Below are 57671 nucleotides of genomic sequence, written 5' to 3'. Positions count from 1 at the left end.
GTAATCCCATCATCCCACCAGGTATTATCCCCCTTATCGCCGACAAGGTATGCCGTTCTACCGTAACGATCTTTGGTTTCTTTCCAGCCGGTGATCTCTGAAGGTGGAGTTTTACTTACGACGTTGAAATCGGATGGGTAACCTTCGGTGTGTTGACGACCGTAACTTACGAGAAAACTGAGGCTGTCTCCTATTTTGTCGCCATAGGAGAAGTAGAGTCTTGTTAGATCATCCATAGCATTGCCTCGATCGAAACCGGAGCCATAACCGGTTTTGAGTGTCACTTCACGCTTTTCTGGCATTTTTGTAATGAAGTTTACCACACCACCCATTGCATAGCCACCGTATAGGCTGGAAAAGGGTCCTTTAACCACTTCTACTCGCTCCAGGTCTTCAGGATAAAATCCACCGAATTTAACACCGCCGGTATATGGGTTATTCAAAGGCATACCGTCCATGAGTATCAAAGTTCTCTCGGCTCCCGGGATACCGCGCAAAGTAATGGATGACAAAGTGTCCATGAGCCCTTTACCTCTTCGCACCGTTACGCCCGATATATCATTTACGACCTGATCAATGGTTCTAACATCTCGGATTTCAATTTCTTTTTTTGTAACAACAGCGGTGGAAGCTGGGGAAGACTCAATTGTTTTTTCGGTTCGTGTAGCCGTAACAACGATTTCTTCAAGCATCTGTTCATTTTCATAAGCCATCGACGGACAGCTTACCAAACTAAGACAAAGAAAGACCGTGAAGAAACCAACCCATCTCATATCCGCCATCCTCCTTTTTGTATTTTAGTTTCACCAAAATAAAAAGGCGCCAAAGGAAGGAGACTTCTTCCCCTTCTTTTGACGCCTTCTTGGCTTCGTGTTCTGTTACGATTCGGAGGATTTTTTATAGGAAACAAAGGGATTGGTCAAGGGGGAGAAGGAAGTGGAATAAGATTGGAGAAACAATACTTCACGTATACATCACCGGATATACAATCTTGACCTTTCGTATCTTAAGAAAAGGTTTCTAGTTACCGTAGTGAATCCCCTCTTATCAAAGCTTCAAAAAGTTAAGCATATTTATGAATACTGGTCGCCATGATAATCTAATTTTCTAGCCTCAGCACTTTCATGAATCTTTAATTGATGTCAATGGAACACTACCGCTGTGTCTTTACTCGTAAACGCAAAGTAAAATTTTTCAACAACCTTCAAGTATTTTCATCACAGCCACTTTTTCGAATTACAATGTTCTGTAACCACCTTAAAAGATAGAACTTTACCAAACACAACTTTCCGATCAAACCTTACTTTCCAGTGATATAAGCAATAGGATCAACATCACTTTCCCAGAAGGCTTTTTCTCTTGCAATTCTTTTAACGATTAGCTCATCGAAATCTGCCTTGCTAAATTTATTGGCAAGTTTTAGGGAATTTCCAAAAAGACTTGCAATAGCAGCACGGCTTTTTTTTCTTTCTTCATGGGTTAATTGAGCATGCACAACAGATATATTACCATTATATACGATATCGTAACCAGCTTTTCTAGCGCGAATTCCAAAATCAACATCATCCAATTGGGACGGCGATAAACTAATATCAAATAGTCCCACCTTATCGAAAATATCTTTTCTAAACATTGTAAAACATTCTATTACATAATCCGGAATATTAGTAATAAGATCATACTGACCAAAATCGGGCTCGTCTCTGTGAGTAAATATTTCAACTGTTGCGGAGTTGCGAACACCCCGTACAATCGCGAAAGCATCCTGAATAGCACCGTTCATTTGCAAGGTTTTTGATCCAACCATTTTTATATTATTACTTAAAGTAAAGGTATTAACAAAGAGTCTCAACCAACTAGGTTTAAAATCAAGCACATCGTCTTCTATAAAAACTATGAAGTCCGCTTCGGAATGATCCCAATAAGTTAACATCCAGTTGTGCCCACCAGGACACCCAATATTAGTGGGTAAAGATTCAAAAGTAAAATCTATCCATTTAGGCAGAAAATTCCTCAAACCAGGAAGTATTTCCTTCGTTCCATCGTTACTGCAATTATCCAATAGAAAGACCTTGTAGTTCCTATAGTCTGTTTTCCCGAGACATTCAAAAGTTTTCTCTAAAAGGGGCTTACGGTTCATGGTCAATAGTAAAATATGAACCTTCGGCTCGTCTCCGTAGAGGAGATTTTTCCCTATTACCATATCCGGGTAATTTTTCAACTGCTCAAACCTTCGTCGGACAAATTGGAAAGATAAATCCCCATGCCTGATCACTCTTTCCCAACAACTTAACGCTTCTTCAGGAAATTCCAACTGTAAATAGGCATTTCCCAAAAAGTAGTCTACTAAAGGCGTCCTATATTGCTCGCCTTTAGCAACATTAACAATTGTTTTAAAGTCTTTTTTCAGGGTTAGTTCAAATAACTGTCTTTCCAAAATTCTATATTTTCCTGTTTTTGAAGTGACTGGAAATGTAGTTTTTTCTCCCAATTGTTTTTGAGATTGAGACATAAATTCACTAGAATAAACAGCAATAATTTTATCCTTTCCTGCCGCTTTCATTAAGGTCTTTTTAAGCGCAATTACATATCTCCCTACTGAATGATTTGCTCTTACCCTTCGTTTGAACTTATTTCCCATTATCCTTGCTAACCTAGGATTTCCTGCCAGAAGAATCATAGCTTCTGCCAATTCCTGCCAATTATCTTTATCAACAAGAAATCCATGTTCTCCGTCAACTACTACGTCTGTTATATCTGTGTGCCTTGCGCCAATAATTGGAAGCCCTTTAGACCCAGCTTCTAAAATGGTCATAAAAAGCTCTTCGCTACTTATATCAGAATTAGACATAGAGCATTGCACGAGAGCACGGCTATTCATCATAAATTTTGCTACAGACTTTCTGTTGCAAGCTCCGGTAAATATGACGTTGTCCCCTATTCCCAAATCTCCAGCAAGTTTCTTGCAATTTTCCAAAAAGGGACCATCTCCCACTATTATCAATCGAGCTTCTGGCACGGCTGAGATTACCTTTTGAAAGGCCTTAATTGTAGTATGCAGATCGTTCTCTTCAACGAACTTTCCTATGGCCAAAAATATAGGTGGAGCCGTTTCAGGATTTGCCATTTCATGAGTTTTCACAAGGGTTCCGTAGGGATTCAAAATAATTTTTTCTGAAGGCGCTCCAAGAGATACAAGTTTTTCCCTAACGCTCTTCGATGCCGTAACTAAATAAGAAGCCCCTTTAAATATTTCCAAATAGGATTTTTCATATTGTTTTATAATATCGTAGTTGTATATATCGCTACCATGAAAGTGAACCACGTAAGGGATAGAAGCTTCCTCGCAAGCTTTATAAACATTAGCTCCTACTACACCAAATTCCGCAAAAACCACATCAAATTGTTCTCTCCTTAGGTAATCAGCCAAAAATTTGGTGTAAATAGAGAGAACTTTGTCAGGAGGAAGTCCCTTTATGGCATCAAAAAAGCTTGGATTTAAAACGCATTTTTTATCTTGGTCAAACATGGGAAGTGTCCCACCACGAATGACTTTAATATCTGGATCCAGATAAAAAAAGTAATCCTCCGTAAGCATTTGAAAATAATCGTGATGCACATCACTGAAAAAGCATATTTTGATGGGTGTATTCAGAATTGGTGGAATTGTAACTCTGTCTATACCTTTTTCATTGTATGAAGCGTAAGCTACGGCTATCCATCCTGGTGTCAACGCATGTTCAGATTCCGGTTTAACATGTTCCTTCCGTGCTTCCTCTAAAAGCTTTAAGTAAAGGGGATAAAGTTCCTTAAAAAATTGCTGTCTGGTTTCTTCGGATAAAGGGGCTCGCTTAATCCACAATCCCATCATCTGAGCAAAAGCAGCGTGCCATCCTCCAAGAGGTTTGATTTGAAAGTCTTCAAACTTTGCTTCCAAAAGTAATTTCTTAATAGAGAAAGGAGTGTACTTGTAATAATCATTGGGAATGCCGTGATAAGACCACAAAAAAGACGTTGTAAACAGAAAAACACCTCCTGGCGTAAGCACTCGCCGTATTTCTTTGAGAATTCTTAATGGATTCTTGCAACGTTCTATTATTTCGACAGCCGTAACACAATCTACGCTTGAGTCTGCAAGAGGGATAGTATCACCATCCCAGACTAAGTTCGCCCCTTTCGATGCCTTATACTTTCCTTCCTCGAATTCTAAGCCAATGTATTCCTTAATATTGGGGTTATTTTTTAGTATAAAATCTTTATACGGCATCATACCACAACCGATGTCCAAAAGGATACCACTTAATAAAAACACATGTTGGCTTATAGCCTCTCTAATGGTCTGTAAAATCACATAACGGTCAGTTATATCAGAGATACGAGACAGGTTAATAAATTCATCAAAAGAAGTCGTTGGATTTTCACTGAGCTTCATGGTGTTCTCCTTACTTGATCAGATATGTTTCTATGTTTTTATCTAAAATTAATCACTGGGCAGAATTAATTCTTTTTAAGCAACCTTTATGCCAAATTTTTTAATATTTGTTGGATAAAAGGATCATCATGATCAACTGTACCCGAAAAAAACATTTTTTGCTCTTTACTCGCACCAAGACAAAAATCAATTCTCTATAGTTACCGATAAATAGAAAACTTTAATAAAAACCCGATTTGCTTGGTTCAACCTTCCCAAAACGCCGAAAATTGAAAATCTCTTTAGCCAAACAAATGAAATTCTGGTCATATGTGGGATCTAAGAATAATAACAACAGTCTTGATCTCGCAAGTAATCACTTTGATTTCAAAGATCTTGGAAAAAAATTGTATTAAAATTATCCTAATATTTATGTTGCAGAACTATCTATACTAAACGCCACGCATACCTCGCTGATAATATGGAATCTCATAGAAATCATGTTTTGCATGCTTCACCTAACTCTCATAGCCTAATTTTTTGTTGGTATCATAAAGTCCAGAAGAGCGGAAAAAATCTTCAATATGTGGATTCCAAAAATCTTGCCATCTCAATCTTTTCCCTAGATAAGTAGGTGTCTTTGTGTATAGAGTTCTGTCAATAGCTTCCATGAACATTTTTCTAAGACCTGGACCAAAACTTTCTAAATACACACAAAACTCTTCGTTAAGCTTTTTACTTACTACATCTTCATATTTTACAATCGGAATTTCTTTTCTCAGCTTTAATATATTTTGTGCAACTTCTCTTATATGATCTATATCTTTGAGAGCATAATATACAAGAAAGGACTCGAACTGCTTATTTAAAGGCAGCTTTTTCCAGAAATCATCAACATAATCCGAAGATCTAACCTTATGCAATTTAAAAACATATAAAGACATAAGAACATCCCTCAAGTTTCTTACGATATTGAGGGTCAAGACATCAAAGATCCTAGCTGTTCTAATAACATGTTCGTACTCGCTATGTCCTACAACAATCTCTCCTCTAAGCAGAGGAAATATTAGTTCAACTGGGAAAATTAACCTAACTGATTCCGGAGATATATGAATTTCTTCATCACTTAAGTATCTATAATCATCAACTATGTCGCGTCTAGCTATATGGATCCTTGTAGGTTTGAAACCAATAACGCTAAATATTTTTTCCAAGAAATATGTTCCAGATTTAGGAATTGTATTTATATAAAAGGAATGCTTAGGGTGGTTCTTAACAGGCTGTCCCAGATCCAAGACTTTGACTAAAAACAATGGATATTTTTTATCTTTTACTGTACCAAACCAATTGCCAAGGTCATCTCTCTTATAAGTTGACGTTACATTTCCATTTTCACCTATCATGACCAGATTATCTTTATAAAGTGCCCATTTTCTTTCGTTTTCGTGCGAATACCCGAATATGTTGCCATCAGGTAATAGTACCATATGACCAAAAATCTTATCGCAAGGTGAACCAAAAGCATAGACACTTCTACAAATACTCCAATTAATCTCAGATTGGAACATTACATTATCTCCTTCAAAACTAGTTTTTGAAAAACTAGCTTGATTATTTTATATCTTCTCTCCGTTAAAGTGGCCCGGCAGCATTTTAAAAACATTGTTAGGAATAAACTCAATCGCTCTGTCTAAAACAGTTTTCCAAAATCTATCATCAGCTTTGGCTACTCTATCGTCAATCATCACTAGATCTTGATCGCTGAACTTTGCTTCCATTTTTATATGATTTCCAACCAATTGACCTTCATCAGCCTTTGACTTTATAAACTTACGTCCCGAAACCTGTAAATGAGTTACTTTAACTCTACCATCGAAAAGAACTTCTCCACCGCATTTCCAGGTCTGGATACTATGTTCTATATCATCTACCTGAGATGGTGAGAAACGTATATCAAAGTCTGGAAGGTTTAGCCGTTTCCAGCGCTCTCTATGAAATAGATGACAACATCCCATGATACATAGACAGGGTCTTCTCACCGAGTACTGACCCACGTCAAAGGGTAGAGGCACGATAGGGGTAAATTTAATTTTATCACCATCGACTTGAGATAAATAAAGATAAGCCCACTGTGGAGTAAACAAAGGATCTGGATTAACAACCATAGGACCAACCACAACTGTATCAGGAAAAGATTCCAAATCGTGTACAAAATTTATCAACCAGTCTTCAGGAACTAAAACATGATCATCAAGAAAAGCTACATAGTCAGATTCCTGAACCTCGGGAAGATGCCATAACCAGTTCCTGGCGGCTGGAACTCCAATATTTACCGGCAAATGGACAAACGAAACAATTCTTCCACTGGCGACGTTACGAATAGTTTCTTCCAATTGTTTCGGAGAAAAGGAAGTTGATCCATTATTTAGTATGATAATGCGTGCATCGTTTATGCAGGAGTTTATAAGAGATTTAAAAGTGCTGACAAGGGAATCGAGTTTATTATAGGTGTACAGCAAAATATGGATCTTCTTATTGCTCAAAATATTTCGGCTGGGTTCAGGTTGGTCTAACTCATACAACCTGTAAAGAATCCACAGTTGATATGGATCCTCTTCGAGGGATCTTATCCAGTAGCCAATGGCTTTTTCTAAATCTCCTCGCTGCAGAGAGAGCTCAGCTTTTAAGTTGAAGGTCAGAAAGGAATCTGCTTTTTCATAGGATAACCATCTCTCAGCGGCTTCATAATCGCCGGCACGAAAACATATCCAGGCAATATAGGGCGACAGCAAAGATCGATAGGAAACACTGAAAAGTTTTTTTTCCACAGACGAAATTGTTTGCCAATCACCGTGTTCCCAAAGTATCATAACTTTCTTTAACACTAAAAGAGGATTTAACTCCTCCAACTTAAACTTGTTGTCATAAACCCAGTCAATAGATTTTTCATCTGATGTTAGTAAAGACTTATCAAAAAATCTATAGTAACTCTGTAGCTTGACCAACCAGGGGATTTGGAAAGAGGAAGTGGAATAAAGGGAATCAATTCTTAAAATCAATTTAAAAAGTTCATAATCAAAAGGATTGAACGCCAAAGTTTGCTTAGCTATGCTTAATGCTAATGATAATATCTCTTTCGCTTCCCTGGAGTCTTTACACATCTGGAGCAATTCTAAAAGAAACGGGATTACCTTGAGAGCCAGAGCACGGTTTAAAATTCCCTGTCTTCTATACAGTCGCTTCAACCAATTCATTGAATCTGATACCTGTAGCTCACCAGAAACTTTCATATTAATTTCCTCTTTCTATTAAATGATTGTGTTGACTTAAATAATCAGAAATGAATTTTATCTTTTTTATCAAATCCTCCCATAGGATTTTCATTTCCAGATGAAACATATCTCTAAAAGGCTTACCCATATGCTTAAAATAAAGTTTTACTCTATTACCTCGTTCGCTGCCACGCTGGGCTTTATTTTGCTCTTTTCCGGTAATGTTCATGTGTTTAACGACCAGATGTCCTGTATAAACGGGAAGTTTTTTCATAAGAATTGATCTAAAATTGTGATCAAGATCATCATGCTGGGAAGGGGAAAAGCGCAAATCAAAATCACCACATTCAAACAGAGTCTTTACATTGAAGATATGGCAACAACCTGAAACTTGAGCACAGGGTCTAATGTAGTCAAAATCTCCCATGTCAAGTTCTCCGTAATGCCCAACAATCTGGCAGTAGAATTCGCTTCCTGACGAATGTTTGAATTCTGGGGGTTTTTGAAGATGATTATCCACACACTGAATCACATATGGCGACACAGCATCCACTATCTTACATCCATATACTCCTGCATCAGGATACAGAGAAATAGCCGTGCCAAATCTGTATAGCCAATCCTTTGGAACAATAGCATCATCATCTAAATAAACGATCCAGTCAGAGGATTTAACTATCGGATGGTGCATAAGCCAGTTTCGAGCCGCGGGAGCACCAATATTTACAGGAGTGAATATGACTTCCATTTTATCTTTTCCCAGTCTTTCCTGCCATGCGCAAACCATTTCAAAAGATCCATCAGTGCTGCCATTAATTAGCACAATGATTTTAGAATCCCTTATATCGCTTTCTACAAGAGCGCCTATTGCCTTGTTTAATTCATTACATTTATTGTATGAGTAAAAACAAATGACAATCTTACCTGCAGGATAAATTTTTTCTTCGCGTATTCCTTTTAAGACGTCATATGTTCGCAAAATAAGATTTATATTCCAGGGTCTAACCACAATTGACTTCAGCCACATATTGATAGTTTTTTCCTGATAACCCTGAAGAAAAGCTAGCTTACCAAGATAAGCCAGTTTAGTAGCTTTTGATAAAAGTATTTCTGAGGAAAGAATTTGATGTGCTAAACTGTAATCTCCTTTAATTATCGCAATGTCTAAAAGAATACGTTTTTGAACAATATGGAGAGAATATTGCCACGGGATGAATCTTACTAATTTTTCAAACCAATCGAATGCACCATAAAATGGCGCATAAATTTTAAGATATTTCCACCAGGCAAGAGACAAGGGAGGGAAGAATGAAGAGATATACTTAACCAGATCTGGATAATCAGCTAATAGTGTTTCAAAGTCTGACACATCAAAAATCGGCTTATCCCAGTATAAAATCACTGCTTTTATAAGTTGTTTCAGGTGATTAGAAACGTTAAATTCTGAATCCTCACTACGTAAAATCTTAATCCCAATTTCTGGATCTACAGGATCTGTCTCCCAGGCTGTTAATAAAAAGTCGTTGGCTATTTTCATTATATTTCGATTTGAAGCGGCATAAGACATTAGATTGTTATATACCTCTAAGAGATATTTTCTACCTGTTGAAGATGCTAAAAGAATATTTCTAACATCAGGAGGTAAACTAGTCAGATAAGACCAAATGTGTTGAAAAAGACTATCTTGGTATAACAAATCACGAACAGAGCCTTTATTTTTTTGCGACAGGTCAGCCATAAATAACATACCTCATAGGCAATTCGTTAGCAGCAATATATAATTTCCAATCTAAACATATCTTGTCCGTGATAATAAAGTCACTTCCAGTTTTCTACTTTGCCTCATAAAAACAAGCGTTTTTAACGTGTCAAAATAAACCCTAATAATAAAAGCATGTCCCGGACTGTTCAGAATAGAATCTCTAAGTCTTAACAAATAATCGCACAGTCTGTTGTAATCCGAAAAGCCAGTCTCAGAAAATTCCTGGATTTTATCGTTTACACCAGTTTCTTCACATCTAGCACCTCTTTTATCCATTAGAAAGTCATATATAGCCTGCGTGGCAGCATAAAATCCATCCTTATTACCTTCTGATAAAAGCTTTGGAAACATAGAACTTTCTAGCAGATTCAAAACTTCTGATATTTTGTTATTCATAAACTCCTCGTGGAAAAACAGAGCATTTCTAATTCCATAATAAATGCTGTTAGGAGATTCCATAAATTCTCCGATTGAACCACCACCTTTATGATAAACAACAGACAAAGGATTATACATAACATAAAGACCTTTTAAAAGCGCTCGACGGCAAATCTCGTTATCCTCAAAATATAAAAAATAATCTTCTCTAAGAAGACCATGAACCCTTAGAAAATCCGCTCTTATTAACATGCTGGCACCACAAACTGCATCGACATTCATTAATTGCTCCCGGTTTTTGCTATCCGATTTTATGCCACGATAAGACACAGATATACCATCAAACTGAACTTTTTCTATTTCAGGATAACAATGCAATTTAGACCCAACTATCGCAACACTAAGTGATTGTTCAGCGGCAGAAATAAGATAATATAAAGCAAGGTCTCCTATTAATGTATCATTATTGAGAAGCCATACATAATCCGCACCCCAAGAAAGTGCCATCTTTATTCCTTCGTTACAGCCACCGCCAAAGCCTTTATTAGTATCAAGCTTCTTAACAAAGACTTCCCTGTTGAAGTCTATTCTCGTAGAAACATCTTCATCGGCTAGAAAGAAGGAAGATCTGAACTTATTACACAATAGCTTTATTTCTTCAGAACGATCCATTTTTGAAGCATTATCAACAATTATGACGTTAAAACGCTCATATCGCTCTTTTATAAACAAAGAAGAAAGAGCCTCTAAAGTATCATTCCAACCGTTGTAATTTACAATAATAATAGAAACTCTGGGTTCTCTTTTAATAGCGTAATTGACCTTTCCTATCCATCGACTGTTAAAAATACGAACATTAGAAATCTCGTGATCAAAACGCCCCGGAGAAGAACTTACAAAATGATAAAGAACACTCTTCGGAGTATAAACCACACGGTAGCCAGCTTCTCTAACTTTCAAGCAAAAATCCATATCTTCATAACCAGTTACAAAACTTTCATCAAATCTCCCTATTTCTTCAAAAACCTTTTTTCTAACAAGTATACAAGCTCCAGTTACAGCGTCGTAATCTCGTTCAACGTTTGCATATGGAAAGTTACAATGGCTTCCATGGTAAATATGCATCGGTGTCACCGGAAAGACTAGATTTTGAAACGTAACCCCTGCATGCTGAATTGTTCCATTGGGGTAAAGCAGTTTAGCCCCCACTACTGCAATTTTTTCGTCCTTTTCAGCTACTTCAACCAACGCTTCAAGCCATCCTGGAAGCGGTATAGTGTCATTATTTAGAAAAACTAAATAGTCTCCTTTTGCTATACTTGCTCCTCGATTGCAGGTGTAGCTAAAACCACGATTTCTTTCATTTCTAAGAGTTTTTATAAACGGATAACGCTTAGAAAGGTATTTCAAATAGTTTGCTGTGCCATCACTGGAATGATCGTCAACAATTATCAACTCCAGAAAAGATTCTGAAATGTGCTTTAGTAATGCATCTACACACTGTTTTGTTAAATCAACCTTATTAAACACTGGAATGATTATAGAACAACGTGCCCTTTTCTTTGAACTCTCAGAACCCATCCTATGACACCTCTTTTAATTTTCGTCCCTAATAAAACTAACCCTTTCAAATCATTCGATCAATATTCATGCCAATTCCATTTAACAATAACAACTCGCCTAATCTCACAAGGCCTTCAAAAACTCAAAACCCACAAACGTCATCTATCTGAACACCTTACAAAATTTTTGACACCATAATAGAACATCTTGCATATGCCGGTCTTCCCATGGCATTCTTGAAATCCAACCGTATGGTAAAAAGTGGAACAACATCTTCTATCAACCTAACCAGAGGAATTGCTTATGCCTATACCAGGAAACCTTCTCACCACGGCGATGGCTGTTATGCCCCATCGAGACCCGGACAGGGCTCTCGAACTTGCACTTTCACTGGATATACCCTTCTGGCCACAACTGCCTTTATTCAGTTACTACGAAGACATGTATGTTCAAGCTTCGGAACATTTCCCTGGAATTTTACTCGATCTGGAACATCGAACTCTGAAATTCTCATCATCCAAATTCATCGACGAACTACCCGCCGTGTTGGAACGCTTTGATGACCCTGAAATTTTCGACGTAAGCCCGACCTACTCTGTTGTATATCACAAATTCCTGGCTATGGATCTTTCAGACAGACCAGCTATAAGAGGACAAATCGAAGGACCCATCAGTTTCGGGTTTAACGTGCAGGACGAAAACGGGCGCCCTATTCTGTTTAACGACGAAGTAAGGGGATTCCTCCTGGAATTTATGGCTCGAAGAATCAATGTCCAGCTCAGACGTCTCAAAGAAAAAAATCCTAACGCATTCATGTTCGTAGATGAACCGGGACTCCAGTTTATCTTCAGCGCCATGAGCGGCTACGACGGTATTAAAGCTAAAACCGACATGGATTATTTCTTTTCTCTTATTGACCGACCCAGAGGGGTTCACCTATGCGGAAACCCAGACTGGGATTTTCTTTTGGGACTCGATCTGGACATTCTGTCTCTGGATGTTTACACCAACGGGGAAATTTTTTCTTCCTATGGATCTTCGATAGCTAGATTTCTCGACCGTGGTGGAGTTCTTTCGTGGGGTATTGTGCCAACGAACTTTGAACCATTCGAACAAGAAAACTTGGAATCTCTTACTCAGCGCTTCCTGGCTCTATTCCATCGCGTAACTAAGGCTCTGGCACCAAAGATCGACCTGGAATTTCTCGTGTCAAGAAGTCTTATTTCTCCTGCCACTTGCTGTCTTGTAAATCCAGACGGAACAATAACGGTCGAAAAAGCTTTCGCAACTGTAAAAGAACTTTCCAGGCGCCTCAGGGAACACTTCAAATTACTTTAAGTCCTTCCACAATTTCTTTTCCCGCCCGGAAGCAGGCATCAAGATAGCCCGGGTGGGAAAGAATTGCTCCTTTTTCATCAATTTCTCTGAAGCAAAGTTCGCCTCCGTAAGATACCCCGATAGCTTCAAAAAAATATCGCATGGTCAGTATGCTGCAGTCAAAGAGCTTTTTTCCTTTTGTAGCTCCCACTCCTAAAAAGAATCCTTTTCTTTTGTTAATACCAGGAGTAAAAACGCCGAGTTTCTGAGCCATAAATAGTGCCTGAGCTCTATCGATAAAGGATTTAAGCTGCCCTGGAAGGTGGTAAAAGTAATTTGGGCTCGCTACGGCTACAATATCGCTTCCTGAGAGAAGCGGATATATTGATTCCATATGATCCTTCTGAGCGCAAACGCCTTTTTCATCACAGTGCCCACAGGCAACACATCCCTTAAAAGAAAGCTTTCTGACGTAAATAGGTTCAACGACCGCTCCTGCTTCAAGAGCTCCTTTTATGAAAAAGTCCATCATAGTATCGGAATTTCCCCTGGGTCTGGGCGAACCATAGATTGCCAAAAGTTGAATCATAGCGTATACTCCTTTTTTACAGTGGTTAGTGACACCAACCTGAGATTTAAGGAACTATCACAAAAAGGGAGGATAGAGTAAATGGAATCCTGCATCTTCTGCCAAATTGTAAAGGGAACAATTCCATCAGCGAAACTCTATGAAGACGATTTCGTTTTGAGTTTTTTAGACATCAACCCTATCAATCCCGGTCATGCCTTAGTTATTCCTAAGAAACATTACCCGACAATACTGGATGTAGATGATGAGGATTTAAAGAAGACAGCAGCGGTTACTAAACTTGTAGCCAGAGCTTTAAAAGAGGCTCTATCCTGTGACGGCATCAATATCCTTCAAAACAATTTCGAAGCCGCTGGCCAGTTGATCCATCACTTCCACATTCATGTGATTCCGCGATTTGAAGGAGATGGGCTAAAGGTATGGGCAGGAAAACCTTACAAGGAAGGTGCAATGAAAGAGGTGCAGGAGAAGGTTCTTGCCGTGATAAAGAAGTAGAAAAGGAAATCAGCAATTTTCCTCTTGATAATTTTCTGAAAATGCTCTAAATGTGACTTGTGTTGATTTTCTCAGGATGTTACCTTCAGTTAGCAATTTCCTGCATGCCGGATTGTAGCTTTCAGGTTGATGTTCTTTGTGAAGATGTGAAGGTTAGAGCAAAAGTCGTCTTAGATTCCACCCTTAGAGGATACAAAGATGCTCGTTAAAGACTGGATGTCAAAAGATGTTGTGTGGATTCGTCCGGAAGCAACCATCCAGGATGCGCTCAAAATGATGAAGCACTACGGCATCAGACATCTGCCGGTTAAGGAAGGCGACGGCACCTTTGTGGGATGGATTACAGACTCTGATGTTAGAAGCGTGCTGATAGCGTCCATGATCGAGCAGCTCACGGTAGCGGATGTAATGATTCGGGAGCCTTATGTTGCGTCGCCTGATGATCACCTGGAAGATGTAGCATTTGTGATGATTACGAAGAAGATCGGGGGCTTGCCTGTTCTGGAAGGCGACCGAATTGTGGGTGTCATTACTGTAATTGACGTATTAAAAGCCTTTATGGAGATGATGGGAGGCTTTGATAGCACTGGCCGTATTGACGTGGTTTGTAGATCAGACGACGACTATGATTTAGCCAGAGTTATTGAAATTATCCAAGAATCTGGCGCGGCGATCCTAAGCGTATGCACCTTTTGGGGTGATACTGGATCTGATTCATCGTCTGGTAATCTCTATTCTTTGCACATCAAAGGGAAAAACTTTTCACAGGTTGTGGAAACACTCAAGGCACAGGGAGTTACAGTGCTCTTTTCACATCAGCCTCATCCTGTGAAACCTGCCGTTAAATATTCTTGTTCTCCCTCCTCTCGGACAGTTCGGGATGTAATTGAATAAAATCTGAAGGTTTGAACCCTTTCCTGCGGAAAACCAAGAGCAAACCGTTTTTATCGGGCTTTTTTGAAAACCAGAGGAAAAATTCTTTCTTCGTGAGAAAGGTTTTAGGCATTACTGATTTAGACTCACGAAGAGAGATTTTTCTCCACTGAAAGCCCAGGAGCTTTCCAGTGGATAATAACTTGGTCTTATGGGCTTCATTGAGAACTTTTAATTAACAGAAGAGGAGGGAACAGAATTATGGGAAAGATTCCAGAAAATTACCTTCCGCCAAGAGACCTTTGGCCTGACTTTACAACACCGGAAGCCTTTAAAAACATGCCTGAAAAGCTGAATATCTGCCAGGAATTTATCGATCGTCATGTTGCAGAGGGGCGAGCCAATAATCATGCGGTCTATTTCATGGACAAGATGATTACTTACGGGGCTCTTCAGAAAATGGTCAATCGCTTTGCCAATGCTTTAAGAAAGATGGGTGTTGAGCCTCAGGATCGAGTAGGACTTCGCGTGGTTAACTCTCCTCCAGCCATTGTTGCAATTTATGGAATTTTCAAAATAGGGGCCATTCCCGTCCCCACATCTCCTCTGTGGTCAAAAGAAGAGGTTGCATTCGTTGTCAACAACGCTGAAATGAAGGCTTTTATTGTAAATGATCCTCTAATAGGAGAAGTTGAAAAGGCTATACCTTCCTTTGAAAAACCCACAACTATTATAGTGGTGGGAGGTAATCCAGCCGATGTCGAAGCAAAAGGTTTTAAGTCCTACGAGAAAATGATTGAAAATGAATCGGATTCATGCGACCCAGAAATGGTCCACAAAGACGACATCGGTGTTATTCTTTACACATCGGGCACAACGGGACCTCCAAAGGGTTGTGTCCATTTTGTGCGGGAAATTTACATAGAATCCCACATTGTTGGAGATTACGTATGGAAACTTACCCCATCTGACGTCCTGGGTGGATCTGCACCAGTTTCGTTTGCTGCAGGTTTTGGAACCTTCGGGCTTATTCCATTTGCTAAAGGCTCAGCAATTAGCCTCCTTCCCAAATTTACACCGCAAGACATGCTAGAACTTTTTGAAAAACACGGCATCACGGTGGCAACGGGTCTTCCCACAGCTTACAGAGCTCTGATGAAATTCCCGGACTTCAAGAAATACGATCTCAGCAAGGTAAGAATGTTCACATCCGGCGGTGATGCTCTAGGAGTAGAAACCTTCAACGCATGGCTCGAACTTACAGGAAAGCCAATCTGGGAAGGTCTGGGTGGCACTGAGATGCTTCATCTCGTAACATCTAATACCATGGGGGAAAAACCAGTTCCAGGGTCTATTGGAAGGCCACTTCCCGGCTTTGAAATTAAGTTGATAACTCCAGAAGGAAATGAGGCAAAGCCTGGCGAAGTTGGTAGCTTCTGTGTAAAGGGACCCACCGGAACGGTTTACTGGAAACCCTATGCTGATGATAACCGCCTCCTTAAATCTCAGCAAAAAGGAGTAAAAGACGGTTTCAACCTCCTTGGCGATGCAGTATATGCCGACGAAAATGGTTATCTGTTCTTTGTTGCTCGCGAAGACGATATGATTAAGAGCTCTGGCTATCGAATCAGCCCTGCTGAAATCGAGGAAGTTATAGCCAAGTTTGAACCTATTGCCGATGTTGGTGTGGTTGGCGTGCCCGATCCAGAAAAAGGTCAAATTACAAAAGCTTGCATCGTTCTCAAAGAAGGTTATGAACCATCTGATGAGATGAAAGAAAAAATACTGAACTTCTGCCGTGAACATATAGCAATTTACAAACTCCCACGTATCATTGAGTTCATGGATTCTCTCCCAAGAACACCAACCGGTAAACTCCTGAGGAGAAAGCTTAAATAACCATCTATTTGCTCCCGGAGGTCTAAAAAATAACCTTCGGGAGCTTCTTAATTTCCCAGGGAGGAAGCTAAAATGTTTTGCCGATTAACAGTGGTTTGCGAAAATACCGTAGTGCGCCCAGGCTTTATTGGAGAACACGGTTTTGCAGCGCTTCTTGAAACAGACAAGAGCACTATACTTTTTGACACAGGACAGGGTTTTTCTCTCATTCACAACCTTCTTCGATTTCTAAAGGATGTCACAAAAGTAGAAAAAGTAGTTCTAAGCCACGGTCATTATGACCACACGGGAGGACTGCTTGCCTTTTTGGGTGTTCGAGGTCCATGTCCCGTGGTTGCTCATCCGGATGTCTTAAAAGAACGATTCAGACTTATGAGCCCTGCTCCAGGGATGGAAGAAAAACCTGTTTCTATAGGTATGCCATGGCATGAAGCTTATCTTGTAAGCCGTGGAGCTCGTTTTCAATGGGTAACAGAATGGAGCGAGATTACACCTGGAGTATATATTACGGGCGTTGTGCCGAGAAAAACCGAATTTGAAACAGGAGATCCTAAATTTCTCGTAAGAACTGAAAACGGCTTCGGTCCCGATCCTTTCCTTGATGACTACTCCATGATAATAGACACACCCAAAGGACTTATCGTGGTGCTGGGGTGTGCTCACGCCGGCACTATCAACATCCTGAATTACATCGCTGATAATCTCGGTAAACGTCATATCCACGCTCTCGTCGGAGGAACTCATCTCGACTTCTCATCGTCTGATCAGCTAGAAAAAACGATCGATGCGCTTCGTAGCTTCGACATCGAAACAATAGCAGTGAGCCACTGCACGGGACAAAAAGCGGCAGTTGTTATGGCCAAAGAATTCGGGCAGAAATTTCAGTTTGCACCAGTAGGATTTCAGATCATAGTATAGAAGATTCAACAAGTAGATTCGGGAGGTTCTCCAATGGGAAGATTCCTATCTTCGATAGGGATATTTTTCTTTGTCGCTTTAACGGCAAGAGTTGGAATTTCCGAACAGGTTATATCTATAGGATCTATTAATCCTCTAACCGGAAAGCTTGCTCAACACGGGATTGAAGTAGATCAGGGCATTCAGATCGCTGTAGATGAGGCTAATTCTGAAGCGAAAGAGATTCGGTTTAAGCTTATTCGTAGAGATGACAAAAGCCTTCCCGAAGATGCAATGAACCAGGCAGAACAATTGATTATTCACGACAAAGTAATGGCTCTGGTGGGAGGTTATGTGGATACTCTCGTGGGGCCTATTGCTACTGTGGCGGAAAAGCATAGAGTTCCCTATGTTGCATCGGCAAGCCTTGAAAGCAGACTAACAACCAAAATTAACCCCTTTTTTTTCAGAATTTCCCATATAGACGGTGTGGCAAAACCTATAGTAGGCTTTATCAAAGACATAGCAAAACCTCGCAGGATAGCTCTCGCTTATGCTTCCACACCGGGAGCAATGGAACTTGCGGATAAAATCCGCCAGGAACTCTCAGGAACTGGCATTTCTCTGGTGCTAGAAGAAAAGCTAAAGTCAGGAACTCCTGATTTTTCACCTTTTTTGCTTAAATGCCGTTCTCAACGAGTAGATTTCATAATTTCTGCTCTTTTCCTCCCGGATCATCTTATACTTGTAAGGCAGATGAAGGAACTTAAGGTTTCCACCAAAGGATACCTCGGTCCTTGGGGAATAGCTTATCCAGGCTTTGTAAAAGAAATGGGTGAACGGGCTGAAGGACTGTTCGGAATGCTTGCCTGGGCTTCCGGGATTTCCTATCCTGAAACTGAAGAAACGTCGAAAAGGTTCATTCAAGCTTATAAAGACCGTTTTGGAACCGATCCTACAAGCACAGCTATGCATGGGTATGTTTCCGCAAAGGTCGCAATCGATGCGACGCAAAGACTCGTAAAAGCTAACCAACCTGTTAACCCTCAGAATCTAGCCGAAGCTATTAGAAAAACTGATATGATGTCGCCTATTGGTAGAATTTCATTTGATGATCACGGCAATCCAAAACATTATATCCAAATGGTTGTTCAAATCCAGAAAGGATCTTTTGTGGTAGTGTATCCCGCTGAACGATCCACCGGGAAAGTCATTATGCAGTGAGGGAGCAAAGCTAAAGGGGAAAGGGGAATTCAGCAGCAAGATGTTTTTTGTGGGTCAGATTCTTATTCAAGCGCTTAGTTTAGGAAGTCTTTATACACTCCTTGCAATTGGATTTTCTCTAGTCTTTGGAGCAACCAGAGTTTTAAACCTTGCACATGGAAGCTTTGTTATTTTTTCAGGCTACGTCGCTTACATTCTAGGTAAATATTATAATGTAGGGTTCATTTTAGCTTCCTGGTTGAGCATACTAGCACCCCTTATTTTCCTGCCGGTTATTGTTTTTATAAGTTCCAGAAGCCCACACCCTAGAGAAACCATTTCGCTCATCCTCACCTTTGGACTCTCCCTTGTGCTTCAAAGCTGCTACATGGCCGCCTTTTCGGCAGACTATCGCATACTTTACGAAACTCCATCCTTTTACGAAATTCCAGCACTTAGGGTCATAATTAGTTCAAATCAACTCATCCTTATCTCGATCTCCCTAAGTGCAATCGCCCTCCTATTCCTGCTTTTCAGAAAAACAATGATAGGAAAAGCCCTCAGAGCCACAATTCAAAATAACGAAGCAGCACTTCTCGTTGGAATTCCCATAAGACAAATGAGAATCCTGGCTGTAGGCTTGGGATGTCTCGCCGCTGGGCTGGCAGGTGCACTTTATGTGCGAATCAACTATATTTACCCTGCTGGCGACATGGAAGTAACCCTTATAGCACTTCTTATAACTCTTTTTGCTGGAAGGGGAAGAATTAGGAGAATCCTCATTTGCGCATGGAGCTTTGCACTAATAGAAACTATTGTGTCTTACTGGTGGGGAGCGAAATGGCGAGACCTTTTAAGCAGTCTATTTATCATAGCGGTTTTGTTGAAGCGAGGAGAAGAAATTTTCGAAAATTCTAGGGAGAAATGATGAACTTTCTCATTCAGATCCTCATCTGGATAATTATTTTGAGCCTTGGATGGATTGCTTCGATACCCGAAAGCCTTTTATCTGTGCTGACAACGGCCTTTCTTTACGGATCAATGGCAACAGCCTGGAACATTTATTCACTGAGCGGAGCCATATCACTCGGGCACGCCGCTTTTTTTGGACTAGGTGCCTATGGTTTTGCTTTTACGGTTTCCAAATTTACAATCTCTCCGTGGATAGCTTTCATTACAGGTGCCCTGTGTGCCATAGCTTACTCTTTTCTATGGATGATCACTATCAATCGCTTAAGACATGGTAGCTTCGTGCTCGCCACTTTGGTTTCCGTAGAAATTCCTAGAGTTATTGTAGAAAACAAGGACACCATCATTCATGGCTCGTTAGCTATTATTAACCTGGGTACTTTGAATTTACCGTCTTTATTCCCATCAGGCCTTCGGGGATGGTATGTAGTTATGGGAATCCTTGCTGTCACTCTTTTAGTAATCCATCGCCAGATGCTTTTTTCAAAGTGGGGATGGGGGTTAAGAGCTATTCGAGATGATGAACAGACAGCTCTTGCTGTGGGAATTCCGGTAGAACTATTGAGATGTTTTACGCTGCTCGTGAGTAGTTCTTTCACGGGGTTGTGTGGTGCCTTCTATGCCGCTCTAATAGGTTTTGTGGAACCATCTCTCGTTTTCAGCCTTCATTTTTCGGCTATGCCCCTTGTCCTGAGCCTTTTCGGCGGAAGAGAACATCTTTATGGACCGCTTGTTGGTGGATTGGTTCTATATAGTTTAGACCAACTCTTAATGGTCCCGATTTTTCCCGAAGCTCACAGAGCTCTCTACGGAATTGCTATCTTCGTGACCATCTGGTTTTTTCCAAAGGGAATTTTAGAATGGACAAAAAAGCTGTAAAATCACCCTATCTGTTTCTGGAGAGTGTAACGGTTGAAAGAAATAACCGTGAAGTGCTTAGGGGAATCTCTTTTTCTCTGGAACGTCAGGAGATAGTAAGCATTATCGGTCCAAATGGAGCTGGGAAGAGCACAGTCTTTGACGTTATCACGGGATTTGTTAAGCCACTCTCGGGTCGTATAATCTTCAGGGGAATCGATATTACTGGTTGGAATCCTTACAGAATATGTCGGATGGGCATTGCCAGAACGTTTCAAATATCCCGCCCCTTTGGCTCAATGACGGCCTTAGAAAACGTTGTAGTAGCCATAATGTTTGGTAATCTAAGGGCTAAGAACATGACATCTCAAGTTATTCACGATAAGGCCAGAGAATTTTTAGAGCTTGTTGGATTAGGACATAAAAGCAATACGCTCTCGCGTTGCCTCACTCTTTCGGAACAGAGGCGGCTTGAGGTGGCGAGAGCGATAGCTACTGATCCGGAACTTCTTTTGCTGGACGAATTTGCAGCAGGGTTGAGCCCCAAAGCCATAGACGACGCACTTAGGGTGATTGAGAAACTCAGGGAAGAGGGACTTACGCTGCTCATCATAGACCATTTTTTGAACGTAACGGCTCGTATATCTGACAGAATCATAGCTTTAGATGGAGGAGAAGTTATTGCATCGGGAAGACCTTCCGAAGTTTTAACGAGCAAAGCTGTAGCTACAGCATATCTGGGTGGAACTCTAACAATAGAATAGGCAAAGGAACAATAGGATGGCAAAGGTTGAAGTAAGAAAACTAAGCGTTTGTTATGCCAGAAGACCTATTGTCCATGAGGTATCTTTTCGCGCAAACGAAGGGCAGATTACGGCTCTTGTGGGACCTAACGGGGCTGGAAAGACTACCATACTCAAAGCAATAGCCGGCATCATTCGTCCAGTTAAGGGCGAGATTTTTATCAACGGTGTTCCGACTTCAGGGCTGACAGTCGAAGATCTTGTAAAGCTAGGTGTAGTTTATGTGCCAGAGGGAATGAGTGTTTTCCCGGAAATGTCGGTTGAAGAAAATCTGGAAGTTGGAGGATACTTAAGGAGAGAACACCTCAAAGAGAAAATTGAGATGGTTTTTCGCATTCTGCCAGAGCTTGAGAAAAAGAGGAAAGTTCCAGCGGCAATGCTTAGTGGAGGAGAACAAAGAATGGTTACCATAGGAAGAGGTCTCGTTGCGGGAGCAAGTGTTCTTTTGCTGGACGATCCTTTTCTTGGCTTAAGTCCTCTTATTACTAATAGACTATGCGAAGTTTTTCAGGCACTTCGTCAGGAAGGTAAAACTCTTCTGATAGCCGGTCAACACGTAAGGCGTCTATTAAAAGCCGCTGATAAGGGATTTCTCATTGAAGATGGACATCTTTCACTGGAAGGATCTGGCGCCGAGCTTTTACAAAACCCTCATCTTATGCAGGTTCTTTTCGGGCATTTCAACAATGCCGTTCAACATTCTTTAATGGAGAATCGGGCGATTGTTAACGAAAGAGCGTGAAAGCTCTACTCGAACACAAAGATTGTTAACCATCTAAATCATATCTCTGTTGACAGAGGTTAAAAATGATGCCATCGGAAAAGGCAAGCGGAAAGGAATAGGAACAATCAGATGAAGGACGCAAAAAGTGAGGGGATGCCATGGAATTGATGGAAGCCATTAAGACCAGAAGAAGCATCAGGAACTTCGAACCAAAGGATGTCACAGACGAGCAAATTAACCAGATTCTGGAAGCCGTTCAGTGGGCTCAGTCGTGGGCAAATACTCAGTGCTGGGAAGTTATTGTGGTGCGAAATCCCGAAATGAAGGTAAAACTCCAGGAAACTCTTGCAAAAGGAAATCCCGCCACAAAAGCCATGGTAGAAGCTCCTGTGGTATTCGTTCTTTGTGGTAAGCTTCAGGCAGCCGGATACTACAAAGGACAGGTTACGACCAAATTTGGTGATTGGTTCATGTTCGACCTCGGGATTGCAGCTCAAAATCTGTGCCTCAGAGCCCATGACCTTGGTTTAGGAGGCGTTATAGTGGGGCTTTTTGACCACAACAAAGCCAATGAAATTTTAGGTGTTCCTGATGGATACGAAGTAGTAGCAATGATCCCGGTAGGTTACCCGGCGAAGGTGCCATCGGCTCCCAAGAGAAAGGAAATTTCTGAGTTTACTCACTACGAAAAGTTCTAAATCAGAGTAAAAAACAGGGGCGAAAAGTAACTTCGCCCCTGTAATTTTATAGCTTTAGAGTGATCTCTCTACTTCTTCTCTGGTTTTCCACCCATATAGTGGCGAGCAATAATCATTCGCTGGATTTCGCTTGTTCCTTCATAAATCGTCGTAACTCGCACATCGCGATAGAATCGCTCAATGGGGAAATCCTTGGTATAGCCGTATCCACCCAAGATTTGCATAGCATCGTAACAGGCTTTGTTGGCAGCTTCGGTAGCGAAAAGCTTTGCCATGGAAGCCTCTTTCATAAAGGGACGCTTTTGATCTTTAAGGTAAGCAGCCTGGAGCAAGAGAAGTCGAGCGGCTTCAAGTCTTGTGTAATTATCAGCAATCATCCACTGAATGGCTTGATGTTGGATAATGGGCACATCGAACTGGATACGTTCTTTCGCATACTGAGTAGCAAAATCCATAGCAGCTAAACCTATTCCCAGAGCCATGGAGCCTATACCTATACGTCCTCCACCAAGCTCGGTAACAGCTATTCGGAAGCCCTGATTCAATCCCCCAAGCAGATTCTCTTTCGGCACTCGACAATCTTCCAGAATGAGTTCATTAGTGGACGATCCAACTTGCCCCATTTTTAGTTCGTCTTTGCCCACAGAAAACCCGGGGAAATCAGGCTCTACCAAAAAGGCACTAATCCCCTTCCCTTTTGGTGCAGACTTATCTGTAACCGCCCATACAACAAACAAACCCGCATATTCGGCACTGCTTATGAAGATCTTTCTGCCATTTAACACCCAGTGATCCCCATCTAATACTGCGGTGGTTCTCATAGCGGCGGGATCGGAACCTGCGTTAGGTTCAGTCAATCCAAAGCTTCCGGCATAAAAGGTGCCATCACAAAGGGGCGGAATATACTTTGTTTTCTGATCTTCTGTGCCCACAGCCTGTATCACTTCAGCAACCATGTTGGTAACCGATGTGGTTACAGCCGTAGCAGCACAGGCTTTTCCAAGTTCCGTCATCACTAGAGAGAAAGCCACAGCCCCGGCTCCAGTTCCACCATATTGAGGATCTACTGCAAGTCCATTAAAACCCAGTTCAGCAAGCTTTTTTAGATTCGCCCTTAAGATTTCTCGATCTTTGGTGGCATCAAGCTTTGCTGCCACAGGTTCCAGTTCTTGCTTGGCAAAGCGAGCAGCAGTTTCTTGAATGATTTTTTGCTCTTCAGTCAAATCAAAGTTCATTTTTTACCACCCCTCCCTATTTGTATTCGTAAAAGCCCTTTCCGGTCTTTCTTCCAAGCCATCCAGCCTCAACATATTTGCGGAGAAGTGGACAGGGGCGATATTTCGAATCTTTGAAACCTTCGTAAAGAGTTTCCATAATAGCAAGGCAGGTGTCTAATCCGATAAGGTCTGCAAGTGCAAGAGGTCCCATAGGATGGTTCATGCCCAGTTTCATAACGGTATCGATAGACTCTCTAGTTCCAACACCCTCGTAAAGACAGTAAACTGCTTCATTGATCATAGGCATAAGAATGCGGTTAGCAATAAATCCAGGGTAATCATTAGCTTCGGCCGGGGTCTTGCCGAACTTTATAGACAAATCCCAGGTCACCTGAAAGGTCTCATCTGACGTGGTAAGAGCTCGAATGACTTCAACCAGTTTCATAACCGGGACGGGATTCATAAAGTGCATACCGATAACTTTATCAGGCCGCTTTGTTTGGGCAGCAATGCGGCCTATAGGAATTGAGGAGGTATTGGTAGCAAGAATGGCATGAGACGGGCAAATTTCATCTAAGTCTCGAAAGATTTGAAACTTTATTTCCTGGTTTTCTGTAGCCGCCTCAACCACAAAGTCAACGGAATGAAGATCCCGAAGGTTAGCGCTAAGCTTGATTCTATCGAGAGCTGCGTCCTTTTCTTCTTTGGTCATTTTACCTTTGTCAACGTTTTTGGAAAGAATCTGGCTGATACTTTGGAAACCGCGTTCAGCAAATTCCATCTTAATGTCGTTCAAAATGACGTTTAACCCGCTTACAGCGGCAACGAGAGCGATGCCATGTCCCATCTGACCAGCACCAATGACAGCGAAGAGCTTAACATCATCAGATTTCATCGTGTTCCCTCCCTCGGTTAAAAAAATCCTCTACTAACGTTTTACGACCATAGCGACAGCTTCTCCCCCTCCAAGACAAAGAGAAGCAAGTCCAAACTTTTTGTCCTGGCGGATCATTTCGTAAAGTAGGGTTACAAGCACTCTGGCTCCGCTAGCCCCGATCGGATGACCTAAAGCCACACTTCCACCATTAACGTTAACCTTATTGTGATCCAATCCAAGTTCCTTCAACACTGCTACGGTAGATCCACTAAAGGCTTCGTTGACTTCATAAAGATCCACGTCGCCAAGACCAATTCCTTCCTTTTTCAAGCACTTGGGTATAGCCCATATAGGGGCAACGAGCACATACTTCATGTCTATACCGGCGGAAGCCTGAGCGCCAATAGTAGCCATGATTTTACATCCAAGTTTTTCTGCTTTTTCTCGAGCCATCACCACAACGGCTGCAGCTCCGTCGCTTATGATAGACGCATTGCCGGCTGTGGTAACTCCTCCTTCCTTAAAAGCAGGTTTCATTTTTGCTAGCACTTCATAGGGGGTTTCTCGAGGGCACTCGTCCGTATCGAAAACTATGGGATCTCCCTTCTTCTGGGGTATTACTACCGGCACTATTTCGTCCTTGAATTTGCCGGCTTTAATGGCTTCGAGAGATCGACGGTAAGATTCAGCCGCATAGCGATCCTGATCTTCTCTGGATACGCCGTATTTTTCAGAACAAAGTTCGTTTGATATACCCATGTGGAAGTCATTAACGATATCCCACAATCCGTCGTGAATCATATGATCAATCAGCTTGGCATCACCCATACGGTAGCCAAAACGGGCTTTTTCAAGATAATATGGAGCCATGCTCATGTTTTCCATTCCGCCAGCCACCACCACATCAGCGTCCCCAACCTGTATAGCCTGAGCAGCAAGCATCACGGCTTTAAGTCCCGAACCACACACCTTATTGATGGTCAGGCATTCCACTTCCCAGGGCATGTTAGCTTTAACCGCTGCCTGTTTTGCCGGGTTCTGTCCATATCCGCATGGAAGAACCTGTCCCATAATCACTTCATTAACTTCTTCTTTGGGAATCCCAGCTCGCTTTATAGCTTCCTCAATAACAATAGCTCCAAGCTGAGTAGCTCCAATCGAAGAAAGTGTGCCGTTAAAATTCCCTATGGGCGTGCGAACTGCGCTAACAATAACAGCTTCTCTCATAACCGCCTCCCTTAGATGCTTTTAATATGAAACCCTAACCCGTAAGAATGCCTTTAACAAATCTATTTCGATTGATCAAATAAAATTCGAAAAGACTTTACGATAGATGGCTAAAAACATCCCCTCCCCGAGACTTGTTAGAAACCTGGTCTTTCCTAGTTCTACAAGTAAAAACCAATCAAATTGATATACTTAATAAAATCACAATGGAAGAGTTTCAATCAATTTGCCGGGTTCTGCCACCTCAACAAACAATCTCTTTTTGCGGCTACTGTGACCGCTAACAATAGTGATCCTGGATCGACTTACACCCAAAATTTTTGCTATGAATTCAATACAGGCTTTATTTGCAGCCCCATCCACGGGAGGGGCAGTAAGGCGAATTTTGAGACAGTTATCGTGAATCCCGGCTAATTCGTCTCGAGAAGATCTAGGTTGAATTAACACATCAAGGAAAAAACCGTTATGAGTCAATGTAATGAAGGGATATCTAACCTGGATCATTCCGTTACCCTATACCACTCTAGAAATGTTACTTTTGAATATTGCTCTTGATTTTACGCTCCATGGTGCTTTGCATTTTTTTAATCACTTCTTCTTTTTGCTCAGGGCTCAGCTTTTCAAAATCCTCAGGGGCAGGCAATGGAGGTTGAGTCGAAACTTCTTCTACCTCGGCTTGACCACCTTGGAAAGGAGATGGCAAAGGTTGCGATTGGGGCTGAATCTGCTCTCCTGGTGCTGGTTCTGCTGGAGTTGTTCCTTTTGGAGATGGATGACCAGCTCCCGCTGGAGGCTGTGGTGCGGGAGGTTGTTTAGCTGATTGTGTTGGAGTTGCAGGCGATAACGAAACTGTAGGAAGATGCACGGTAATAGGCGAAGGAGCCTTACCGGTCTTTATTAGGGGTATTACTACTTGCTGTCCATTCTGGTCAGCTATAACCTGATTTTTTTGAACAGATATAATCTTATAAGAGCCGATCTGCCCCCCTTCAGGAACCGTAACATAAGGATTTTTCTTGGCTTTTTCATCTCCCAGGATATTTGGATTTACTTTGAAAATGGCTCGTTTCTTATCCTTCGTAAGTATTACTCCATCGAGCTGAAGATCACTCGGTGAAATCTGAGTAGTAGCATTATCATGCTGTTTACTGGTAGATGGTGGAGTTCTTGTCGGCGAAAAAAGGTTATTCTCCACCACTAGATCCTGTTGGACAGCTTTGCTGGGCTGAGTCTCTTCTGCAGGTGGATTTTGTTGAGCCCAGGCTATAGCTTCACAAAAAACTATAATCAATAAAAGTGTTAGGCTAAATGTCTTATTTTTCAAAGTGTTTGCCCTTTCTTCCAAGTAAGATTACTTGCTAAGAAACCTTCGAGTGGTAAGTTCCACAGCCGTTCTTAAAGCTTCCAAAAACCGCTGTCCTTTTTCATTCCCGTCTATAACATGGTTCCGCATTCCCCTACTAATTTCTAGTTGCACACCTGTGCTCGATAAGTTTCTGTTAACAATATTCCTTGGGTTTGTGCCTCGAATACCTTTAGGACAGGTTGCAACAGCATCAAACCCGGATTCTCTTAAAATCTCGCTTATTTCTTCACACCCTACAGCATCGCGCCCACCGACAAATATGGTTTCTTCAGGGGACGCATAGCCGTGAACTGACAAAGTCCAAACTACTTGAGAAGAAATATCGAGGAATCTATCCTCGTCGAACAAATTACTCGACACATGAAGGCTCATGTTTCCCGAGGGTTTAATACCTTCAAAGGCGTAAAACCAATATTTTTCTCCCGCGATAGCTTCAGCTATGATGGATGTTCCAGGTTCTATAAATCCTCCGTGAGGGGCGATTATAAGAACAGGCAAAATACCCTTACGCCACCTAATTCTATAGTCAATATTCTCTCGCTCTTTTGGTACAATTCTCCAGATACTTCTAGTTGGTCTTTCATCTTCGCCTCCGTAAGGTTTAATGCTTCTGGCCTGAAGTATTCTTTTTTTAATAGCTTCCGAAAGTAGTTTCAGAAGAGATTGGTTTTCGTCGTCCACGGTTGTGTTGACCAGCACATGCATATCGGCTCTTAGCTCATGAGGAGGTTCGTAGGTTTCAAGAAACCGCTCAAGATGTTCAATTCTTGCATCGCTTTCACCTGTATCCGAAGAATATTCTCGACTTCTAAGCCTTTCCGCCAAGGTGGCCTTATCTGCCGTAGTTTCCACAAACACCACATGAACGGGATAGTCGAGCAACGCCCCAAGAAGCGCTTTTCTCCACTTGGACGATGAGAACGTAGCATCTATAACCACTGATCGCCCACTCTTTACAGCCTTAGAAGCATCTTCGAAAATTCTTTCGTAAACTACATCTCTAGCCTCTTTAGCGTATGCTCCCTGCCCGAAGGGAGAGCGATTTGCATCAGGAAAAATCTGGCGGCGAAGCTGATCTGACGAGATGTAAAGCATATGCCCAAGTTGAGCCACCCTTTTGCCTAGTCTGGACTTTCCGGATGCCGGAGGTCCCATAAAAACCCAAGCTGTGGGAATCCCATAAGCTACCGTATGGATTGCTCCCAGGTTCATGAATCGTCGAGCCCCGTCAAAACAGCGGCAATTTTGTTCTGCATCGCTCGGATGGCTAAGAGTTTCAAGGCAAGCTACCTTGGCCCTCACTACAGCTCGATATGCTGTGTAGAAATCGAAAAGAAACCACAACTGAAAGTCTCCACTCACCCTGACATACTCGTCGATAATTCGATAGGCATAATCGGGATAGCCAAGTCTCAGAAGATCCATGAAAAGAAAGGCGAGATCGGCGGCTACGTCACCGTATCTAAATCTATTATTGAACTCAATGCAGTCTATAATATGAACGCCTCGGTAGAAATAAATATGATCAGCTCTCAGATCGCCATGCCCATCTTTTACAAAACCCTTCCTCAGTCGCTCATCGAAAAGATTCCTGGACAGGACAGTAAACCTGTAAGTTAGATTTTTCATCCACTGGAGAAAGCTCTTCCCGCCTATTTCCTGAGCAAAGGGCTCCAGTTGTTTGAAATTTTCGTAGGTATTGAAGCGAACATATTCAATTCCGCCATACAAAGCCAGCTTATCAGGAAGGACAAACCCTGAAGAGTAGAAATCCGCCAGTCTTCTTGCTATGGACTGAATGTGGTTTGAAGTAACCTCCCCCCGTTCAATGAGCCGCCTAAAACAGGCATTATCGGGAAGTTCTCGCATTCTAACGGCGTATTCGACCGGGCTATTACATTGGCGTTCTAAGGTGAGTTTCCCCGTTTCAGGATCCCGACAGATCTCCACTACGGTGTCGTAAACATCATCAGAAAGTCTTTTATTAAGCTCCACTTCTCGATGGCAGTAGTGCTTTCTCAAATCCAGTGTCGTGTAATTAAGGAAACCAAAATCCACGGGCTTTTTTATTTTATAAACCCACCTACCGGTTAAAAACACAAGGGAGATATGGGTCTCCTTACGGTCGATTTTTTTTATTTCGTGGGGATAAAAAGAAGGATCTGAGAAAGCCTTATCAATTTCATCCAGGGTTTCCCATTGGGACTTATTCTGAGTCATACTATTCACACCGTTTTTTAGTTCTTTCTATGTAGGCATAGGCACTATGGTTATGGATGGATTCAAAGTTTTCCACATCCACGGCAAACCAAGTGATGTTTGGATTGTTCTGCATCTGGAGAGCAATATCTCTTACTACATCTTCAACGAATTTTGCATTTTCATAGGCTTTCTCCGTAACATACTTTTCATCAACTCGCTTAAGCACCGAATAGACATCGCAAGATGCGCAAGATTCAACAATAGCGATAAGATCTTCAATCCACATAAATTTCTCATATCTGACGGCAAGCCTCACCAAACCTCTTTGGTTGTGAGCCCCGTAGGCGCTAATCTCCTTTGAGCAGGGACAGACTGTTGTGATCGGAACGATAACTTCCACAATCAAATCATAACCGTTATGCTGATCAATGGATCCAATAACACGGCACCCATATTCCATTAGACCAGGGGACCTTGTTACAGGCGACAGCTTTCTGATGAAGTAAGGGAAGGCAATCTCCACATGAGCTGATTCAGCATCAAGTTTTTTTCTAATAGTATCAAGAATTTTTGAAAGATTACGAATATCAAAATTTCCATGGAATTCGTTCAGAATTTCAATAAACCTGCTCATGTGGGTGCCTTTAAACCGTCGGGGAAGGTTAACATACATGTTAATCGACCCCACAGTATTCTGGAAGCCGTTGTGCTTATCGAGCACCGTAAGCGGATACCGAACATTTTTAACACCTACTTTATCAATTGCAACGTTTCTAGTATCCGGTCGGCTTTGAACGTCTACTATGGACGGTTCAAGATAACATACTGAATTCACCTTTTTTCATTCCTTCTCCTGGTTAAATTTAAGTAACTTTTCCCCTATGCTTTCGAAAGCGGCTCTCGTATAGGCCGACACATCTTCAGGAAAAGCTCCTTTCATGTCAGCTTCAATGAGAGCATCATCATAGGGAATAAATCCCAAGAAAGAAAACTCGCTGAGCCCTTTAACGAGAAATTCCTTATCCCGTTCACTTCTTATCTTATTACCAACTATAAATATTCGTTCAAGCCCAATATCGCTTGCCAGCTCTCGAATCCTGTAAGCTGTCTCGATACTACGCTTACCTGGTTCAACCACAACTATAAAAGCTGTTACGCCTCTTGCTGTGCCTCGCCCCAGGTGCTCTATACCAGCTTCCATGTCCATGATTACAGCTTCATTGTGACGAAGGACGAGGTGATGGACTAGATTTTTCAAAAGCACGCTTTCAGGGCAAACACATCCCATACCACCTTTTTTAACTCCTCCCATAACCATAAGCCTTACGTTATCCCCGCAGGACACAGCAATCTTATCGGGTAGATCATCCACCTTCGGGTTCATCTTGAAGAAGCCACCAAACCCTCCAGGCATAGCTTCTGTGCGTTCATAGATAAGATCTTTCATCTCAGCAATTGGGCTAATAGAATCGGCGTTGGGACAACCAAGAGCATTAGCAAGATTGGCATCTGGATCGGCATCAATAGCAAGCACTGCAAATCCATTTCGACCAAGCCATTTTGCAAGAAAAGCAGCTAGAGTAGTCTTCCCTACTCCGCCTTTGCCACTTACAGCGATTTTCATCTTGCTGTGCCTCCTTCCTGGAGATTATTGAGAAAAAGATCTTGCAATACCCATCATTCGGTAAACTACCCCCCCGCTAAGATAAGCAATATCTTCTACGGACAAGTAGAGTTGAATGTTCTTATCAAAGAGGATGCTAGCCTCCGGGGGAAATTCATCATCCCCCTTCCAGAGTATAATTCTCAGAGTTATTCTAGGAAATACCCGAAAATCGAAAGCCACATCGCCAATTCCTTCAACCGGCACCCCTCCAATCATTGGCGCCACTCGTTCGTAAAGTTGGAGCTTTTCACCAAAAGTTTTCAAAAAGGGATCGCGAGCCCTTCTAAGGAAAGCGTCGTAGTAAAAATGTCCATCGGGTATGTCTCTAAAGGTGATCCACTCACCCGTTTCTTTCTCTCCGGATGCTCCAAGCAAATAATGAGCAACAAGAACTTGATCTGTAAGGGATAATTCCTTCCCCTCGATGCCCAGTTCTATACTTACATCTCCACCTTTAACCCTTAAAAGACAGGGATCCGTGAAAAAACTGAACCTTATAATTTTTTCTTCTTCATTTTCTTCAAATTCACCACCGGCTTTTTCAGCAATTTCTGAAAGATCTTGTTTCAGGATGTTTTCCTTAGCAATTCTTAAAGCCTCTCGGTAGTCATCTATTCTTGGCACTTCGCTGCCTCCTTTTGTTCATCTGACCTGCTAAAAAGTTAAATTTTTACAGCAATCGCTTAACCTGTCTTTATTAAAGGTAATACTATAAAGCAAAAGAAATTCATTGGAAAGAAACAATCAAGTCTGAACAAAAAATAGGCAGCTAATAAACGACTCAATATGTGATTCACCGGATATTGGGATAAGGGGCGGTCAGTTTGACCGATTCCCTCCCACACCCCCCGGCATGCGGGTCCGCACTGGGCGGTTCGAGAAGTGTAGGGGCGACCTCTTGTGGTTGCCCCGTAATCGGGCAGGCACAAGGCCCTGGGATTGGACAGGCACAAGGCCTGCCCCTACGGGACGGTTATCGTTATCTCCGGTTCACCACCGTCACCCTTTCAGGCTCATGTAGGGGCAACGCATGGGTCGCCCATTTAATTTGGTGCGCCCGGCACAGGCGCACTAGAAACGGACGGCGAGGACGCCGTCCCTCCCAAGACGGCCCTAAAATATTGGGATGGTCACCGTCCTCGGCGACCGATTCATTCGAATTTACACCGCTTCGCCTTGATCACGAGAGCTTTAATGTTCTCTGCAGGAGGTAAAACTTGGGAAAATGTAAGTTTTGCGGTAACGATACTAGCTATTTACGCAGTGCTCACAAGGAGTGCAAGCGACCTTATGAAGAAGGTTCGGCTCGTATTATTTAGACTGCGGCTAAGTTCGCTATAACTCAATCTGATTTACGAACACCGCAAGAGACAGCTAAAAACATCGCTTTTAATTCTTATATCAATGGCCAATCTCTGATGGAACTGTTGACAAAAGCCTAGTAGGTTGCTGTTTTCATCAACCCTTCAAGACGGCATGTTCTCAGAAGACGAAGAACATTCTCTTGCTGCCTTCAGGAACTACTTTTTTCTCTGAACCGATTTGATAATTTCGCCGGAACTAAAGTTGATAGTTGAATTGAAGAGACCCTAAAAGGTGGAAGGAATGAAAGAGATTGGTTCTTGGTTATTCATCAAATTCCTCTCTACTTTAGGATGTGTAACTTATGAGACTAATTCCTGAGCATAAGACTAAGACTTTGATTTTGGCAGATTCTTCTCTTTATCCAGAAGTATCTAAAGCGATTGGCTCTTTTATATCCTTCTTAAAAGCAAATGGAATTAGCTTTCAAACTCTTCCATTTCAATCACCTACTCCCTGGATTAGAGATTGGTTCTATACATTTTTATGTCACGACCTTAATAACAACATTGTCTTTTGTGTAAACTCTATGAAAGAAAGTTATGAAACCCGCCGTATGAGAAAGAAAATAGATCTTTTTCAGAGAGATGTTTTAGTTCCTTATCTCCGAAGCAGAGGATCTGTGGAATATAGACCTGGTATTAATCTTGATGGAGGTTCTGTATCCTATAATGATAGAATCTGCTTAATCTCTTCTAAGGCTCTCGTCCACAATAGTATATGTGGTTATGAAGGAATAAGGAACTACTTAGACAGCATTATATCAGATATCTCTCTCCATATTATGCCTTATCCAGGGGATTTCACAGGTCATATAGATGGATCTTTCCGATTTGTGGAGAATACTTTTTTATACGATTCCATCTTTGATCCGTTTATCGATCCCTCTGTGTATTCTGATGATTTTATTTCTATAGATCTGCCTGAACCTCCAAATATCAATAATGCCTTTGGAGATTACCTAGGTTTTATCCTAATGGAAGGCAAAATTCTTTTACCCTCCTTTGGTATCCCTCAAGATAATGAAATTCTTTCCTTATTTAAAGAAAGGTTCAGGGACTATACTATTATTCAGATCCCTTCAGATATCTGTATTACTTTAGCAGACTACACGGCAACACCGCATTGTATCGTCTCTCAGATATAAGAGTATAAAACACGATAAAAAAAGAACTGAACCATTTCGATGCCCATCACAATCCGGGTCAGCTTGCCCGTCAACCGAACTATCTACCTCCCATGTTTGTTTGGCGAAATCTAGCAAGTGCTTATACTGACAAATTCTGTCATCTTGGCCTTGATATTCGAGAATCTGATTTAGAAGTTTTTGAAGACATCTATAAACAATTTAGACTCTAGGTTCTAAAGAAGAAGTAATGGGAAAGATGGTCCAAATCATCTTTGAACAGGGTTGGCTTAAGTCGCTCCAACTTCTCTTTGATCGACGTTTGCTAAACTCCTCCTTTACATATACATACAAAGGAATGGAGACAGTCCATCTTTTTTCTACCAAGGAAATATCTCTTTAGGGACAGATGGAAACTCCCTCATGAGCTTTCGATAATATCTTTTTATGTCTTCACATTCTGGGTCATCGGCACATTCTCCGCAGCATGGACGCATAGCCTTAACAACCCAATTGTTCCCTTCTTTATGCAGAAGAGCATCCACAGGTTCATATTTACTAGCACCGTCAGGACTCTGAGGGTATGTCTCAACCCATGCCCAGCTATTCTTAACTTTGAGATGTCTGACCACGAAAACGACTTTTCCGACATCAAAGGTTTTAAGGGTATCCCTTAAAGCATCCAGAATGGCTTTTCTTTCCTGGCTTCCCTTGGGCGGGGTGTAAGCATCCTCCTGAGCAAAGCCAGGATTAACCGTGAGATGCAGGCATACCAGAATAAATATGGTTCCCAAAAACAATATTTTTAATTTGAACATTTTCCTATCCATTTTCCGGTCATCTTTTGGCGCATTTCCATTCCATCCGATGTCTTTGTTACAGACTCACCGACAAAGGTATCGCCCTTATATGTTACCTTTCCTTCACTTACAATTTTTTCTTCACCATCTTGACAAACCAACTTCCAGCTTACCGTATCGCCCGAAATGTTTTTTTGTTCAATCTTACAATCTTTATTTTTTTCCATTTCAGCTTCAGGAATGGAGTTATCTTTCGTGATACATTGAGTAAACTTTTGAGCTGGCATTTGCATTGGCATGTCAGGGGAACTGACCTGGACTGTTATCTCCCAAAGCCCTTCTTTTAAGTTCATTTCAGCCCCATAAACAAAGCTAGTAAAAACAAGCGAAAAAACGCCCAGAATAAATAAAAATCTTTTTCCCATTTGATATCCTCCTCTTCTGTGTTTAACACTTACCAAAGTTTTTTAACCTAAAACCAGATGACCACTTCTTGGATTTTGCTGGAGCATAAGAGCAACCGAGACAGAAAGTTAGCCAAGGGAAATGAGTTAATCAATGTAATTATGAGATTGACATTTTAATTTAGACGAATAAAAACAGCAAGCTCAAAAGAGGTTATTCAAAAATTACCCTTATTTAGGATCTTTTTGCCCCCACGTTTTGAGAACGTCGGAACAAGATCGTCAAAGTAGCGCCTCATGAGTAGGAGCATGATATGTCATTGTGATATGCCCCTAAGATAGGGAAACCGCCATGGTTATCATGGCGGTCTCTTCTGAACATCCTTAGTTCATAAGAATGTTGTTAGCAAATTCCCACTATATGTAAGGCCAAGTTGTAACGTGCTCTACCTGTCTCCCTTTTAGGACTGATATCCGGTAGAACCTATTGGTGCTCTTTGTCATCAACAAATGATTTTCCGATTGTGTTCCAGATCGTATTTTTGGTATGTTTGAAGAACCTGATAATCAATCACTCAAAGTTTTAAATAAAGTAAGACATGGAAAAAGAAAAAAAACCGCCAAAAGTAGGAGCCATAATTGTAACCTATAAGCCAGATCTCGAAGTTTTTAGAAACTGCATCGAAAGTTTAATACACCAATGTCGGAAATTATATGTAGTCGATAATACTCCAAATAGCTACTTAAAACCAAAAATCTTCAATAACCATGAAAATCTGGAAATAATTTATCTAGGAACAAATCGTGGAATAGCTTGTGCTCAGAACGTTGGAATAAAAAAAGCGTTAGAAGAAAAAATAGATTATATACTGATTTCCGATCAAGATACAGTTTATCCATCTGATTTCGTGGAAAAAATGATGGAATGTTTTAAAGAAAAAAATGTGGCCGCAGCTGGGCCATTATTTGTAAACATGCACACCGGTAAACTAGAGGGTTTTGTTATAAGAAGTAAATTCGGTTTCAAAAAAATATATCCTGCTTTCGGAAAACACGAAGTTTTTCACTTAATATCTTCTGGCACTATTATAAACGCAACATGTTTAAATGATGTAGGGTTGATGATGGAAAAGTTATTCATAGACTGGATAGATATGGAATGGTGCTGGAGAGCAATAAAAAAGGGATATAAAATCGTCGGCAACGCAGATGTGACGGTCCAACACAGATTAGGAGACAGTGCCGCCAAAGTCATGTGGAGGTTTGTGTATCAAAGATCTCCTACCCGTTCCTACTATATAACGAGAAATGCGGTTTTTCTTTCCTTTAGGAATGATAATCTGGACTTACAATTTAGATGTTCAATATTTTTGAGATCCTTTAGATATCTATTTGGCTTCCCATTATTTGTGAAACCACGACTTGAGAATCTTAAATACACTCTGAAAGGTTTTTACCACGGCGTAATCGGAAAAATGGGAAAACTCGATGAAACTCCTTAAGGTTTCTAAGAACAACCACCCGGATGGGATGATACTTGAAAAGAATCGAAAAGAGAGCTTTAGAAAGTCCCTTTTTGGATGGGATTGACTTTCGGTGAGTTTTAAATTATTAAACAACCTGTCCTGTTCTAAGTTAATCATGAACAGCGACGAGTTTTCAGTCCGGAGGGATGGCCGAGTGGTTTAAGGCGGCGGTCTTGAAAACCGTTGTCCCGTGGAAGCGGGACCGTGGGTTCGAATCCTACTCCCTCCGCCATCTTTATCGTTAAACCGCCGCCAGCAGAAAACTTTCAAGGCTTATTTTAATTACGTTGTTATCTCTTAAATATAGTTGCTGGAGATATACGAATCCTGACTTCTCTCACTCCAGGAATTTTAAGGCAAGTTTCTTCAAGTTGGCGTTTCAGATCGGTTTCATCTACTTCCAGAGGCAAAGTTGTATGCACCGTAGCTACTCCGCTTTCATAGTTAACTTCTGCGTCGGGACGAAGATGGACAATAGCAGCCTTTATATCTGCTGCCATAACCAGATTATCCATCATCATCTGTGATTCTGGCGTCGTCTTAAAAGCGTCCATAGACACAGTATGGCAAATAATATCCACAGCATCGTCCACTTTGAGCTTTTTTATTCTGATAACAAGATCGTAAAGGTGTGGATCGAATGTATCAATGCCATAAAGTCTTTGGCTCCATTTTCTCCTTTCTTCATCAATCTTCGTTAGCTGTTTAATGGCTTCATCTCGGGAAACTCCATCCCTTTCCATAACCAGTTTTATTCTCTCCTCCATGTCAGCTATGATTCTTACTTTGAGAACGTGAGGAACATTTTTCACAAAGAAGTGACCTGCAAAACCATGATAAACAACATTGTCCCTCTTAAAATGTCTAAGGATCGCCGCTTGAATATAAGCTATGTATTTCTCTCTCCCGTAAGTGATACTATCAAGCCAAGATGGAGCATCTTTGATAGCATGAATAAGTTTTACCTCAGGAACATTAAACTGTCTGGAAGCTTCAATTAGGACTTCTCTAGAAATAACCTCATACCCAAGCTTCTGCCCCACTTTCTCAGCAATTTCTTTTCCGTGACTGTAGGATCCCCGGGAAATGGTTATTATAGCCATAACAGCCCTCCTGAAAATTGTTATACCATTCGTTCTTGCCCAACATCTGGCCTACTCACTAAAAAGCTCAACTATATTTTTATGATATATTCTGTAGAGTTCCCCGTCCAGAAATTCCCATCGGCGAACAGAATTATTATCCACAATCTTCTCCGCTACTGCATATTCTCTAAGAAGTTTCATTATCCAAAACCCATTTACCTTTTGAGGACAAACATCCGCACATCGTCCACAATCTATGCAAAGCCATATACCTGGTTCTGAAGCCGCTTCCCTTATCAGCCCCCATCTGACCATTCTAAAAACTCTAAAAGGACTTAAAATCCAGGTTTTTGCCGAAACAGGACAGGCGTTTGTGCAAGAGCCACAGGCAAAACAGCGCCTTAGATTTGTTGAAAAGTCGAAATATTTCAGGAACAACCGCTCCAGTGAAGATCTCGGTGGATAAAATTCCTGAACATCCATAAACCCTTCACTGACCAGATTGGTTTTACTTTCAGCTTGATTCCATACATCAACAGGGGAAATTTTTTCCTCTCGAAACACACCTTCTATGAGCCAATACCTTGCCTTTTGTAACCTTATCTTAAGATCTCTTATGGAAAGATATAGTCGCCCGATCCTGTGAGATTTTTTCTCAGCTAGATGATATTTTAACTTCTCAATAACTTCAAAAGGCTTAACCCCCATAGGACATCCTCTTCCACATCGACCGCATCGAACACAATACCAAAGTTCCGGAAGGATGGATGCTTCATCGTCGTATCCTAACAGATGAAATCTAACAATTTTTCTTGGAGAAAGCTGCTTACTTCGCCTGTTTATTGGGCATTCGGCATCACAGCTTCCACAAGTATAACATAGGCTAAACATATTGGACTCCTTAAGCTTTTTAAACTCATGAAATACTTAAACTTAAGGATAAGGATTGAAAACATCTCCATACTTAAAGAAACCTTTCTAAAATCTATGGGGTTAGGGGATGGTTTCAATATCAGATGGCGGAGAGAGTGGGATTCGAACCCACGGTCCCGCTTTGGGCGGGACACTCGCTTAGCAGGCGAGCGCCTTCGACCTACTCGGCCATCTCTCCTAACTGCCAGGTAAGGTTGCTCTTACCACACAATCTTGAAATTCGTCAAGTTATTTGCCCAGGGCTGTTCGAAAAAGTAGAAGCGTGACGTGCTGCTTTTTGAGAACACACATGACTTCTTAATCAGTAATACACAGCACAACACGCTCCCGAATAATTAAATCCGCTTAACGTTTTCTAGGGCGCCTTGGAGCAGGCAGATCAACCTTGAAAATGAGAGCGGCGAAGGAAACCACAAGGCCTATCATGCCCATCAGGCTAAGGATTTTCGCGTTATACATGCCCCCAGGAAAGCTAATACCTAAAACACTGTCCCATCTGCCAGCTTTGGCAAAATATTCTCTTGCTACTTCGTTTTCACCTCTAGCCAGAAGTATCTCGCCCATAAGCCTATAAGCCTGGCTGGAAATTCTGTCATGATGATTTTCTCTAAGCAGCATTTTCAGATCACTTATAGCATTGTCGTATTTCCCAAGACGTGCGCTAGCAATAGCCCTGTTCAATCGAGCTTCTCTGTTTTGATTATCCAGATCAAGCGCTATTGAAAGATCATCCAGAGCTTCATAATATTTCTTAATAGCTATAAGCGCCTTGGCTCGCATAGAACGAATCTCACTTCCGTCCAGCCCATTTTCGATGCACACCGTTAAGTCCTCTACAACCTCTGGATACTTGCCCTGGTAGTATAGTATAAAGGCTCTATCTCTACGAGCCTCCAGCATATTTTTGTCCATGGCAATGGCTTCATCGTATATGGCGAGCTTTTTAAACATAAAAGATTCTACTTGTGCTTTCTCATAAAGTTCCTCGGCTTTCGATACTCCCCATCCTTGAAGTGTCTGGCAAAGGATTAACGCGAAAACCGTCAAAACACCTAAGACCATCTTTCTAATCTTCATTCGAACCGCTACCTCCCGCACACCAAAATTAACGAACACGCTTTTTTCTATACTTTTATATCGTATGGCAAGTAAAAAATAATGACCCAAATTTAAAAGTGCGAGAGATAGACAAAAAATTTATTCACTACGATCACTCCATTCTTCTATCTCGCCCTCCATCTCGAGCAAAATCTCCCTTAGCTTCTCTTCCATTTCCGGCGATGCCTTCCACATATTTCTAGCAATAGCCTCAAGTAATTTATCCAGGATATTCTGGAGCGCAAAAGGGCTTACTCTCTTCATCCACTCACGCATAGCTGGATCCAAAGCATAGGTTCTTGCAATTTCTTCATACATCCAGTCTTCCATAACTTCCGCAGTAGCATCCCACCCAAAAACAATATCAACCACGTGAGAAATGTCGCCGGCCCCCTTGAAGCCATGCCGCTTCATTCCTTCGAGCCATTTAGGATTAACAAGTCTGGATCTCAGCACATGTTTTGCTTCTTCCTGAGTAGTTCTAATCTTAATGCGCCTTGGATCAGCGCTATCTCCCATGGTAGCAAACGGCAGGAATCCTCTAACAGTCTTCACCGCTGCTATAAGTCCGCCATAATAGTTGTAATAATCAGTACAGGACATCATATCGTATTCCCGAGAATCTTCATTCTTTACCGTTGTATCAACCCGAGACAATACTTTTCGGAAGGTCTCCTGCCTGGCTTTGCCATAGACACCTCTACCATAAGCATGAGAAGAATACCTGATGTAGATATTTCCCAAATCTTCCTGAGTTTTCCACATCTTAGACTCGATAAGTTCCGCCACTCCAGCTCCATAAGTTCCGGGAGGACAACCGAACACTCTGAGCGTGGCCTCACGAAAGGCTTCATCACGATTCATGCCCCTTGCGAGATATTCTCTCATATCTTGCTCAACATGCCTCAACAGAAAGTTCGATTCCGCTGTCTCCTTAAGAGTTGCTACCATCTGAACAGCTTCATCTATTCGTTCAACAAGGTTTGGAAAGGTATCTCTGAAAAGCCCACTTATTCTTGGAACCACGTCGATTCTCGGGCGCCCCAGTTCCTCGAGAGGTATTACCTCAAGCCCTATCACATTTCCGCTTCCCTTCTGCCACACCGGTTTCACGCCCATAAGATAAAAGATTTCCGCAATATCGTCCCCTCTTGTCCTCATCGTAGAAGTAGCAAAAACCAGAATACCCACGCTTTCGGGGTAGTTTCCTTTTTCCTTAAGGCAGCGTTCCAGCAGAGCTTTTCCCAGTCTAACACCAACTTCCCAGGCTGCCGGAGTTGGGATCTTGTTAGGATCAACTGAATAAAAATTTCTTCCCGTGGGAAGTATGTCTGCCTGACCTCGAGTTGGCGCTCCCGAAGGTCCAGGAAGCACAAAGCCTCCAGAAAAAGCACTAAGACATGAATTAATCTCCTCGCGGCAGGCTCGAACATTATCAACCAAAGTCCCGGCTATGTAAGAAAGCACAGCTTCAACTTGAGAAACTCGCTTTCCAAGAACCTGAGTGGTAACCCTGGGAACAGCTTCAAGAGAAAAATCCTCAACTTGAAGCCGACGAACCAATTCAAGGGCTTTTTCATGAGCAATGCGTAAAATCTCGGCCCCGGTCTTTCCGCCAAAGCGCCCGAGACGTTTACCTCGGTTTTCTAAAACATCGTCGTAATCAAAGCCAAAAAAAGAAATAATCGATTCCCTGAGAGATGGTACATCACCGTTTGGAAGACGAGTAAGCTGAACGAGAAACTCTGCAAGTCGATCTCCTTCAGGAGGAACCCCCATCACGTGAAGCCCGTCGTTGATCATTGTATCGCTCAGTTCACCGAGATAAGCGTGAAGCTTTTCGAGGAAGCCGTCAAAATCCCTGAAGGCTTCTTCTTTTGTTATGGCGAGATCCTTTTCCAGATGGGCTTTCTCTACAGCATCCCATATCATGGGACGAAGGACTTCCTGCTTAGCTGGATCTTCCGTTGAGGCAATTTGATAGTCCGCCACGAGTTCCTGAATTTTTGCAAGATCGTCGTAAAGATCAGCGTTGGTCATAGACGGTGTTAGATGGTCAATTATGCAAGCGTAAGAACGTCGTTTCGCCTGAGTTCCTTCGCCGGGATCGTTAATTATGTATGGATAAACATTGGGAAGTTCCATTATGGCGAGATCAGGATAGCATTCTCCAGAAAGCCCAACAGACTTTCCAGGTAGCCACTCGAGAGACCCATGTTTTCCAACATGCACAACAGCGTGAGCTCCAAAGATATCCCGTATCCAGCGGTAGTGAGCCAGGTAGTGGTGCGGCGGAGAAAGATCCGGACTATGGTATATTTTCTCAATGTTTTCCAATCTGCCCCGAGGTGGCTGAATTGTAATAAAGACATTTCCGTTGATTAATCCAGAGAAATACATCTTGCCCCCATGCACAAACAGATCACCTGGAGGATTGCCCCAATCGGAACGCATCTTTTCCTTAACGGATAGGGGAAGCTCGCTGTGCCAGCGGCTTATATCCTCCGAATTACCAAAAGCTTCGGCTCTTCGTGCCATCTCCTCTATAGGAAGCCATCGCTGGTCGCATGTCATACGAGAAAGGAGTTCCTGAGCCAGTTCATCGCCATCAGAATAGGTGCGATCAATTCTGTAGCCGGATTCCTTCATTCGATCGAGAAGTTTTTTAACGCTTGCAAAGCTATCGAGTCCTGCAGCACACCCTATTCTATCGTTTCTGGGAGGATAGTTGTGAAATACTATGGCGACCCGACGTTCTTCTACAGGAGTCTTTTTAAGACGAGCCCAATTAAGAGCTAGCCTCACCAATTTATCAACCCGATCAGGTATGGGCTTGAATTTAACAATAGCTGCACCTGTGATGGGATCAATAGATTCTTCTTCTCTCGTGGCTACGGGAACCGTTATAAGAGTTCCATCAAACTCAGGCTGAGCCACAGAATAAGCAACGTCCATTATGGAAAGTCCCTGAAGAGACTCCTTCCAGAAGGAAAAAGGTGCCATGGAAGTAATTGCCTGGATGCAGGGAACATTAAGCTGAGGGAGGATGGAGCGATGGTCAGGTGACGCAAGTGTTAAGGAGAAAAGAAGAGGATTTATAAGCACATCAATGCGCGGACGGTCGCCGTCCATAAAAAACATTTCTGCTACTTCCTTGGCTCCACGATTTCCACGCTCTTTATCACGATACCGAAGGTGAAAAACGGGTATCACTACAGCACCGTGAGCCTCGGCAGATCTGATGATAGCATCGACAAACTCAAGGTTACCATTAAGCCAGTAACTTTGATAAAACCACAGTCCAACGGTAAACTCGGGAGAGAACCTGAAACACCCTCTGACAACATCAAGATAATCCTCGAGAGATGTAACACCTGGAAAATCAGGGTGATAAATGCCCTCTTCTGGCGGGCGAACAGGTGGTGAGCATGGAAGATCTGTTCCGAAAAGCCGATTGTGAAGGAATTTTAGAAGTTCTTCTATGTTAAAGGCGCCGCCATAGTTCAGGTATAAATTTACGGTATCCCAGGTGGGGTTTCCAAAGTCTGTGGAAAATTTTCTTGCAGCTTCCATGGCATCTTCGTCCATTCCTCCTACGGGTTGTAGATGAAGGTAAGGACGTTGACCATAGGATCGACCTTCGGAGAAGGCCTCGGCGAAAATAGGAAAGGCAGGGAAAGAAGCCGTCCCTCCATGAAAAGTTATTATAACTGCATCGGCATCTAAAGCGTTGCGAATGAAGGCTTCCCTTGCGGACTGGGTGAGGAGTTGTCCCTGAGTTCTGGCATAAACATCTATCTTTCCTCCGAAGGCTTTGAACCGTCTCACTCCCTCGCTCAGGGAAGGTATATCCGTGGCGGTTGCGGAAAAATAACAAAGTCTGTAAGGTCTCATGATTTGTCTCCTCTAAAACAAAAAATCCCGAATCATGCCCATGATCCGGGATTTCCCTTTTTATCCTCGGATGGTTTTATTTATCGCAGTTAGGGCTTTTCTCCCCCCGCCCTAGCTACAGCCTACTCAGGCAGGTCTTCTGGCTCTCGGATCATCCTCCGGCTGCGCCTTCCCTTCCCGATTAATAGGAAAGTGGCTTATCTTGCAACCTTCGTCCCCGATCACAGCGATGGGCTCGCCCTCGACTTTCACGAGGTTCCCTATTATGCTCCTTCATGGAGCACCTGAGTAGTTCACGGGAAATTCATATCAAAGAGGGTAAACAGTGGTCAATATTCATAAGACAAATTAATCTCAACACAGAGACACAGAGTCTGGGCACAGAAACTTTGGTTACCTAAGGAAATAAACGATAAAGGAATTTCTTGGTAGATAGTTCAACTCGAGCTTAAATTCTTCCGAAATCATCCTCCACTCTCTCTATGTCGTCCTCTCCAAGGTAATCTCCTCTCTGAATTTCAATGAAAACAACATTTCCCTCTCTCGCTTCTATTCTGTGGAAAGCAAAGGGGGGAATGTCTATTGACTCGCCTACGGAAAGAAGAATTTCCTTTCCATCAAGGGTGCAAGCAGCCCTTCCTTCAACAATATACCAGTGTTCCGATCTTCTCTTGTGTCTCTGGTAGCTAAGCCTGCATCCTTCTTTTACTTCTATTCTCTTTACTTTGTATCCTTCCCCTTCCTTGAGAACGATGTATCTACCCCAGGGTCTAAAGCCTCGCTGTCCTTTGCCCAAACTTCCGTCGGCAATCTTTTTATAAACTTCTATATATTTCTCAACCATCCTGTCTTTCGTAAATTTTTCTTCCACATGAGACCTGCAGCGAGTTCTTCTGATCTGGGGGATCCTTTTCACCGCATCCATTGCCTCATCCACATTTTCAACAATAAAGCCCGTTTCTTCGTGGATTATGATCTCCGGGATAGCTCCTCTTCTAAAGGCAACCACAGGAGTGCCTGAAGCAAGGCTTTCAATGATGCTGACCCCAAAGGGCTCTTCGAAATTTACAGGATGAAGGAGAGCGTAAGCAGAGGAAAGAAGTTTTGCTTTTTCAGGAAAACCTACGTTCCCGATATATCTTACTTTTTCTCCGTCTATGTGAGGAAGAACCCTTTTTTCAAAATACTCCTCATCCTGGATAATTCCCGCAATTATCAAGGGCATGCCGACTCTCTTTGCAATTTCTATAGCTTCTGCCGTGCCCTTTTCACGATGGATTCCTCCAAAGAAAAGCAAATACTCACCAGCTTTATCGCTGAATGTAAATTCAGAAAGGTCTATACCAAGGTAGATTGTTGCAATGTAGTCCAGTTCGGGATTTTTATCGGCTTCACTTATTGCTACGTAAAAGGTCTTCCCGTTGTATTTTTTATAGACGGGAAGGATCTTCTTTGAAGAAAATCCGTGAATAGTAGTTACAATTGGGGTGCTTATGAGGTCAGAGTAGCAAAGAGGGGGAAAATCGAAATTGTTGTGGATGATGTCAAAATTATCTGCTTTTTCCATTAGATTAGAGATGTGGAGATATTCTGCCACCTTTGGGTCTATTTCTTCATCTTCCTCGTAACCTCTTTCAATAACAGCTTCAAGTTTTGCCTTAGTAACCGAATTTTTTGTAGCAAAGAGCGTAACATCAAAGCCTCTCTCCACCAGCCCTTCTGTAAGGAGAGAAACAAACTGTTCCCATGGGCCATAGTGAAGAGGTGGTGTTCTCCGTGCGCAGGTGCTCAGAATTGCTATCTTCATTTTAGCTCCTCAGGTCCAAAATAGATTTTTTGTTCAGGTTTTAAAGAAGACAAGACACTGTTAAGTTAGAAACACCCTCTAAATCTTAAATTCTTAACAAGAAGTAAAACCTCATCATCTACCAAATCGCCCCCTGAACTGAATAAAGGATCAGGAGAATAGGGACACATCAGTGTTAGGGAGGAGCAGATGGATTCTTACTTTGCCTCTGGTAACATCCATCTCTCCCCTACCCTTCGTCCATTAACCAACTTATCTTAGAACCTGCTCATAACCGTCATCAAATGAGCCACTTCGCTAAGCGGAGCATTAAGGTTAGCTCGATGGTTTGCAAACAATCCATCAAGATCAGAATCCAAGATGATCCACGGATCTATCTTTTCCGCACGAGAAAGCTCATAAAGGATTTCGTCCATAATTTCAGTGGCGTTTATAATCGCAAGCTGTTCTTTAAAGCCTACTCTCACAACTTTGAGAATTTCAAACATCACGTGAGCCACACCTTTAGCGTAGTAAAAATAGTCGTCCACTTCAAACCAGCTCACAGAACGTCCATCCGGATGCCGATCCATAATTAGAGTTCTATTAACATTGCCCAACAGGTCGTTGTAAGAGACGATAAGAGATATCAGGTTATCGACCCGGTAGTAAAACCTGGCTTCTCCTCGCTTAAGCTTTTCCAGGAATCGTTTTAAATGCCCCACCGCCTCCCCGTAAGATGCCTCTGCTGATGGAAACCAAAACAGAGTTGGCTTATTCATAAAAAGGTTAAGACCATCCTGAAGGTCCCGATCATAGGCGTCTGCTTCACCCATTCGAGTAAGGCTGTCCTTAAGCCGAAGAGTGGTAAAGCGTATAGCCTCCAGAACCCCGAGTTGGTAGTTATTAATATTGTCAGTAAACCGACCAATTATCAAATCATTAGGTCGCCATCCAAGAAAACGTCCCTTTAGTTCATGTTCCATAAGGCGAATCATTACTTCCACGAAGGTAACACCCGGGATGGGATCAATTTCCGGTAAACCAACGTGTTCCCCTGGTTTACCTTCATGTAGCGCTGTAACAGCAGGGAGACGGGGAGAAATCTCTTTTGGTGATGGAACTCCCGGAACCGCAGGTTTTTCAGGAACAATCTCTTTCTTTTCTTCCACGCCTCTTAAGGCTTCCCCGGGAGAGGGTTTTTCCACAGCCCCGGGAACCGACGGTTCTATTTTTTGTTGAACCGGCCCTCTTTGGTTCTTTTGAGTTTTGGAGCCTGGTAGAGTATAGACCGGAGCAGGATATGAAGGACCTTTTCGAATTTCACCGATCTGCGGTTCTTTAGTCTCGGATGCTTCAGGAGTTCCAGGTTTTTGAATTTCGGCTGGCTTGGGGGCTTGAGTCTGAGCAGTCGGGGCTGTACTTAACTTACCTTTTAACGATTCCATACGGCTCTGGGCAAAAAACACTATAACCACCAAAACAACAGCTGCTACAATCCCTATAGCCACAGGCCGTCCGAACTTCTTTAAATATTTCTTTCCATCGGTTCCCTGTTCCATCTTCGACTCCTTTCACCCATTCGGATACGGTTATCAGCTAGCTTACAAAACCATAATATGTAGCACAGGAATTGGGTGATTCCCATGCGGACACACTATAAACCCAGAAATTGTATCCTTCAAAACGTTTCGACAGTCTTTGAAAAATGTAGCGCGCAATATTTTCAGAGGAGGGGTTTCTTTCTTTAAAAGCCGGTAGCTCGTTAAGAAAAGCGTGATCCAGTTCTCCAACAATTTCTTTCGTAGCATCTTTAAGTTCGGCAAAATCAAGAAGTATTTCACTCTCGTTAAGCCTATGTCCTCGAACCACTACTTCAACCTTCCAGTTGTGACCATGAAGGTGTTCGCACTTTCCCCTAAAGTTCCTTAATAGATGAGCTGCCGCGAAATCGCAAATGATCTTTACTTCAAAAAGTTCTTTTTTTTCCATATATGTTCGCTCCTTCCCGATAGAATTACTGGTTTGACAAAAGCTCCTCCCATGATTGCATCTTGTCTAATCAAAATAAGTCATATCTGTCAATGAAACAGGTAGGATGTTCCAAAACTTCCCTTATGGGGTGGCAAGAGGTGACATATCCATATAAAACGCAAGGATGAAATTTAACCTAGAAGACCTTCTTGGACAGATAAAAAACAACTACTAAATATGTGATTCGCATGAGTGTAGGGGCGACGCATGCGTCGCCCCTACTTGTGAGCCTACTGCCAGGAAAACACTATCGAATGCCCCCATGGAACATGGTATGGAATCTAACCCACAATGGTAACCATGATTCTATAGACTCATTAATTTCATCCATCACCCGGTTCTCTTTCGCTATTGACATAAAGCCAACAATCGCTAGGCTAAAGATGTATCCAGTCTATTGTAATAATCTTGAAGGAGGGGAATGTTCCATGAACGACGACCTTGAGAAAAAACTTCAGGAGGAATATGAAAAATCTCGCCAACTTGCTCTCCGTCAGTTCAGAAAGGATGTATCAGCATTCAAGGAGCGGCGACGCATTGAGTTAGAAGATCTTCTAAGGATAGAATTAGAAAAACCGGAAGACATCAGGGACGAAGAAAAAATCCGCTGGCTCCAGGAAGAACTTAAAAATACCCCCTAGTTTTTCCTTGATTAACGCTTACGCTTTTATTTGAGAGGATAAGTAATGGCTAAAAAATGCGTATTTTTGTGTATCCTTTTTCTATCAATTTTCTTATGGCAACATCTTTCATTCGGCGAACTATCGCCCCTAGTTGACCAGCTTTTGCCTTCTAAATCTTCCGATGACAAATTCGTGCGATTAAAGAATGGTCTTACTGTGCTCATCAGGTCAGACGATTCAACCCCCGTAGTCTCAACCTATATTTTGGTAAAGGCGGGGTCTATCTATGAACCAACACTCTCCGGCCTTTCTCATTATCTGGAACACGTGGTCTCCGGTGGATCTACCAAATTTCTAAAAGAAAGCGACATACGCCGGAAAATAGAACAGATGGGGGGCGCAGCTAATGCCTTCACGTCTCACAACCGGACAGTGTATTACATAAACACCACCAGAGAACATTACCGTGAAGCCATAGAACTTCTATTGAGTTTCGTCCACGACTGTGCCTTCGATCCAACCGAGGTTGAACGTGAAAAGGGCGTAATAATGGAAGAAGCTCGCATGCAAGAAAACGATCCAGGGAAGCAGCTCTGGAACCTTTTCTTCGAAACGGCCTATCAAAAACACCCTGTGCGCTATCCGGTGATTGGACGTATGGACGTTTTTGCTCGGCAAACTCGAGAAGATTTAATCCGATACTACGAAAACCGATACATTCCTGCCAACATTGTGGTTTGCGTGGTGGGGCCTGTCCGGCCTGAGGATGTAATTTCTCTCATTGCTGAAAAGACTTCCGACTGGGACTACACTCCCCCCGAAGAAACTGTTCTACCAGAAGAACCGCTCCCGGTGGCCAAAAAGCAAGCAGAAAAGGAACTTCCTTTTGTGGACCAGGAACGGATAATGGTTGGTTTCCCTTCCGTTAATTTATCTCACCCCGATGTTTACGCTCTTGATGTTCTTGCAACCATAGCAGGAGAAGGTAACTCCAGCCTTCTCGTTAAAGAATTAAAGGAAGAAAAAAGACTTGTTTCAAGCATTTCGGCTTTTAACTGGACTCCATCTTATGTGCGAGGACAATGGATAGTCTCTCTAACGCCTGTTCCTGGAAAAAGAGCAGAAGCAATGGAAGCACTGGAACAGGCTCTCCATGCTATTGCCGACCAGGGGGTTTCGACGGAAGATCTGGAAATGGCAAAAAGAAAAACAATCAGCCAGCACATTTTCGAAAGAACAACATCCTCGGGTCAGGCTTTATCTCTTCTTTCCGGCTTTAATGAAACCGGGGATCCCTACTTTGACGAAGCTTATGTTGAGAAAATCAAAGCTGTTACAGTTGAAGAAGTTCAACAGGTTGCAAAAAGGTACCTTCGCTGGGATCTGGCAACTATTGCAGCGGTAAAACCTCCATCTGGTTCTACAAGCAACAATAACATTCGGAAATCTACAGGGGCTTCTCCTCAAAATTCCAATGAACCGTTGATAAAAACGCTTTCTAACGGCCTAAGGGTGATACTAAAACCTGACCACAAACTCCCCATAGTGGCTATAGAACTTCATGGGCTGGGAGGACAACTACTTGATCCTTCTGATAAATCCGGTCTTTCTCACATAACCGCATCGCTTCTCACAGCCGGAACAGAAAATTATTCAAGAAGCGACATATTTCGGATAATCGAATCCAACGGTGGAAAAGTAAGCGCCGGAGCCGGGCGAAACAGCTATTCTGTTTCTATGAAAGTGTTGGCTGATAACCTTCCCCAGGCGATCGATATACTTTCCGAAATGGTTTCTAAGGCAACTTTTCCCGAGTCGGAACTGGAGAAAAAGCGTCAGGAAACTCTTTTGGCTATCGATAGAGCGAAGGAAAACTGGCAGCAAGAGCTTTCCATTATCTTTCACGAGCACTTTTTCAAGGAGCATCCTTACCGATTCTACCATCTTGGGAGCAGGGAGTCTGTCTCTAAATTAACCAAAGCCGATGTGGTTGAATGTTACCATCGCATGGTTGTGCCTGCAAGAAGTGTGCTGGCAATATTTGGTGACTTTGATAAAGAAGAAGTTCTAAAGCTTCTGGAAGAGAAGGTTGGTTCCTGGAAGCGGAAAGCTCCACCATTTCCTTATCCGCCAAAGACCGAGTTTTCTCCTCAGACAAAAGATTCATCCATTGTAGTAAAAACTTCTAAAACGGCTCTGGGGATCATGGTTGGAACATCCGGCATTGAGATGAATGATCCCAGAAGGGCAATTCTGGATGTCATAGATGCCAATATATCCGGCATTGGTTATCCGAGTGGAAGACTGCAGGAAGCGCTCCGTGGAGGCAACCAGGATTTGGTCTATGTTGTCCACGCCATTCCTTTTTACGGGATAAAGGGGGGATATTTCACTGTGATAGCTCAAACCGCTCTTGAACATCGAGAACGTGTAAAGGCTATCATCTTTCAGGAACTTCAAAAAACAGCAACAAATTTAATGACCCCACAGGATATTGCTACTGCTAAAAATATCATTCTAACCATGGAAGCGCTTTCTCTTGAAGATATCAGCGATCAGGCAAGAGACGCTGCCTTGAACGAAGCTTTAGGTCTGGGATGGAATTTCCGAAAGAAATTGCACGAAAAGCTTGAGCAGGTTACTCCTGAAGACGTCATGAAGCTAGCAAAAGATCTTTTCGAAAAGACTCTAACGGTAGAGACTATTCCTCAAGGCAAGGCAGAAGCTAAAGAATAAAAAAGCTTACCGTTTATATCATGAATCAAGAGCCTATGGCGCTCTTTAAGGCTGGATATGACGTGGCTCGCTTCTTCAACCGAAACCCCCAGGCTATCGGCTAGATCTTCTAGAGAACAGGGACGACGTGCAAGGAGATTAATAATCTGGGCTTCAAGCTTCTGGAAAGAAATTGTTTTTTTGTGAGTTGATCCTTTTTTTGAGTAATCTCCCACTATGGAAGAAGGAATACCTTTCAAATAGTCGGCACACAGCTTTAATTCTTCAGGAGAAAGCCCTTGCAAATTTGAAATAGTTCCCGGGCGAGCCAGAGTGGTTAAATCGACCATGTCCGGTTTTATATGGCAAATTATGTTGGCTATTTGTTCAAGATGTTCGGGGGCATCGTTTATCCCTTTGATAAGAAGAACCTCCAGACGATAATGTCCATGGTATTCTTTTCTAAAAGCGATAAGTCCCTCGACCAACTCTTCCCAGGTTAGAGAAGGATGAGGTCGGTTAATCTTTCTGAAAAGAGCCTCATTGGGAGCGTCAAGCGATGGAGATACGATATCAGCCTTAAGAAGAGAGGTTCTTACTGAAGGATCCGAAAAGAGCGATCCATTTGTCAGAACAGCCACGGGATAGTGAGGAAATTCGCGCTTTATAAGATCGATAAGATTACCGATTGGCTCGTAAAGGGTCGGCTCGCCCGAGCCGGAAAAGGTAATCACATCAAATTGTGGCTGGAATTCCCTGATGAAAGTTTTGAGTATGGAAAGGACTTCGGCTGGAGATGGCTCAGAGAATCGATCCAGAGTTAAACACTCTGTTGGACCGCATTCGCAGTAGATGCAATCAAAAGAACACATTTTGCATGGAAGCAGATCAATCCCTAGGGAACGTCCCAATCTTCGAGAAGGCACGGGTCCAAAAATGATGGACCTGGAAGGAGCCAGGGAATTATTTCTCATCGCATTTAAATTTCAACACGTGGTGGATCTTATTCTTATACACGTCACAATCACTACAATCGAGACCTTTCTGGCGGCAAATCTGGGGTTTAAGCTCCCAACAAGGTATAGAAAAATTCAGCATGGCAGGACATTTTTTTCTGGTTTCTTCGTCGCAATTTCTTATTTGCCAGCAAGGCACCATGGACAGGAGTTTTTTTATGCCGGCTATATTTAGACCATCATCCGATATAAGTTTTCTAAGGCAACGAAGCCACTGCAAGTCGGCGTTGGAGAAAAATCGCTTTCCTCCTCTACGAGGCGGTTTAATCAAGCCTTCTTGTTCATAGACTCTAATTGTTCTAGGATGAACACCTATGAGTTCTGCCACAACTCCTATCGGATAAATGGGCTTATTGGGATCTATATCTGATTTAGAATGAACCATAATACCTCCTTGGTACAACATTCACAAAATTAGGCTGAACATTGTCCTTACATTTCACCTAATCATATGATTGTCTATTTTTGTTGTCAACTTACAAAGGAGGGTGTTCTAAAAAACCACCTCACGGACATCTATTATGGAGATATCTGGCTTGATCGGGGTAGTGTTTCATTATTACTTGACTAAACACTATGAAATAACCGAAATCGTTTAACAAAATACAATAGCCATGCTATGAATATTTTTACCTACGTATCGATCATATAATCAAAAATTAACCCGGGAGGTCATCTCAATGGTTGCCGCACAGCCAGCACCGGAAGTCCTTAATAGGCACCTTCTTGTAACAATAAGCAATGAACCGAGTTGTTTTTATGGGGTTCGCTTCGTTGTGTCTTTTTTCTCCGTCAAAAAAAACATTAATGTAACTCTTTTCTACGTGGGGTCTTCTTCTAAAGAACCCAATGATGTTAACCGCCGGGAAGCTACGGAAGCTCAGAAGATGGCATTAGATTTACTTACAATGTCAGGCTTCCCAGAGAAAAACATTACAATGAAAATAGCAGAAAAACGTTTCGGTATAGTCCAGGACATAGTCAGAGAAGGACACGAAGGACTTTACGATGCGGTTGTCCTTGGACGTCGAGGTTACCTGGCCTTCGAAGGACTACTTGGAACAAGCACAAGCCGTGAAATACTTGAAGCCAGAATAGATTTCCCCGTATGGGTATGTAAAAGCATTACTTTACCACACCGCCATATCATTGTGGCTACAGATGGATCAGAAGCAAGCCTAAGAATAGCAGATCACGTAGGATTCATGATTAAAGACGAAGATCACACAGTCACGGTATGCCATGTTGGTAGCCCATCGGAACAAAGTGAAAGAATCATAGAAGAAGCAGTTGAAGCTATACTGGCAAACGGGGTAGAAAAGGAACGTATCACCACAGAAATTATCCAGGGAAAAAAGCCCGCAGAAGCTCTTCTTCAAAAGATGAAAGAGTCCAACGCTATTGCTATGGCTATCGGTAGAAGCAAGGCAAAGGAAGGAACTCTTAGGGGATGGTTAATGGGATCTTGCAGTTCTAAGATTCTCTCTGACTTTGAAGCGGGAGCACTCTGGATCAGCAAATAAAATCAAAAGAGATGTCATCTTTCAAACTTTTCAAACCGAAAAGATCAAGGTTTTTCTATGTCCTTATCGGTTGGACTTTATCGGTTCTGGTGATAGTAGCTGGAGTTTTTTTCTACTTCGCATGGCAGGTGGAAAAGCGCTTTTCGGGTCAAAAATGGAGTATTCCTTCGTATGTTTTTTCGGACACAGTGATTCTCTTCCCGGGTCAACCTTTAAGTTTAGAAACCTTTTCCCGTATGTTAACCCGACGTTTCTATCGAAAAAGTCTAGCTCAACCATCAAGACCAGGCGAATATTGGATTGATGCATCTCGAGGGGAATGTATAGCATGGTTTCGTTCATTTAACTTCCCGGGCAAAAACATACAGGAGCGGCGACTCATCTTTAAGATAAAAAACAACATTCTCACAGAAATATCCTCCAACGAAGAAAAACTTCCCTACTGGGAACTCGAACCGGTCGAACTCGCAAGGCTCTTTGGACGTGACAAAGAACAACGTATCCTTGTGAACATCCGTAGTGTCTCCCCTTTCCTAAAAGACGCTGTGGTTGCCATAGAAGATAAGCGGTTTTACGATCACCCTGGCATTGACTTTATCGGCATTGCAAGAGCTCTATGGACGGATCTTCGAGCTAAAAAAATCGTTCAGGGAGGATCTACAATCACTCAACAACTTGTAAAGAACTATTTTCTGGAACCGGAAAGAACTCTTAAGCGTAAAATTCTTGAAGCAATCATCTCCATCGTCATCGAATTGCGCTACAGCAAGGATGAAATTTTAGAAATGTATCTAAACGAAGTTTACATGGGACAAAGGGGTTCTGTGGAAATTAGAGGGATTGGGGAAGCGGCGAGAGTTTATTTCGGTAGAAATGTCGAAGACTTGTCTCTTACAGAAGCGGCCACTCTCGCGGGCATGATCAAGGCACCCAATTTCTACAACCCAACTCTTCATCCAGATAGAGCTAAAACTCGCCGGGATATCGTATTGGAAGCCATGGCTGAACAAGGGAAAATAGATCAGGAAACGTTAAAGATAGCTAAAAGTCAGCCACTTGAAACTTTCAAAGGATTTAACATCCCACTTAAACAAGCTCCCTACTTTGTTGATCTTGTATTTGAACAATTGAAGCAACTATATGATCCTAAAAGCCTTGAAAGTGATGGATTAGCGATCTACACAAGTCTAATTCCAGAAATAGAGGAAGAAGCCGAACAAGCTTTAAGAGCCGAACTTCAAAAGCTCGAAACATCTCTCTCTGCCCTTAAGGAATCTGATGCCGAAAATATACTCCAGGGCGTTATTATAGCCGTTCAGCCAAAAACCGGTATGGTAAGAGCTCTGGTTGGAGGGAGAGACTATTCGACAAGCATGTTTAATCGGGCAACTAAAGCAATGAGACAGGTAGGTTCTGCCATCAAGCCTTTCATTTATTTGGAAGCTATTCAAAAGGGCTGGACACCGGCAAGCTGGCTTGATGACGAACCACTTACAATACCTATAGCTGGAACACCCTGGACACCAGAAAATTACTATCGTAGATTCCGAGGGCGAGTCACCCTCAGGGAAGCTCTCGAACAATCCTTGAACGTTCCCACCGTTCGCCTTGCGATGGATGTAGGGCTTGAAGATATAATTTCTTTTCTTAAGAAAATTAACATTTTCGACCAGATGGAACCCTACCCTTCCATCGCCCTTGGAGCCCTGGAAACAACCCCTCTTCAACTCGCCTCTGCCTACACGGCTCTGGCTAACGATGGCGACAAACCCTTTCTTATCACAGTAAAGGAAGTTTACGATGCCCAGGGAGTGCTTCAAGAACAGCACCACATGGGATGGATTCAAATTGCATCACCTGCGGAAACCTTTCTTGTCACCAGTATGCTTGAAGGCGTTGTGCAAAGAGGCACCGCCAGGTCTCTTGCTTCAATGGGTATAAACTTTCCATGCGCCGGAAAAACGGGAACCACAAGCGACTACCGTGATTCCTGGTTTGTTGGATACACCACTGATATGGTTTCTTTAGCCTGGGTGGGATTTGACGACAATCGCTCCACAGGACTTTCTGGAGCCACAGGAGCTCTACGGGTGTGGGCAAGATTTATGAAGAACATCTCCTATTTTTTGAATCCTCAGCCCTTCCAACCACCATCAGGGATTGTAACCAGAAGTGTATGCTCTCTGTCGGGGGCTCTTGCTATTGACCAGTGCCCATCGGTTTATACAGAATATTTTATCGAGGGACGCGAACCCACAGAACTATGCCCCATACACGGGCAAACCATGCGACCCGTCGAAGAAAATGCAGAACATCTTAATAATCAGCAAAAAGGAGAAAATAATCCTCAACCATGACTGATCTAAAAAGATTTATATCTCGATGCGCTGAAATAGTTGGAACGTCCAATGTGCTTCTGGAACCCGAAGACAGACTGGCTTACGGATACGATGCCAGCAGACTCGGAGCGATGCCTTTATGTGTGATAACGCCCGGTTTCACTGAAGAAGTATCCAAAATCCTTGCTGAAGCAAATCGGGAGCGTATCCCCGTTTACGCTCGCGGTGCAGGCAGTGGTATGGTCGGAGGAGTTGTTCCTACTCAACCGGGGATAGTCCTTTCTACAGAGCGGATGAACCGTATCATTGAAATAGACGAAGATAATTTCACGGCTTTCGTCGAACCTGGAGTCATTACCGGATCACTTCAAAAAGCTGTAAAACGTCTCGGCTTATTCTATCCCCCGGATCCATCGAGCCTGGCTTTTTCAACTATTGGTGGCAATGTAGCAACCGGTGCTGGAGGTCCCAGAGCGGTCAAATATGGTGTAACGAAAGATTATGTGTTAGGTTTAGAAGTAGTTTTGGCATCAGGAGAAGTCATCTCAACAGGCAAAGCAATTATAAAACGATCCGTGGGTTACGATTTAACTCGCCTTATGGTGGGATCGGAAGGCACCCTGGGAATTTTTACCAAGATTTTACTCCGGCTCATCCCCGCACCTACCGCAAGTTATCTTCTATTTGTGCCATTCCGAGGAGCAGAGCAAGCCGCCAAAGCTGTTGTCACCATCCTTAAGCACCGCATACTTCCGTCAGCTATAGAATTCATGGACGAAGACGTGGTTTCTCTGGTTGCTCCCCATTCACCCGTTCTCATTCCCCCGGAAACAAAAAGTCTTCTTCTTATAGAACTTGACGATCCTGAAGGACTTCTGGAAAAAAACACCAACGCTGTGCGTCAAATATGCATCGACCATGGGGCATTGATGGTAATGATTGCTTCCGATGATGCTGAAATCGATGCTCTATGGGTGGTCAGGCGAGCAATTTCGCCTAGCCTTGCCAAAATTCGCCCGGCGAAAATCAACGAGGATGTGGTGGTTCCCCGGTCTAGACTTCCAGAACTTGTAAACACTGTAAAAGAACTATCTAAGCGGTTCGGCATACCCATTGTAAGCTTTGGACATGCTGGTGACGGTAATCTTCACGTAAACATCCTTTACGATCCAAAAAATGAAGCTGAGCAAGAATCAGCACGAAAAGCCACAGAAACTCTCTTTCGATCTGTGCTTAACCTAGGTGGGTCTATTTCTGGTGAACACGGTATAGGAATAGCCAAATCTCCCTTTATAAGGTGGGATATTGGAGAAAGCACTCTTGAAACTATGTGGCGAATAAAATACGCTCTAGATCCCAACAATATTCTAAATCCAGGTAAGATTTTCGTCCCTAATCGAGCTTTTCTGGAACGTTAGAATTTCTTTCATTTCTATTTTCCATTCATCTCTTCCACGATACCTTCATCCTGCCGAAGCGAAGGATCGCCTTCAATGAATATGCTAACCTTGTATCTTTCCTCCAGATCCATGATGTCCGGACGCTTTCTGTTTAGGAGATAGAATGCCACTTCCGGAGCAACTTTTACTCGTAACTTCTTGACATCATCTTCCATAGCAAGCTTTGTCCAGATTTTACGAAGGAATGATAAAGCTGCTGCTTCTGCCGTCTGCACCATTCCTGTCCCGTGGCATTGAGGACATTCCTTGTAAGATCCAAGCTGGACGCTCATTCCCAGATGCTGGCGGGACATTTCAAGCAGGCCAAAGCGAGAAATCCTTCCAATAGTGATTTTCGCCTTATCTTTTCTGGTAGCCTTCCGAAGTTCCTGCTCAATTTTTGCTTTTTTAGCCGGATGGAACATGTCAATAAAATCTATAACGATCAATCCACCAAGATCTCGAAGACGAAGCTGACGCGGAATTTCCGCCGCCGCTTCCATGTTTACCCGGAAAGCCGTCTCCTCGATGTCTTTGTCCAGGGTTGCTCCACCTGAATTTACATCAATTGCCACCAGAGCTTCCGTCGGTTCTATGATGAGATAACCTCCGGACTTAAGGGGCACTCTTTTATCGAATATCCGCTCGATCTGATCCTCAATTCTATAATACGTAAAAAGCGGCGTGGTATGGCGATACAGT

General features: G+C 42.4%; 46 protein-coding genes, 2 tRNA genes and 1 riboswitch (2 of these 49 cut by a window edge). Of the genes, 19 read left to right on the top strand and 29 right to left on the bottom strand.

Features of this window, described 5'->3' with window-relative positions; all coding sequences use genetic code 11:
* From WHS38_03850 to WHS38_03825, 6 genes are all read right to left on the bottom strand, one after another.
* Window positions 1-773 carry the beginning of a TonB-dependent receptor gene (locus tag WHS38_03850; protein MEJ5300101.1) on the bottom strand. It extends 1468 nt beyond the left edge of the window, so 773 of the gene's 2241 nt are visible here — the first part of the coding sequence; it begins with the start codon at window positions 771-773; its stop codon lies beyond the left edge, outside the window.
* A gap of 527 nt (window positions 774-1300) precedes the next feature.
* Complete coding sequence (locus WHS38_03845; protein MEJ5300100.1) at window positions 1301-4432, bottom strand: glycosyltransferase; 3132 nt, start codon at window positions 4430-4432, stop codon at window positions 1301-1303.
* 497 nt (window positions 4433-4929) lie between these two features.
* Entirely contained in the window at window positions 4930-5979 is a 1050-nt protein-coding gene (locus WHS38_03840) for a sulfotransferase domain-containing protein (protein MEJ5300099.1), read from the bottom strand.
* 48 nt (window positions 5980-6027) lie between these two features.
* The gene (locus WHS38_03835; GenBank protein ID MEJ5300098.1) at window positions 6028-7701 is read right to left on the bottom strand and encodes a glycosyltransferase family 2 protein; all 1674 of its coding nucleotides are present in this window, start codon (window positions 7699-7701) and stop codon (window positions 6028-6030) included.
* 1 nt (window position 7702) lies between these two features.
* Window positions 7703-9430, bottom strand: a complete 1728-nt coding sequence (locus WHS38_03830; protein ID MEJ5300097.1) for a glycosyltransferase — start codon at window positions 9428-9430, stop codon at window positions 7703-7705.
* Between the two features lie 42 nt (window positions 9431-9472).
* Window positions 9473-11404 carry a glycosyltransferase gene (locus WHS38_03825; GenBank protein ID MEJ5300096.1) on the bottom strand — a complete coding sequence of 644 codons (1932 nt, stop codon included), beginning with the start codon at window positions 11402-11404 and terminating at the stop codon, window positions 9473-9475.
* Between the two features lie 285 nt (window positions 11405-11689).
* Here WHS38_03825 and WHS38_03820 point away from each other — a divergent pair, with 285 nt between their 5' ends.
* A complete protein-coding gene (locus WHS38_03820) occupies window positions 11690-12724 on the top strand; it encodes a hypothetical protein (GenBank protein MEJ5300095.1) in 1035 nt (344 codons plus the stop codon).
* Here the strand turns inward: WHS38_03820 and WHS38_03815 are convergent.
* A complete protein-coding gene (locus WHS38_03815) occupies window positions 12711-13292 on the bottom strand; it encodes a flavodoxin family protein (GenBank protein MEJ5300094.1) in 582 nt (193 codons plus the stop codon). The two genes, WHS38_03820 and WHS38_03815, sit on opposite strands and share 14 nt — an antisense overlap.
* An 81-nt stretch (window positions 13293-13373) precedes the next feature.
* Between WHS38_03815 and WHS38_03810 the strand changes: the two genes are divergently transcribed.
* The 10 genes from WHS38_03810 (at window position 13374) to WHS38_03765 (ending at window position 22711) form a co-directional block, all read left to right on the top strand.
* On the top strand, window positions 13374-13787 hold the full coding sequence (locus WHS38_03810) for an HIT family protein (protein ID MEJ5300093.1): 414 nt from the start codon (window positions 13374-13376) through the stop codon (window positions 13785-13787).
* Between the two features lie 198 nt (window positions 13788-13985).
* Window positions 13986-14681, top strand: coding sequence for a CBS domain-containing protein (locus tag WHS38_03805; protein MEJ5300092.1), 696 nt, complete (start codon window positions 13986-13988; stop codon window positions 14679-14681).
* Between the two features lie 240 nt (window positions 14682-14921).
* Window positions 14922-16559, top strand: a complete 1638-nt coding sequence (locus WHS38_03800) for an AMP-binding protein (protein ID MEJ5300091.1) — start codon at window positions 14922-14924, stop codon at window positions 16557-16559.
* 72 nt (window positions 16560-16631) lie between these two features.
* The gene (locus WHS38_03795; GenBank protein ID MEJ5300090.1) at window positions 16632-17477 is read left to right on the top strand and encodes an MBL fold metallo-hydrolase; all 846 of its coding nucleotides are present in this window, start codon (window positions 16632-16634) and stop codon (window positions 17475-17477) included.
* A gap of 33 nt (window positions 17478-17510) precedes the next feature.
* A complete protein-coding gene (locus WHS38_03790; protein ID MEJ5300089.1) occupies window positions 17511-18680 on the top strand; it encodes an ABC transporter substrate-binding protein in 1170 nt (389 codons plus the stop codon).
* 40 nt (window positions 18681-18720) lie between these two features.
* On the top strand, window positions 18721-19587 hold the full coding sequence (locus tag WHS38_03785) for a branched-chain amino acid ABC transporter permease (protein MEJ5300088.1): 867 nt from the start codon (window positions 18721-18723) through the stop codon (window positions 19585-19587).
* Window positions 19584-20507, top strand: a complete 924-nt coding sequence (locus WHS38_03780; protein ID MEJ5300087.1) for a branched-chain amino acid ABC transporter permease — start codon at window positions 19584-19586, stop codon at window positions 20505-20507. Before WHS38_03785 ends, WHS38_03780 begins: the two co-directional genes overlap by 4 nt.
* Window positions 20489-21250: an ABC transporter ATP-binding protein gene (locus WHS38_03775; protein MEJ5300086.1), complete on the top strand. Its 762-nt coding sequence runs from the start codon at window positions 20489-20491 to the stop codon at window positions 21248-21250. Before WHS38_03780 ends, WHS38_03775 begins: the two co-directional genes overlap by 19 nt.
* A gap of 16 nt (window positions 21251-21266) precedes the next feature.
* Entirely contained in the window at window positions 21267-22031 is a 765-nt protein-coding gene (locus WHS38_03770) for an ABC transporter ATP-binding protein (GenBank protein ID MEJ5300085.1), read from the top strand.
* 140 nt (window positions 22032-22171) lie between these two features.
* The gene (locus tag WHS38_03765) at window positions 22172-22711 is read left to right on the top strand and encodes a nitroreductase family protein (protein MEJ5300084.1); all 540 of its coding nucleotides are present in this window, start codon (window positions 22172-22174) and stop codon (window positions 22709-22711) included.
* A 68-nt stretch (window positions 22712-22779) separates the two neighbouring features.
* Here WHS38_03765 and WHS38_03760 read toward each other — a convergent pair whose 3' ends face one another.
* The 9 genes from WHS38_03760 to WHS38_03720 all read right to left on the bottom strand — a co-directional run bounded on the left by WHS38_03760 (window position 22780) and on the right by WHS38_03720 (window position 31890).
* Window positions 22780-23946 carry an acyl-CoA dehydrogenase family protein gene (locus tag WHS38_03760; protein ID MEJ5300083.1) on the bottom strand — a complete coding sequence of 389 codons (1167 nt, stop codon included), beginning with the start codon at window positions 23944-23946 and terminating at the stop codon, window positions 22780-22782.
* A 16-nt stretch (window positions 23947-23962) separates the two neighbouring features.
* Window positions 23963-24823, bottom strand: a complete 861-nt coding sequence (locus WHS38_03755; GenBank protein ID MEJ5300082.1) for a 3-hydroxybutyryl-CoA dehydrogenase — start codon at window positions 24821-24823, stop codon at window positions 23963-23965.
* A gap of 33 nt (window positions 24824-24856) precedes the next feature.
* Window positions 24857-26032, bottom strand: coding sequence for an acetyl-CoA C-acetyltransferase (locus WHS38_03750; GenBank protein MEJ5300081.1), 1176 nt, complete (start codon window positions 26030-26032; stop codon window positions 24857-24859).
* A gap of 201 nt (window positions 26033-26233) precedes the next feature.
* The gene (locus tag WHS38_03745; GenBank protein MEJ5300080.1) at window positions 26234-26536 is read right to left on the bottom strand and encodes a DUF167 domain-containing protein; all 303 of its coding nucleotides are present in this window, start codon (window positions 26534-26536) and stop codon (window positions 26234-26236) included.
* 28 nt (window positions 26537-26564) lie between these two features.
* On the bottom strand, window positions 26565-27356 hold the full coding sequence (locus tag WHS38_03740; protein ID MEJ5300079.1) for a hypothetical protein: 792 nt from the start codon (window positions 27354-27356) through the stop codon (window positions 26565-26567).
* A gap of 27 nt (window positions 27357-27383) precedes the next feature.
* The gene (locus WHS38_03735) at window positions 27384-29618 is read right to left on the bottom strand and encodes a poly-gamma-glutamate hydrolase family protein (protein ID MEJ5300078.1); all 2235 of its coding nucleotides are present in this window, start codon (window positions 29616-29618) and stop codon (window positions 27384-27386) included.
* Window position 29619: 1 nt separating this feature from the next.
* A complete protein-coding gene (folE2, locus tag WHS38_03730) occupies window positions 29620-30435 on the bottom strand; it encodes a GTP cyclohydrolase FolE2 (GenBank protein ID MEJ5300077.1) in 816 nt (271 codons plus the stop codon).
* Window positions 30436-30441: 6 nt separating this feature from the next.
* The gene (locus tag WHS38_03725) at window positions 30442-31224 is read right to left on the bottom strand and encodes an ArsA-related P-loop ATPase (protein MEJ5300076.1); all 783 of its coding nucleotides are present in this window, start codon (window positions 31222-31224) and stop codon (window positions 30442-30444) included.
* 24 nt (window positions 31225-31248) lie between these two features.
* On the bottom strand, window positions 31249-31890 hold the full coding sequence (locus WHS38_03720; GenBank protein MEJ5300075.1) for a DUF3786 domain-containing protein: 642 nt from the start codon (window positions 31888-31890) through the stop codon (window positions 31249-31251).
* A gap of 1042 nt (window positions 31891-32932) precedes the next feature.
* Here WHS38_03720 and WHS38_03715 point away from each other — a divergent pair.
* Window positions 32933-33775, top strand: coding sequence for a hypothetical protein (locus WHS38_03715; protein ID MEJ5300074.1), 843 nt, complete (start codon window positions 32933-32935; stop codon window positions 33773-33775).
* 359 nt (window positions 33776-34134) lie between these two features.
* Here WHS38_03715 and WHS38_03710 read toward each other — a convergent pair whose 3' ends face one another.
* Together WHS38_03710 and WHS38_03705 are read right to left on the bottom strand one after the other, a co-directional pair.
* Window positions 34135-34584: a hypothetical protein gene (locus WHS38_03710; protein ID MEJ5300073.1), complete on the bottom strand. Its 450-nt coding sequence runs from the start codon at window positions 34582-34584 to the stop codon at window positions 34135-34137.
* The gene (locus WHS38_03705) at window positions 34560-34979 is read right to left on the bottom strand and encodes a DUF3617 family protein (protein MEJ5300072.1); all 420 of its coding nucleotides are present in this window, start codon (window positions 34977-34979) and stop codon (window positions 34560-34562) included. The genes WHS38_03710 and WHS38_03705 overlap by 25 nt, the downstream gene beginning before the upstream one ends.
* A gap of 578 nt (window positions 34980-35557) precedes the next feature.
* Between WHS38_03705 and WHS38_03700 the strand changes: the two genes are divergently transcribed.
* Complete coding sequence (locus WHS38_03700; GenBank protein MEJ5300071.1) at window positions 35558-36460, top strand: glycosyltransferase family 2 protein; 903 nt, start codon at window positions 35558-35560, stop codon at window positions 36458-36460.
* Window positions 36461-36624: 164 nt separating this feature from the next.
* Window positions 36625-36716: transfer RNA gene (locus WHS38_03695), tRNA-Ser, on the top strand.
* A gap of 58 nt (window positions 36717-36774) precedes the next feature.
* On the opposite strand, the gene WHS38_03690 is transcribed toward WHS38_03695, so the two are convergent.
* From WHS38_03690 to queD, 8 genes are all read right to left on the bottom strand, one after another.
* A complete protein-coding gene (locus tag WHS38_03690) occupies window positions 36775-37587 on the bottom strand; it encodes a cytidylate kinase-like family protein (protein ID MEJ5300070.1) in 813 nt (270 codons plus the stop codon).
* A 51-nt stretch (window positions 37588-37638) separates the two neighbouring features.
* On the bottom strand, window positions 37639-38460 hold the full coding sequence (locus WHS38_03685; protein ID MEJ5300069.1) for a 4Fe-4S dicluster domain-containing protein: 822 nt from the start codon (window positions 38458-38460) through the stop codon (window positions 37639-37641).
* Between the two features lie 126 nt (window positions 38461-38586).
* Window positions 38587-38680 (bottom strand) — tRNA-Ser (locus WHS38_03680).
* Window positions 38681-38847: 167 nt separating this feature from the next.
* Complete coding sequence (locus WHS38_03675) at window positions 38848-39579, bottom strand: hypothetical protein (protein ID MEJ5300068.1); 732 nt, start codon at window positions 39577-39579, stop codon at window positions 38848-38850.
* A gap of 120 nt (window positions 39580-39699) precedes the next feature.
* Window positions 39700-43494 (bottom strand): cobaltochelatase subunit CobN, encoded by a 3795-nt coding sequence (cobN, locus tag WHS38_03670; protein ID MEJ5300067.1) that lies wholly within the window; start codon window positions 43492-43494, stop codon window positions 39700-39702.
* A 111-nt stretch (window positions 43495-43605) separates the two neighbouring features.
* Window positions 43606-43797, bottom strand: a riboswitch (cobalamin riboswitch).
* Window positions 43798-43942: 145 nt separating this feature from the next.
* Entirely contained in the window at window positions 43943-45301 is a 1359-nt protein-coding gene (locus WHS38_03665; GenBank protein ID MEJ5300066.1) for a glycosyltransferase, read from the bottom strand.
* Window positions 45302-45558: 257 nt separating this feature from the next.
* Window positions 45559-46842, bottom strand: coding sequence for a DUF2333 family protein (locus tag WHS38_03660; GenBank protein ID MEJ5300065.1), 1284 nt, complete (start codon window positions 46840-46842; stop codon window positions 45559-45561).
* Window positions 46843-46879: 37 nt separating this feature from the next.
* Window positions 46880-47272 carry a 6-carboxytetrahydropterin synthase QueD gene (gene queD, locus WHS38_03655; GenBank protein MEJ5300064.1) on the bottom strand — a complete coding sequence of 131 codons (393 nt, stop codon included), beginning with the start codon at window positions 47270-47272 and terminating at the stop codon, window positions 46880-46882.
* A 470-nt stretch (window positions 47273-47742) separates the two neighbouring features.
* Here queD and WHS38_03650 point away from each other — a divergent pair, with 470 nt between their 5' ends.
* Window positions 47743-47955: a hypothetical protein gene (locus WHS38_03650; GenBank protein MEJ5300063.1), complete on the top strand. Its 213-nt coding sequence runs from the start codon at window positions 47743-47745 to the stop codon at window positions 47953-47955.
* Window positions 47956-48000: 45 nt separating this feature from the next.
* On the top strand, window positions 48001-50673 hold the full coding sequence (locus WHS38_03645) for a pitrilysin family protein (GenBank protein ID MEJ5300062.1): 2673 nt from the start codon (window positions 48001-48003) through the stop codon (window positions 50671-50673).
* On the opposite strand, the gene WHS38_03640 is transcribed toward WHS38_03645, so the two are convergent.
* The gene (locus tag WHS38_03640; protein ID MEJ5300061.1) at window positions 50646-51626 is read right to left on the bottom strand and encodes a radical SAM protein; all 981 of its coding nucleotides are present in this window, start codon (window positions 51624-51626) and stop codon (window positions 50646-50648) included. The genes WHS38_03645 and WHS38_03640 overlap by 28 nt on opposite strands.
* The gene (locus tag WHS38_03635) at window positions 51616-52053 is read right to left on the bottom strand and encodes a MerR family transcriptional regulator (GenBank protein MEJ5300060.1); all 438 of its coding nucleotides are present in this window, start codon (window positions 52051-52053) and stop codon (window positions 51616-51618) included. The genes WHS38_03640 and WHS38_03635 overlap by 11 nt, the downstream gene beginning before the upstream one ends.
* A 295-nt stretch (window positions 52054-52348) precedes the next feature.
* Here WHS38_03635 and WHS38_03630 point away from each other — a divergent pair, with 295 nt between their 5' ends.
* The 3 genes from WHS38_03630 to WHS38_03620 are packed head-to-tail and all read left to right on the top strand — an operon-like array spanning window position 52349 to window position 56948.
* Window positions 52349-53191, top strand: coding sequence for a universal stress protein (locus WHS38_03630; GenBank protein ID MEJ5300059.1), 843 nt, complete (start codon window positions 52349-52351; stop codon window positions 53189-53191).
* 11 nt (window positions 53192-53202) lie between these two features.
* Entirely contained in the window at window positions 53203-55548 is a 2346-nt protein-coding gene (locus WHS38_03625) for a PBP1A family penicillin-binding protein (protein MEJ5300058.1), read from the top strand.
* On the top strand, window positions 55545-56948 hold the full coding sequence (locus WHS38_03620; protein ID MEJ5300057.1) for an FAD-linked oxidase C-terminal domain-containing protein: 1404 nt from the start codon (window positions 55545-55547) through the stop codon (window positions 56946-56948). Before WHS38_03625 ends, WHS38_03620 begins: the two co-directional genes overlap by 4 nt.
* 14 nt (window positions 56949-56962) lie before the next feature.
* On the opposite strand, the gene WHS38_03615 is transcribed toward WHS38_03620, so the two are convergent.
* Window positions 56963-57671, bottom strand: the 3' end of a protein-coding gene (locus tag WHS38_03615; protein ID MEJ5300056.1) for an Rne/Rng family ribonuclease. The gene runs 767 nt beyond the window's last position; the window shows 709 of its 1476 coding nt (coding positions 768-1476); its start codon lies beyond the right edge, outside the window — the gene reads right to left on this strand; its stop codon occupies window positions 56963-56965.

It is taken from the genome of Thermodesulforhabdaceae bacterium (assembly GCA_037482015.1).
GTDB lineage: Bacteria > Desulfobacterota > Syntrophobacteria > Syntrophobacterales > Thermodesulforhabdaceae > JAOACS01.
Note: the sequence above shows the minus strand (reverse complement) of the source record. Positions and strands in the feature narration are given on the sequence as shown.

What these genes read in the sequence shown, in the direction of transcription:
- WHS38_03845 (MEJ5300100.1), bottom strand. Translation starts at nt 4,432, where the DNA reads ATGAAGCTCAGTGAAAATCCAACGACTTCTTTTGATGAATTTATTAAC.
- WHS38_03840 (MEJ5300099.1), bottom strand. Translation starts at nt 5,979, where the DNA reads ATGTTCCAATCTGAGATTAATTGGAGTATTTGTAGAAGTGTCTATGCT.
- WHS38_03835 (MEJ5300098.1), bottom strand. Translation starts at nt 7,701, where the DNA reads ATGAAAGTTTCTGGTGAGCTACAGGTATCAGATTCAATGAATTGGTTG.
- WHS38_03830 (MEJ5300097.1), bottom strand. Translation starts at nt 9,430, where the DNA reads ATGTTATTTATGGCTGACCTGTCGCAAAAAAATAAAGGCTCTGTTCGT.
- WHS38_03825 (MEJ5300096.1), bottom strand. Translation starts at nt 11,404, where the DNA reads ATGGGTTCTGAGAGTTCAAAGAAAAGGGCACGTTGTTCTATAATCATT.
- WHS38_03820 (MEJ5300095.1), top strand. Translation starts at nt 11,690, where the DNA reads ATGCCTATACCAGGAAACCTTCTCACCACGGCGATGGCTGTTATGCCC.
- WHS38_03815 (MEJ5300094.1), bottom strand. Translation starts at nt 13,292, where the DNA reads ATGATTCAACTTTTGGCAATCTATGGTTCGCCCAGACCCAGGGGAAAT.
- WHS38_03810 (MEJ5300093.1), top strand. Translation starts at nt 13,374, where the DNA reads ATGGAATCCTGCATCTTCTGCCAAATTGTAAAGGGAACAATTCCATCA.
- WHS38_03805 (MEJ5300092.1), top strand. Translation starts at nt 13,986, where the DNA reads ATGCTCGTTAAAGACTGGATGTCAAAAGATGTTGTGTGGATTCGTCCG.
- WHS38_03800 (MEJ5300091.1), top strand. Translation starts at nt 14,922, where the DNA reads ATGGGAAAGATTCCAGAAAATTACCTTCCGCCAAGAGACCTTTGGCCT.
- WHS38_03795 (MEJ5300090.1), top strand. Translation starts at nt 16,632, where the DNA reads ATGTTTTGCCGATTAACAGTGGTTTGCGAAAATACCGTAGTGCGCCCA.
- WHS38_03790 (MEJ5300089.1), top strand. Translation starts at nt 17,511, where the DNA reads ATGGGAAGATTCCTATCTTCGATAGGGATATTTTTCTTTGTCGCTTTA.
- WHS38_03785 (MEJ5300088.1), top strand. Translation starts at nt 18,721, where the DNA reads ATGTTTTTTGTGGGTCAGATTCTTATTCAAGCGCTTAGTTTAGGAAGT.
- WHS38_03780 (MEJ5300087.1), top strand. Translation starts at nt 19,584, where the DNA reads ATGATGAACTTTCTCATTCAGATCCTCATCTGGATAATTATTTTGAGC.
- WHS38_03775 (MEJ5300086.1), top strand. Translation starts at nt 20,489, where the DNA reads ATGGACAAAAAAGCTGTAAAATCACCCTATCTGTTTCTGGAGAGTGTA.
- WHS38_03770 (MEJ5300085.1), top strand. Translation starts at nt 21,267, where the DNA reads ATGGCAAAGGTTGAAGTAAGAAAACTAAGCGTTTGTTATGCCAGAAGA.
- WHS38_03765 (MEJ5300084.1), top strand. Translation starts at nt 22,172, where the DNA reads ATGGAATTGATGGAAGCCATTAAGACCAGAAGAAGCATCAGGAACTTC.
- WHS38_03760 (MEJ5300083.1), bottom strand. Translation starts at nt 23,946, where the DNA reads ATGAACTTTGATTTGACTGAAGAGCAAAAAATCATTCAAGAAACTGCT.
- WHS38_03755 (MEJ5300082.1), bottom strand. Translation starts at nt 24,823, where the DNA reads ATGAAATCTGATGATGTTAAGCTCTTCGCTGTCATTGGTGCTGGTCAG.
- WHS38_03750 (MEJ5300081.1), bottom strand. Translation starts at nt 26,032, where the DNA reads ATGAGAGAAGCTGTTATTGTTAGCGCAGTTCGCACGCCCATAGGGAAT.
- WHS38_03745 (MEJ5300080.1), bottom strand. Translation starts at nt 26,536, where the DNA reads ATGATCCAGGTTAGATATCCCTTCATTACATTGACTCATAACGGTTTT.
- WHS38_03735 (MEJ5300078.1), bottom strand. Translation starts at nt 29,618, where the DNA reads ATGACTCAGAATAAGTCCCAATGGGAAACCCTGGATGAAATTGATAAG.
- WHS38_03725 (MEJ5300076.1), bottom strand. Translation starts at nt 31,224, where the DNA reads ATGAAAATCGCTGTAAGTGGCAAAGGCGGAGTAGGGAAGACTACTCTA.
- WHS38_03715 (MEJ5300074.1), top strand. Translation starts at nt 32,933, where the DNA reads ATGAGACTAATTCCTGAGCATAAGACTAAGACTTTGATTTTGGCAGAT.
- WHS38_03710 (MEJ5300073.1), bottom strand. Translation starts at nt 34,584, where the DNA reads ATGGATAGGAAAATGTTCAAATTAAAAATATTGTTTTTGGGAACCATA.
- WHS38_03705 (MEJ5300072.1), bottom strand. Translation starts at nt 34,979, where the DNA reads ATGGGAAAAAGATTTTTATTTATTCTGGGCGTTTTTTCGCTTGTTTTT.
- WHS38_03700 (MEJ5300071.1), top strand. Translation starts at nt 35,558, where the DNA reads ATGGAAAAAGAAAAAAAACCGCCAAAAGTAGGAGCCATAATTGTAACC.
- WHS38_03690 (MEJ5300070.1), bottom strand. Translation starts at nt 37,587, where the DNA reads ATGGCTATAATAACCATTTCCCGGGGATCCTACAGTCACGGAAAAGAA.
- WHS38_03685 (MEJ5300069.1), bottom strand. Translation starts at nt 38,460, where the DNA reads ATGTTTAGCCTATGTTATACTTGTGGAAGCTGTGATGCCGAATGCCCA.
- WHS38_03675 (MEJ5300068.1), bottom strand. Translation starts at nt 39,579, where the DNA reads ATGAAGATTAGAAAGATGGTCTTAGGTGTTTTGACGGTTTTCGCGTTA.
- cobN (MEJ5300067.1), bottom strand. Translation starts at nt 43,494, where the DNA reads ATGAGACCTTACAGACTTTGTTATTTTTCCGCAACCGCCACGGATATA.
- WHS38_03665 (MEJ5300066.1), bottom strand. Translation starts at nt 45,301, where the DNA reads ATGAAGATAGCAATTCTGAGCACCTGCGCACGGAGAACACCACCTCTT.
- WHS38_03660 (MEJ5300065.1), bottom strand. Translation starts at nt 46,842, where the DNA reads ATGGAACAGGGAACCGATGGAAAGAAATATTTAAAGAAGTTCGGACGG.
- queD (MEJ5300064.1), bottom strand. Translation starts at nt 47,272, where the DNA reads ATGGAAAAAAAAGAACTTTTTGAAGTAAAGATCATTTGCGATTTCGCG.
- WHS38_03650 (MEJ5300063.1), top strand. Translation starts at nt 47,743, where the DNA reads ATGAACGACGACCTTGAGAAAAAACTTCAGGAGGAATATGAAAAATCT.
- WHS38_03645 (MEJ5300062.1), top strand. Translation starts at nt 48,001, where the DNA reads ATGGCTAAAAAATGCGTATTTTTGTGTATCCTTTTTCTATCAATTTTC.
- WHS38_03640 (MEJ5300061.1), bottom strand. Translation starts at nt 51,626, where the DNA reads ATGAGAAATAATTCCCTGGCTCCTTCCAGGTCCATCATTTTTGGACCC.
- WHS38_03635 (MEJ5300060.1), bottom strand. Translation starts at nt 52,053, where the DNA reads ATGGTTCATTCTAAATCAGATATAGATCCCAATAAGCCCATTTATCCG.
- WHS38_03630 (MEJ5300059.1), top strand. Translation starts at nt 52,349, where the DNA reads ATGGTTGCCGCACAGCCAGCACCGGAAGTCCTTAATAGGCACCTTCTT.
- WHS38_03625 (MEJ5300058.1), top strand. Translation starts at nt 53,203, where the DNA reads ATGTCATCTTTCAAACTTTTCAAACCGAAAAGATCAAGGTTTTTCTAT.
- WHS38_03620 (MEJ5300057.1), top strand. Translation starts at nt 55,545, where the DNA reads ATGACTGATCTAAAAAGATTTATATCTCGATGCGCTGAAATAGTTGGA.